The sequence below is a fragment of the Shewanella hafniensis genome (assembly GCF_019655335.1).
Classification (GTDB): Bacteria; Pseudomonadota; Gammaproteobacteria; order Enterobacterales; family Shewanellaceae; genus Shewanella; species Shewanella hafniensis.
Genome location: NZ_BPFD01000019.1, coordinates 1 through 57,671, shown reverse-complemented (window position 1 = coordinate 57,671; position 57,671 = coordinate 1). Strand labels below are relative to the sequence as shown.

The following is a 57,671-nucleotide window of genomic DNA, read 5'->3' as shown; positions in this document are numbered from 1 at the left end:
GCCGAACGTATTCCTGAACGTAACGTTTTAGTTTCAGGAGTCACTGAAGCGGTAAGTCTGGGGAATGCTGCCGATTTGGAGCAGTTACAAGGCATAGTTACTAACTTGCTCGACTGCCAGCGTTTAAAGTAACTTGACTGGGAATCATCAGGTTTTTAATCATCTGATTTTAAACTATCGAGTTTAAAATAACACAGTAACCCCCTCAGCGCTTTGGCGTTTGAGGGAGCATTAACAGCGGGTTAGCATGCTGCACTTGAATTATAACCACTTGTATTATTTTTGGATGATTAAGAAAAAGGGCTCAGTCGCGAAGGCGGCCGAAGCCCTATGTTTAACGCCGCAAACGATAACAGGGCAAATTCGTGCCTTAGAAGATAGGTTAAACGGCAGTCTGTTCAAGCGAGTCGGGCGGACATTGGAGGCGACAGAGTTAGGTGAATTGGTGTTTCGCTACGCCGATAAGATGTTTAGCCTTAGCTATGAAATGCTCGATTTACTTAATTATCAAAAAGCGGATGCCATGTTATTCGAGGTGGGTATTGCCGATGCCTTATCTAAAGCTTTAGTCAGCCGAGTTTTATTATCTGTAGTGCCTAATGACAATTCTATGCACTTAGCCTGCTATGAGGCTACTCACGAAAGCTTAATGGCACGTTTGCGCGAGCATAAATTGGATATGATCCTCTCCGATTGCGCTGGTGAATCACTTAAGTATCCTGAAATCTTATCTAAAAAGTTGGGCGAGTGTGGTGTGAGTTTTTTCTCCGCTGATACTTATAGCGCTGATTTTCCTGCTTGTTTAGAGCAAGGCCAGCTATTAATTCCCGGCCGCAGAACCTCACTTGGACAGCAGTTATATCGCTGGTTTGACGAGCAAAATCTTAAAGTCAGTATCTTGGGCGAGTTCGACGATGCGGCCATGATGAAGGCCTTTGGTTACCTTAAACGGGGGATTTTTGTCACGCCGTCGATTTATCGCCAAGAAGTGATTTCCCATGGGATGAATTTGCTCGGTGAAACTACCGATGTGAAAGAGGAATACCATGTGATGTTTGCTGAGCGTATGATCCAACACCCTGCGGTAAAGCGTTTGTTGGACACAGATTTCAGCGATCTCTTTGCGGGACGCGATATGCAAGTAAAACAATGCTAATTTTGTGAGCCAATGTGAAGGGTTAATCGACACTTTAGTCAGTGAACTGATAGACTAATGCCAAATCTGTGTTGGGAGAAATACCTTGGAATTAATGAACATAGCAAGGGTTCGCTGGGCATGCCGCCGTGGGATGCTGGAATTAGACGTCTTGCTTCAACCTTTTGTTGAAAACTTCTATCAAGAAATGTCCGATGAAGATAAAACCGTGTTTATCCGTTTGTTGGAATGTGAAGATCCAGAATTGTTTGCTTGGTTTATGGGCCATGAAGTGTGCCCTGATACTGAACTGGCTCGTATGATAGTAAAAGTCCGTGGAAGACCGGCACCATAGTTTCAGCGTAAAAACCTCTTTCGACCAACGACTCTCGTTGGTCGTTTTTATTTGTGTCTGTTCTAGCTCATTTTTGTTCTGGCCTCAAAGTGATAATTTCGCCTTATCCCTGCTTAAATATCTGTTTATCGCGCTGGTTTGTATCTTCTTGCTGTCGCAGTTGTGGCGACTGCAGCAGTGGCGTTTAGATTTTGTGCTGAGTGATAAAGGTGAGGGACGTTTAGCAACGGGGGAGCACTTTAAGGTATTAAAGCGCACTTGGGTGACACCCTTTGTATGTTTGATGTATATCGAAGTGGGTACTCAGCTGCGGCTCTTGATGGTTTGGGCGGATATGTTAGACGATACTGACTATCGGCATTTATGTCGGCTGTTACTGCGGGCTAAAATAAAACAGACTAAACCTCATAACGAGGTTTAGTCTGTTTTCAGCAAGCCAAATAAGAACCTAAACCTATAAACACATAAGCGGTTACTTTTCTGGTAGTAAAATTGTTGGGCGCGGCGCGTCTAATTTCTCAGGGTGATCGATATTAAAATGCAAACCACGGCTTTCTTTACGCTCCATGGCACAGCGAATAATTAATTCGGCCACTTGCACTAAGTTACGTAATTCTAGCAAGTTATTGCTAACCCTGAAGTTACTGTAATATTCCTGAATTTCTTGCTGTAACATCAGGCAGCGGCGCAGTGCTCGCTCCAGACGTTTATCTGAGCGCACAATCCCAACGTAGTCCCACATGAATAACCGCAGTTCGTGCCAGTTATGGGCGATGACCACTTCCTCATCCGAGTTCGACACTTTACTTTCATCCCATGCTGGAATTTGTCCCGGGATTTGAATTTTATGCAGTTGGCTTTCTATGTCCTGTGACGCCGCACGGGCAAACACTAAACATTCGAGTAACGAGTTACTCGCCAGACGATTGGCGCCATGTAAGCCCGTATAGGCGACTTCACCAATAGCATAGAGACCATTGAGATCCGTCTGACCGTGCATATCTGTCATTACACCACCGCAGGTATAGTGAGCAGCAGGTACCACAGGAATCGCATCTTTAGTGATATCAATCCCCAGCTCTAAGCAACGGCTATAGATGGTCGGAAAATGCTTCATCACAAAGTCAGCATCTTTATGGCTGATATCCAGATACACACAATCGGCACCGAGACGTTTCATCTCATAGTCGATGGCGCGGGCAACGATGTCACGGGGAGCGAGTTCAGCGCGTTCATCAAAGTCCGGCATAAAGCGGCTGCCATCAGGACGACGCAGATAAGCTCCTTCACCACGCAGGGCTTCGGTGAGTAAGAAGTTGCGCGCATCTGCGTGGTACAAACACGTCGGATGGAATTGGTTGAACTCCATATTCGCCACTCGGCAACCTGCACGCCATGCCATGGCAATACCATCGCCGCTAGCGACATCGGGGTTAGAGGTATATTGATAAACTTTAGAACTACCGCCGGTCGCTAACGCAACAAACTTGGCCTTAACGGTTTCGACGTGTTCTTCGTTGCGATTCCACACATAAGCGCCTAACACTCGATTTCCTGGGCGATTTAATTTACGGGTGGTGATAAGGTCGATGGCGTTATAGCGTTCTAAAACTTGAATATTGGGGTGGGCGAGTGCACGCTCTTGTAGCGTGGTTTGCACTTCTTTGCCTGTGGCATCGGCAGCGTGCAAAATACGTCTGTGGCTATGGCCGCCTTCACGGGTTAAATGGTAAGGTGCATCTTTTGCATTGCCGTCTGTGGTTTCTTCTTTATCGAAGGCGACGCCACATTCGATCAGCCATTGCATTGCACTCTTAGCATTTTCAGCGGTAAAGGTGACGACGTCTTTGTCGCATAAACCCGCACCTGCAATTAATGTGTCTGCAACATGGGATTCGATAGTGTCACTTTCGTCGAAGACGGAGGCGATACCGCCTTGGGCGTAGTAAGTCGACCCTTCCGAGAGTGGGCCTTTTGAAAGCAGAATTACTTTTGCTTTTTCAGCAAGATGCAAAGCTAGTGTCAGACCTGCGGCACCGCTACCTATGACTAATATGTCAGATTGGTGTTCAACTACTTGTTTCATCGGGTATCATGATGTGACTTGAGAGTGCCATCTATGGTAAACCAACTCACGGATTATGGGTACTTTCCTTTTAACCTTACTTTTTTTATATAATTTCAGAACTTTTTCAAAGTACGCGAGTCTACTTAAGTGAATATGATTCGAGCGACTGAGAAATCAGCATTTTAGATTTAGGAGAAGTCGGCTCGGATGAGTGGACAATTAAGTGATCAACAATTAGTTGAGCGCGTACAACAAGGTGATAAAAACGCTTTTAACCTGTTAGTGCTTAAATATCAAAGTAAAGTCATTAGCTTGATATCCCGTTATGTACGGAACCAAGCGGACGTTGCCGATGTCGCACAGGAAGCGTTTATCAAAGCTTATAGAGCTTTGCCAAACTTTCGCGGTGAAAGTGCATTTTATACTTGGTTGTACCGCATCGCAGTAAACACTGCGAAGAATTATCTCGTATCACAGGGGCGTAGAGCGCCCGCGAATGATGTTGATGCTGAAGATGCCGAATATTATGAAGGTAGTGATGCGCTTAAGGAGTTCGCCTCCCCAGAACGGCTATTGTTATCGGAAGAAATCAAAAAAGTGATTTTCGATACCTTAGAGACACTGCCTGAAGAATTACGAATGGCCATCTCATTGCGTGAACTCGATGGTATGAGTTACGAAGATATCGCCATAGTCATGGATTGCCCCGTAGGGACCGTAAGATCGCGTATCTTCCGAGCTCGAGAGGCAATCGATAAAAAGCTCCAGCCGTTGCTGGAAGCCTAAATTCTTATTTTAAGAAACCCTTATATTTAGACAGGTGAAAAATGGATAAATTAGGTCAAGAATGGGTATCTGCCGCAGTCGATGGAGAGACTGATGCGCAGACCATGGCAGAGTTATCTGCTGATACACATTCACATGATAAATGGCATAACTATCATATGATAGGCGATGCCATGCGTGGCGAGTTGCCGCAGAATATTGTGTTAGATCTCTCTGCTAGCATTGCCGCCGCCATTGAGCTTGAGCCAGCGATAGTTGCGCCTAAGCATCATGCGTCTAACGTTGCTGCACCTGTTACGCCGCAAATTGCCGCCAATGCGCAGCAAAGCCGCGTTGTACCTTTATTTAAGCAATTTGGTCAATATGCCATTGCTGCGACGGTTGCCATGTTTGCGATTGTGGGGGTGCAGAATTACAATCAGAGCGCCGATGATGCCGCGTCACCATCGCCCGTTTTGATAACCAGACCGTTGATTGGTAGCGCATCACCAGTGAGCTTACAAACGGGGCCAGTTCAACAGAGCCAAGGCTATACTAATGATCAGGTGAACGAGCAGCGTCGCCGAATTAATACTTATATCCAAGATCATATGTTGCAACAACGATTGAATACCGGTGCGGTTGTAGAGGACAATACCGAGGTCATACCCGTTCCGGTCAATCAATAACGAGGAGTTAGCTTGCGTCTAATCCTGTTGGCTTTATTAGCCTTGGTCTTTCCTGCAACCGCGCAGGAAGACATGCCTGCCAAAGCTTGGCTCGAGAAAATGAGTCAGGCTTTACGAGAGAAAGAGTTTAAAGCATCGATTATTCAACTGCAGGCCGATCATATTCGGCCTTTGGTTTACCTGCACGGCAAGGTGAATAATCAAGAAGTTGCCTTTCTAGAATACCTTAACGGTCCACCCAAAAATGCTGTGCGTGTTGGCAATCGTGTTACCTTTATTGAGCACGACGAGCCTGCATACAGTATTGTTTCTAATCATATTCAAGGTGTTTGGCCTGCCGCTTTTTCTGCCAATATGGCGGATTTAGAAGTGGGTTATCAGTTTGTGCTTGGTGGTCGCACCCGTATTGCTGGGCGCCCGGGGCAAATGATCCGCCTGTTGCCCAATGATGAATTCCGTTATGGCTTTCAAATTTGGCTCGATATGGAAACTTATCTGCCGCTGCGATACGACATGCTGACTCAAGATAAGCAATTACTTGAGCAGATCATGGTGATTGAACTTATCGAATTCAGCGAGCCGCCAGCCATTTTGCAAGAAGCCTATAAGCAAGAATGGCCAGCAGTTATCGATCAGGCCGAGCGCCAAGACGGCCAAAATTGGCAATTTGCTTGGTTACCCGCGGGCTTTACTGTGGTAGTGCGCGACCACCATAGATTAATTGGCAGTCACGAAGCGGTGGAATACATAGCACTGACCGATGGACTGGCAAATATTTCAGTTTATGTTGCGCGAGCTGGGGCGAGTCCATTGCCCGAAGAATTAATTACTCGTAACGGCTTGTCGCTAGTTTCAGAAAAAGTCGGTAATGCCGAAGTGGTTGCAGTGGGTAAAGTGCCGACACAAACCCTAACTCGCATTGCTAAAAGTCTGACGCTAGAGTAGGACGCCGATTATGATGGAAGAAATTGCCAGAGTCGTCGCCAGTGATAGCCAAGGCTGGTTGACGGTTGAAGTCGAACTTAAGAGTACCTGCAAGAGCTGCAGTAACAGTGAGTCTTGCGGGACCTCTGCTGTGGCTCAGGCTTTCTCCTCGAAAACTCAGCAATTTTCGATCCAGAGTGACCGCCGCTGCGAGGCAGGTGAGTTACTAAAATTAGGACTTCCCGAGAGCGTGATCCTCAAAGCGGCGGCATTAATCTATTTAATGCCGCTGTTTGGTTTGTTTGTTGGCGCAGCATTAGGACAATTTTTAGGCCAGTTACTTGAGTTTAATCCTAACCTAGGTGCCATGGGCTTTGCGGCCGTTGGTGCCTTGCTTGCATGGTCTTTTGGTAAGCAACAGGCCAAACGCTTAGAAGTCGATGCTCAACCTGTGATTTTGGCCTATTTGGGTATGAGCATCAATTTGCAAGAATTAACTTAATAATTTCAGTGCCTTATTTTTAATTAAAAAACAGCTAACTGCGGTTTTGGGCGTTGTTTTATCTGTCTGTCTTAAGTCGGAGTGAATGTGATTGGTATTGAAACCGCAATCAGGTACAATTTCGCTCCTTTGAACCGTATCCATTTTCAGTATTAGTCATTGCAGCATAATGAAACAAATTAGAAACTTCTCAATTATTGCCCATATCGACCATGGTAAATCGACGCTATCAGATCGTCTTATTCAGGTTTGTGGCGGTTTAACCGACCGTGAAATGGATGCTCAAGTTTTAGATTCGATGGATCTAGAACGTGAGCGTGGTATTACGATTAAGGCACAAAGTGTCACTTTGGATTACAAAGCCAAAGATGGCCTAGTCTATCAACTCAACTTTATTGATACCCCAGGTCACGTTGACTTCTCCTATGAGGTCTCGCGCTCATTAGCAGCCTGTGAAGGCGCTTTGCTGGTGGTTGATGCGGGTCAGGGCGTTGAAGCTCAGACATTGGCAAACTGTTATACCGCGCTGGATATGAATCTAGATGTGGTCCCCATTTTAAACAAGATTGACTTACCACAAGCCGATCCAGAACGTGTTGCTGCCGAGATTGAAGATATCGTCGGTATCGATGCCATGGATGCTGTGCGTTGTTCGGCTAAAACCGGTGTCGGTGTCGACGAGGTTTTAGAAGTCATTGTTGCCAAAATTCCACCGCCAGAAGGCGATCCTAACGCACCATTGCAAGCCTTGATCATCGATTCTTGGTTTGATAACTACCTAGGCGTAGTGTCGTTAGTGCGCATTAAACACGGTAGCCTGAAAAAAGGTGACAAGTTTAAGGTGATGTCTACAGGACAAAACCATACTGCGGATCGCGTCGGTATTTTCACCCCAAAACAAACTGATAAAACCGAACTTAAAACCGGTGAAGTTGGCTTTGTGATTGCGGGTCTGAAGGAAATTCACGGCGCGCCTGTGGGCGATACATTAACTCTAGCCAAAAACGGTGCTGAAAAACCGTTACCTGGCTTTAAGAAAGTAAAGCCACAGGTATACGCTGGCGTATTCCCTATTTCTACCGATGAATATGAAAACTTCCGTGATGCGCTGAACAAACTCAGCCTGAACGATGCGTCATTATTCTTTGAACCTGAAAGTTCATCGGCACTCGGTTTTGGTTTCCGCATTGGCTATTTAGGCCTGCTGCACATGGAAATCGTCCAAGAGCGTTTAGAGCGTGAATACAACCTAGAGTTGATCACTACTGCGCCAACCGTAGTGTACGAAGTGGTGATGACCAACGGTGAAACGATTTACGTTGATAACCCGTCTGATTTGCCAGCGATTAACAACATCGAAGAAATGCGTGAGCCGATTGTTGAGGCCAACATTTTAGTGCCAAAAGAATACTTAGGTAACGTGATTACCTTGTGTATTGAAAAACGTGGCACGCAAGTGAACATGGTTTACCACGGTAACCAAGTGGCTGTGACTTATCATCTGCCAATGGCGGAGGTGGTCATGGACTTCTTCGACCGTTTGAAATCCACTAGCCGTGGCTATGCGTCACTCGAATATAACTTTATTCGTTTCGATCCCGCTGACATGGTGCGTTTAGATATTCTCATCAATGGCGACAGAGTCGATGCTTTGGCTATGGTTATCCATAGATCCAACATTCGTCACCGTGGTTTAGCTTTAGTCGATAAGATGAAAGAGCTTATCCCGCGTCAGATGTTTGATATCGCGATTCAAGCGGCTGTGGGCAGTCAAATTATTGCCCGTTCAACCGTGAAAGCCCTGCGTAAAGACGTAACGGCTAAATGTTATGGCGGCGATGTTTCTCGTAAGAAAAAACTCTTAAATAAACAAAAAGAGGGTAAGAAACGGATGAAGCAAGTGGGTAACGTTGAGGTGCCACAGGAGGCATTCTTAGCGGTACTTAAGCTAAACGAGTAATCGTTAGCATAGAAATGACAATTTAGTTGACTATTGCGCCGCTGTTTGCGGCGCTTTAGTTAGGTTATCGTATTGGTTTATCACTTTGGTTTACCAAGGTCGAATACGGTAAGTTAACTAAAGTATGATATTCGCTGAGTTAGGCACCTTTAAATGATTTTAAAGCAGGAGTTCAATAAGCAATGGCAGCGTATTTTTCCATTATTCTAGTGCTAATCACCCTGATCTCGGGACTTATTTGGTTAGTCGATGTACTCGCATTCGCCCCTAAGCGTCGTGAGAATTTAGCGTTAGCCAAGGCCTCGCAAGCGACGTTAACCGAAGAAGCTGAGTACCAAATCATCCGTGAGTCGACCATAGTCGAAACCGCGCATTCTATTTTCCCTGTGATTGCCTTTGTGTTGATCCTGCGTTCATTCATTTATGAACCATTTCAAATCCCATCGGGTTCTATGATGCCTACCCTCTTAGTGGGCGACTTCATTCTGGTAGAAAAATTCAGTTATGGGCTTAAAGATCCCGTATGGCGCACTAAACTGGTTGAAACTGGCGAGCCAAAACGCGGTGATGTGATCGTGTTTAAATACCCTGAAAATCCGCAAATTGACTACATCAAACGTGTTGTCGGTTTACCGGGTGATAGAATTATTTACCGTAATAAGCAGTTGATGATCCAGAAGGCTTGTGGCGTTGAGCAAACAGCTTGCCCAGAACCACAAGTTATCGCCCGTACTGAAATCAGCCGTGGTGATTATAGCCAAGATGGCGTGCCATTACTTCGTTACACTGAGCAACTGGGCGAGGTCGCCCACGATATTTTGATCAACCCAAGTCGTCCCGACATGCTGGGATATTTTAAGCGCGAAGGTAATTTACCCGCGGGTGAGTTTTTAGTACCTGAAGGCCATTACTTTGCCATGGGTGATAACCGCGATAACAGCACCGACAGTCGTTTCTGGGGCTTTGTGCCAGAAGAAAACCTTGTTGGTAAAGCGGTAGCGATTTGGATTAGTTTTGAATTTGACCGTTCAAAAGCCGACTTCCTCCCAACTTGGGTGCCAAGCGGTGTGCGTTTTGAGCGTGTAGGTGGAATTAAATAGCATGGAACCGATTAAAAATTTGCCACGTTTGTGTCGTACTTTAGGTTATGAGTTCAAGAATATTGAGCTGTTGACTCAAGCGCTGACCCACAGAAGTGCGGCAAATAAACACAATGAGCGCTTAGAGTTTTTAGGTGATTCAATTTTATCTATTGTGATTTCTGATGCCTTATATCATCAGTTTCCGAAGGCGACCGAAGGCGATTTAAGCCGGATGCGCGCCACCTTAGTGCGCGGTGATACCTTAACTATCATCGCCCAAGAATTTAAGCTCGGCGATTATTTGTATCTCGGTCCTGGTGAATTAAAAAGTGGCGGATTTAGACGCGAGTCGATTCTTGCCGATGCAGTTGAAGCCATTATTGGCGCCGTTTACCTTGATTCCGATCTCGAAGTTTGCCGTGCATTACTGTTGAAATGGTATGCCGAGCGTTTGGCCGAAATCCAACCTGGGATCAGTCAGAAAGACGCTAAGACATTACTGCAAGAACATTTACAAGGGTTTAAAAAGCCGCTACCTGATTACCAAGTAATCAACATAGAAGGCGATGCCCACGATCAGACATTTACCGTTGAATGTCGTATTGAAGACTTGAGCCAAAGCGTCATTGGTGTGGCGAGTTCACGCCGAAAAGCCGAGCAAATCGCGGCCGCTCAAGTATTGGAGTTACTAAAGAAATGACCAAAAAAACAGACTTGTCAGGTATCGATGCTGCAAAAGCGGCAACTGAGCCGAGTTTAGATGAATTACTGGCAAGGATGAATGCGGCCGCGCCAACGCCGTCGGCCCATTACGATGTCACTTATTGCGGCATGGTAGCGATTATTGGTCGCCCTAACGTCGGTAAATCGACGTTAATCAACCGTTTGCTTGGTCAGAAGGTGAGTATTACTTCTAAAAAGCCGCAAACGACGCGCCACCGTATCATGGGTATTCATACCGATGGTCCTAAGCAAATCGTGTTCATCGATACACCAGGTTTGCACATAGAAGAGCAGCGGGCGATTAACCGCTTGATGAACCGCGCAGCGGCCAGTTCACTTGCTGATGTGTCTATGGTGATTTTTGTGGTTGATGGCATGACCTGGACCGCTGATGATGAAATGGTGCTCAGCAAATTACGCCGTGGCGGTGAAGAACGTCAGACAATTCTGGCGATCAATAAAGTCGACAATATCAAAGACAAAGAATCACTGTTCCCCTATTTGGAAGAAGTCGCCAAAAAATATCCTTTTGATGAAATCTTGCCGATTTCAGCCAGCAAGGGGACCAACGTCCAGCGAATTTTAGAGCTGGCTGCGGCATCAATTCCTGAGGGACCTTTCTTCTTCCCTGAAGATTATGTTACCGACCGTTCGCAACGTTTTATGGCGTCAGAAATCGTGCGTGAAAAACTGATGCGCTTCTTAGGTGATGAATTACCCTATGATGCGACAGTTGAAATCGAACAGTTCAAGATGATGGAAAATGGCGTTTATCAAATCAATGCCCTGATCCTCGTTGAGCGTGAAGGTCAAAAACGTATGGTGATTGGTAGCAAGGGCGAACGTATTCGTACTATTGCGACTCAAGCCCGCTTAGACATGGAAACCTTGTTTGATAATAAAGTCTTCCTCGAAGTGTGGGTGAAAGTGAAATCTGGTTGGGCCGATGATGAACGCGCCCTGCGTAGCTTAGGTTACGGTGACGATTAAGTATTAATTCTATCGAGCGCGCTTACCGATGAAACGTGGCTATGTTCTGCATCATCGTCCATATCGTGAGTCCAGTGTCTTAGTTAACCTTTTAGTTGACGGCATTGGACGGGTCGATGTGGTTGCCCGAACCGGCAGCGGTAAGCGCTCTATCAAGAGTATTCTCCAGCCCTTTCAACCGCTGATCTTCGAATTTAGCGGTAAGTCTGAATTAAAAACCTTAACTCAAGTCGAAGCCGCAGCGCCTGCTGTGCCTCTATCAGGCCAAAGTTTGTTTGCTGGCATGTATATCAATGAGTTATTGGTTCGCACTTTGTCTGTGCAGCACAACGCCGAAGAGTTGTTCCTCATTTATCATCAAGCTTTAGTCGGCCTTGCCGCGAAGTTTTGCCAATCCCAACTGCGTTATATTGAGCTTGCCTTGCTGCGGGAATTAGGTTTTATGCCGTCGCTTAGCCGCGATACTCAAGGTGAACCACTGGTTGCTGAAGATTATTACCAGCTCGTGCCTGAGTTAGGCTTTCAATTTGTGCTCAATTCCCGTGCGCGTAACGCCTATCAAGGCGCCATGTTGACGGCGCTTAACGATAATCAACTCACCGACGCACATTTTTTGAGCGCTAAGTTGCTGATGCGCTCCCTGTTAACGCCATTACTTGGTACGAAACCTCTACTGAGTCGACAATTGTTCGTCAGCACTGCCGTACCAACTAAGATAGATGGGAATAATTCGCCCTAGCTCCTGTTTTTTAGCGTGAGCCTAAGTACAATAGGCCGCAATATCAGCGTTAAACATTAAGGAGTTCCCGATGAGCCGTATCTTATTGGGCGTGAATATCGACCATATTGCTACTCTGCGCCAAGCCCGTGGCACCAGTTATCCTGATCCTGTGCATGCCGCCGCCATTGCTGAACATGCTGGCGCCGATGGCATCACTATCCATTTGCGTGAAGACAGACGCCACATCATAGACCGCGATGTATATCTGCTGGCAAAAACCTTGAAAACCCGCATGAATTTTGAATGTGCAGTGACTGAGGAAATGCTTAACATCGCCTGTGACATTAAGCCGACCTATGTTTGTTTAGTGCCAGAAAAGCGCCAAGAAGTCACGACTGAAGGCGGTTTAGATGTGGCGGGGCAGTTAGATAAAATCACTGCAGCGGTCACTCGTTTAGCGGCTGAGGGCATTCAAGTCTCTTTATTTATCGACGCCGATAAAACTCAAATCGATGCCGCCGTTGCGTCAGGCGCACCGCTTATAGAAATCCACACTGGCTGTTATGCTGATGCGAAAACGGAAGCAGAAGAAGCCACTGAGCTAGCGCGTATCAGCGAAATGGCCAAATACGCCCATGGCAAAGGTTTAGTGGTTAACGCGGGTCATGGTTTGCATTATCACAACGTGAAACCGATTGCGGCGATTCCTGAGTTATATGAACTCAATATCGGCCATGCGATTGTCGCCCGTGCCGCCATTGACGGTTTAGCGACAGCAGTAAAAGACATGAAAGAGTTAATGCTTGAAGGTCGTCGAGGCGAATAATGGCGATTGTCGGCCTAGGCACAGATATCGTTGAGATTGAGCGGATTCAGGCGCATGTGGCGCGCGCAGGCGATAAGCTGGCGAAACGTGTGCTGACCGAGGCTGAGTTGGCCATTTATACTGGCCATAGTCAGCCAAGCCGTTATCTTGCCAAGCGTTTTGCCGCCAAAGAAGCTGCAGCCAAAGCGCTCGGTACGGGCATTGGCCGCGGCGTGTCGTTTCAGCATATTCACATTGGTAATAATGCTGATGGTGCGCCGACGATTCACTTTACTGAAGGGGCGCTTGCGCGCTTACAGCAGCTTAAAGCGGCGATTGGACATATCTCTATTGCCGATGAAAAATCCTATGCGATTGCGACGGTAATTATAGAGTCTCAATAAATCCGAGTTTTGTGTTTGTCGTCTATCAAGAAGGAACCTCAGGGTTCCTTTTTTCATTTCTGGGTGGGTATCAAAATAAGTGCCAAATCAGTGAATGCAACAATTTATTTACTTTTGCTGTTCAGCTTAATTGTTTTACGTTAGTTTATGGCTTGCGCCTCTCAATTTGGCGCAGGCAAGAGCAGGGGCAAATGAAGAGGAACCCAGAATGAAATCCGCCGCAGAGCAGTTATCGACCTACAAAAGTGTGCACTTAAATCAGCGTAATATTCAGACCCATTTTATTGGTATCCCACTGATTATTTGGTCTGCTTTCCTGTTGCTGGCCACTGTACGTATTCCGCTGGGCAGTCTGGGTGAGACCAGTTTAGCCGTGATTGTCGGCGTGTTAGTGTCGGCCTACTATGTCCGTTTGCACTTAAGGCTTTCAATGGGGCTCATATTATTTATGGTTCCTGTGCTGCTCACAACTGAATGGGCGGCGCATATCGCCGGTGCCACTTGGCTTGCCCTAGGGGTATTTGTGGTGGGCTGGGTGTTTCAGCTAATCGGCCATCAATATGAAAAAGCTAAGCCTGCTTTTGTGGATGATTTGAATCAGTTACTAATTGGGCCATTTTTCTTAATGGCGGAAGTGTATTTTATGTTTGGCCTAGAAAAGGCGCTCAATGCCCAGATAACGCCGATGGCGATTGAAAAACGCCGCGCATTGGAGGCGAAAAAGGTTTAACTCGTTACATCACTTGGGAAAAGTATTGCTCGGGGGAGCAGTCGGCCGAACGACATATTAATATGTCGTTCGGCCGAATTTTTATGGGGCAAATCGAAAGCTAAGCTCTGGGCGGGTGATAATGCAGCGGAATGATGCGCACGGTTTTAATCATATTTTCAGCCACATCGATGATCTCTAAAGGATACCCAGCTAAACGTAAACTGGTGTTCGCTGAGGGGATTTCCTCTAGGTATTCTAGGATCAGACCGTTGAGGGTCTTAGGGCCGTCGGTCGGGAAGTTCCACTTCATTTCTTTATTCAAATCACGAATGGTAATGCTGGCATCGACTAAGTAACTGCCATCTTGCTGCACTTTAATATCTTCACTCGGCGTGGTTAACATTGAGGTGGTAAAGTCGCCGACAATCTCTTCGAGAATATCTTCGAGCGTCACTAGACCTTGAATATCGCCATATTCATCAACCACTAAGCCGATGCGCTCTTTGTTCTGCTGAAAGTTAGCCAGTTGCACATTGAGTGGCGTACCTTCAGGCACAAAGTAGAGTTCTTTCACCGCGCGCAGCAGAGATGACTTGCTGAATTGCTCTTTCGATTGTAATCGCAGGGCATCGCGCAAATGAATAAAGCCCACCGCATCGTCAACTGTGTCGCGATAAACTAACACTCGGGTGTGCGGGCTTTGGATCACCTGGCGATTGATGACTTTAAATTCGTCATTGACGTTAATCCCGTAGATATCCGAGCGCGGCACCATAATGTCTTCAACGGTGACTTTCTCTAAATCTAGGATAGATAACAGCATTTCTTGGTGACGTTGGGGGATAAGTGCCCCCGCTTCATGTACGACAGTGCGTAACTCTTCTTGGCTTAAGGCATCGCTACTATTAACGGTTTTAATTCCCATCAAACGTAAAAAACCTGACGTGATGAGGTTAACGCCTTTCACTAAGGGCGCTAATAGGATTAACAACCAGCGCAGCAGTATGCTGGAGGGGAAGGCGATACGTTCTGGATTGAGTGCGGCTATGGTTTTGGGGGTGACTTCAGCAAATACCAGTACAACGAGTGTCAGCACACCGGTAGCGATGGCGACACCTAAGTCCCCCCAGAGGCGCATACCAATAATAGTGGCGATAGCCGATGCTAAAATATTGACTAAGTTATTGCCGATTAAGATCAAACCAATCAAACGGTCAGGACGCTCAAGCAACTTCAAAGCTCTAATCGCCCCTTTATGGCCATTACTGGCTAAGTGGCGTAGACGGTAGCGGTTGAGTGTCATCATGGCGGTTTCTGAGCCTGAGAAATAGGCAGAGAATAGGATAAGCACTAGTAAAACGATCAGGAGTGCGCTTGTCGATATAGCGTCCAAAAAAGGCTCCAATGTGGCCAGTAAACTTAAGTAAATACCGACATTTAAAAAAAGTGTCAAGTCGGCAGCGGCATTAACTGCCTTTGCCGACTAAATGTTTAGTTGAGGATTAACTCTTTGACGATGCGCGCGCCAAAATAAGCGAGCGAAAGTAAGGTGGCGCCAGTCAGAGTATAAATGACCGCGGTACGAATTTTACAGCCGACCCAATACTGTTGCCACAACATTGTAATGTATACAAACCAAGCCATTATCGACAGAATGGCCTTATGACCTTTGCCGTCTGCAAACATGTCTTCAAGGAAGATAAAGCCGGTTGCGAGTGACAAACTGAGTAAGATAACGCCGATAATCACTAAATGATAAAGTTGTTTCTCAACTGTCATCAGCGGCGGAATGCCAGGGCTTAGCATAAATTGTTTTTTCTTCAGCTTATTCTGGATCATCGCCAGCTGTATCGCATACAGGGCGGCAATCATCAGGGCACTGTAGGCCATGAGTGACAAGACGACATGGGCTAAAACTTCAGGATAAAGCTCAAAATGCGTGATGAACTTAGGCGGCAATAACCAGAGCAGGGCGACCGATAGCACAGAACAGGCGTAAACCACGGGCACTACAACAATCACCTTCAGCCTGAACATTAATATTGTAAAAGTGAAAGCGATAATCCAGTTTACTAAGGAAATCACGTTCGTCAGGCTAAAGTTTTGCCCATCGGTGGTGAAAATCACTTGGGATAATGCTGCAGCATGCAGAATGACCGCAATAGCTGCTATACCTGCGACGGCGCGGCGATTCGGACCGTCGGGGTGGAACAATCGACTCGTCACTAGTACCAATGCAATGCAATAAAAAAACATGGCTGAGGCAGAAAAGATGACCATGGGTAATTAACCTATTTGTGTAGTTAAAGGTGCCTTATAAACGGGGCATACAGATCAATATTTTCCCTAGAATAACATGAGCCGTCGGCAAATGGGCAGTGACATGAGTTGCAAAATTTAGCAGATTCTTATTGTTAGGGTTAAATAGTGTGTTAACGACAATAAAACATGACTCAGCGCAAGTAAAACACTTAACCACAATCAAGATGGGTGCAGCAGTAGCATAATGCGCATGCATCGTTATAATACAGCCCATCAATCGAGATTCTTAAAGGTATAGAACAGGACGATGTTTGAGAACCTAACCGACAGACTGTCACGCACACTGAAAAATATCAGTGGCCGTGGTCGCTTAACTGAAGAAAACGTTAAGGAAACCCTGCGCGAAGTGCGTATGGCACTGCTGGAGGCCGATGTTGCCCTGCCTGTGGTGCGCGAATTCGTTAATAATGTAAAAGAACGTGCCGTTGGCCAAGAAGTCTCTAAAAGCTTAAGCCCAGGTCAAGCCTTTATTAAGATAGTTCAAAGTGAACTTGAAAAATCCATGGGTGAGGCGAATGAAGCCCTAGATTTAGCCACTCAGCCGCCAGCTGTGATTATGATGGCGGGTCTGCAAGGTGCGGGTAAAACCACCAGTGTGGCCAAACTGGGTAAATTTTTACGCGAACGCCATAAAAAATCGGTATTAGTCGTCAGTGCTGACGTTTATCGTCCCGCGGCGATTAAACAGCTTGAGACGTTAGCGCAAGAAGTTGCGGTGGAGTTTTTCCCATCGGACGTTAGCCAAAAGCCAATCGACATTGCGAAAGCGGCGATTGCCCACGCTAAATTAAAGTTCATCGATGTGGTTATTCTCGATACCGCGGGTCGTCTGCACGTCGACGAAGCCATGATGGATGAGATTAAAAGCTTACACGCTGCGGTTAAGCCTATCGAGACCTTGTTCGTTGTTGATGCTATGACAGGTCAAGACGCGGCGAACACAGCCAAAGCCTTTAACGAAGCGCTGCCGCTCACCGGTGTGATTTTAACTAAGGTCGACGGTGATGCTCGCGGTGGTGCAGCGTTATCGATTCGCCACATTACGGGTAAGCCGATTAAATTCCTCGGTGTCGGTGAAAAGACCGACGCGTTAGAGCCTTTCCATCCGGACCGTATTGCCTCGCGTATTTTGGGCATGGGCGATGTGTTATCGCTTATCGAAGAAGTTGAGCGCGGCGTCGATAAAGAAAAGGCCATGAAGCTGGCTTCGAAAGTGAAGCAGGGTGGCAGTTTCGATTTAGAAGATTTCCGTGAGCAGTTACAGCAAATGAAAAACATGGGCGGCATGATGAACATGCTAGAAAAACTGCCCGGTGTCGGCCAATTGCCCCCAGAAGCCCTAGCGCAAATCCAAGACGGCAAGATGACAGGCCAAATGGAAGCCATCATTAATTCGATGACGTCAAAAGAGCGTAAGAACCCTGATTTAATCAAGGGCTCACGCAAGCGTCGTATTGCTGCGGGTTCTGGCACGCAAATTCAAGACGTAAACCGTTTATTGAAACAGTTTACGCAAATGCAAAAGATGATGAAAAAAATGTCCGCTAAGGGCGGCATGCAAAAAATGATGCGCGGAATGCGTGGCATGATGCCGCCTGGAATGAAATTTCCAGGTCGTTAATCGGACATTTTTAGTTAAACTTAGCACTTTATCAGTCGGTTGACTCTGGCAACAATGAACTGCTAACTAAGGATGCAGGCGTAATAATCGCCATCTTTGGTTGCATTAGTTGGAAACTCAGGTAAAATCTTCCGGCTTTCTATCTGGGACTCTTCGCGAACACGGGGTTCCAGTTTTTATTTTTGCTTCAAAGCAAATCATTAGAGGATTGAAAACGCATGGTTACCATTCGTTTAGCTCGTGGCGGCGCAAAAAAGCGTCCATTTTACAACATCGTTGTTGCTGATAGCCGTAACGCTCGTGACGGTCGTTTCATTGAGCGTGTAGGTTTCTTCAACCCATTGGCCCGTGGCCAAGAAGAAACTTTACGTTTAGACCTAGCTCGCGTTGAGCACTGGGTTTCTAACGGTGCAGCTGCTACAGAACGTGTAGCAAAACTGATCAAAGACGCTCGTAAAGCAACAGCTTAATAGCGTTAAGGTATAGATTGATGAGCAGTAACCAACAGCCAGTCGTACTGGGGAAATTAGGCTCCTGTCATGGCATTAAAGGTTGGCTGAAAATCACCGCCTATACCGATTCTGTTGAAGGTATCTTTGACTATTCACCTTGGCTTATTAAAGAAAATGGTGAATGGCGCGAAATAAAGGTCACCCAGTGGCGTTATCAAGGTAAGGCCGTTGTTGCCTTACTTGATGGCGTAGAAACACGGGAGCAAGCGCAAATGCTCACAAATTGTGAGATTGCGATTTTGCCGGAACAGATGAACGATTTGCCAGCAGATGAATTCTACTGGCGTGATCTCATAGGTTGCGAAGTGGTCAACACAACTGGCTATAACATGGGGATTGTCGATCAGATCGTGGAAACAGGATCGAACGACGTATTACTCGTTAAAGCCAACGCTAAAGATAGTTTCGGCAAAGTGGAACGTATGATCCCCTTTGTCCCTGAGCAGTTCATCAAAACGGTGGACCTGCAAGGTAAACAGATTTTAGTGGATTGGGATCCTGACTTCTAAGTCGAGGTACAACAGATGTGGTTAGGGGTAATAACCCTGTTCCCAGAGATGTTCCGTGCCGTGACAGACTTTGGAGTTACGGGTCGAGCCGTGAAAAACGGCCTGCTCGAGTTGCACATGTGGAATCCCCGTGATTTCACCCATGATAGACACAATACGGTAGATGACAGGCCTTACGGCGGTGGTCCCGGAATGTTGATGATGGTGCAACCCTTGCGTGATGCCATCCATGCAGCGAAAGCTGCAGCGGGTGAAGGTGCGAAGGTGATTTACTTGTCACCTCAAGGACGCAAGCTGGATCAGCAAGGCGTCACTGAGTTGGCTCAATCATCACGTTTGATTTTGGTCTGTGGTCGATACGAAGGTATTGATGAACGCATCATTCAAACGGAAGTGGATGAAGAGTGGTCGATAGGGGATTACGTGCTTTCGGGCGGCGAATTACCGGCGATGACTCTGATAGATTCAGTATCGAGATTGGTTCCTGGCGTGCTAGGAAAACAAGCTTCGGCGGAGCAAGATTCTTTCTCCGACGGTTTACTGGATTGTCCACATTACACTCGCCCTGAAAGCCTAGATGGTCTTGACGTACCGGCAGTGCTGCTAAGTGGCAACCACGAACAAATTAGACTCTGGCGTTTACAGCAAAGCCTTGGTAGGACTTTACTGAGACGGCCAGAATTATTGCAAAATCTAGCTCTGACTGACGAACAAACGACTCTATTAGCGCAGTTCGTTGAAGCAATGAACAAGCATGCTTAGTCGTAGCTCAGTTAATTCTAGAACGGAGTAAGTTATGAACAACATCATTAAAATGCTCAACGATGAGCAAATGAAACAAGACGTACCTGCGTTTGGTGCTGGTGATACAGTAGTCGTTCAGGTTCGTGTTAAAGAAGGCGATAAAGAGCGTTTACAGGCTTTTGAAGGCGTTGTAATTGCTAAGCGTAACCGTGGTCTGCACTCTGCATTCACAGTACGTAAAATCTCTAATGGCGAAGGTGTTGAGCGTGCTTTCCAAACGCACAGCCCACTGATCGCTAGCATTGAAGTTAAGCGTCGTGGCCGCGTTCGTCGCGCCAAACTGTACTATCTGCGTGATCGTTCAGGTAAATCTGCACGTATCCGTGAGAAGCTGGCAACTAAGTAATAGTTACCGCTACAGAAAAAAAGACGTAGTGTTCGCACAGAAAACCGCCCTAGTGGCGGTTTTTTGTTGCTGTTTTTTGAGTATTTATACTTGATCTAATGGAAATGAACAGGCATAGTGGTCGCCTGGTTGTAATGGCGTAGCATTACAAAAGTACATTGCGATGGATTTACGCTATTTTTATCCGAAATGAATGCCCAAGCTGACTTGAAGTCCTGCTTCGACAACTGGGTTAAACACTAAGTCTTAGGTGGTAAGCATGCAACAAGATACGATTAACAACGTACACATTAGTTCAGAGAAAGTTTTAATCACGCCGCAAGAGCTTAAAAATGCCTTGCCACTCTCTGAGCATGCTTATCGTTATATTCTTAATGCTCGCAAAACCGTGGCTGATATCGTCCACAAGCGCGACAATCGAGTATTGATCGTCACTGGCCCTTGCTCTATCCACGATATCACCGCGGCTAAGGAATATGCCTTAAGGCTTAAAAAGTTGCACGATGAACTCAGTGATGAGTTTTACATCTTAATGCGAGTCTACTTCGAAAAGCCGCGTACCACAGTTGGTTGGAAAGGTATGATCAACGATCCCGATATGGATGAATCCTTCGATGTCGAAAAAGGCCTGAAAATGGCCCGTGAGCTGATGATTTGGTTGGCCGAATTAGGGCTACCAGTCGCCACTGAAGCGCTTGATCCTATCAGCCCACAGTACATCTCGGAATTAGTGACCTGGTCGGCCATTGGTGCTCGCACGACTGAGTCGCAAACCCACAGGGAAATGGCGTCGGGTTTATCTATGCCCGTCGGCTTTAAAAATGGCACCGATGGTAAGCTCGATGTGGCAATTAATGCGCTAAAATCGGCAGCCAGCAGTCACAGATTTATGGGCATAAACCAACAGGGCCAAGTGGCGTTATTGCAAACCGCGGGTAACCCTGATGGTCATGTTATTTTACGCGGCGGCGCAACACCCAACTACGATGCCGCAAGCGTGGCAGAATGTGAGGCACAACTTCACAAAGCTAAACTCAATGCACGTTTGATCATCGATTGCAGTCATGGCAATTCATCCAAAGACTACAGCCGCCAAAAGCCTGTGTGTGAAGATGTGTTCGAGCAGATTTATAACGGCAATAAATCGATCATCGGCGTTATGCTAGAAAGCCATTTAAATGAAGGCAATCAAAGCTGTGATAAGCCATTAAGCGAGCTAGCTTATGGTGTATCTGTGACAGATTCCTGTATTAACTGGGAAAAAACAGAAACCATTTTACGTGACGGCGCGGCGAAGTTATCTTCAATACTTCCAACGCGTTTCGATATGCTTAAAGTAGCTAATGCGTAAATTGCTACAGCTTAATGGACTCAAGTATGAATGAAAAAACAACGGCCGAATTAGAACATCTTCGCGGCCTGATTGATGGTGTCGATCAGCAATTATTGCATTTACTGCGTAAGCGCTTGGATCTCGTAGCGCAAGTGGGCACAGTGAAACACGGCGCCGGTTTACCGATTTATGCACCGCAGCGTGAAGCCGCCATGCTCGCTAAACGCCGCGAAGAAGCGAAAAACATGGGGATTGCGCCGCAATTAATTGAGGATATTTTACGCCGCTTGATGCGTGAGTCTTATCTCAATGAAAAAGATGTTGGCTTTAAGCAGGTTAAAAAAGATTTAGGAACTGTGGTGATTGTCGGCGGTAAAGGGCAACTCGGTGGACTGTTTTCACAAATGCTGACCCTATCAGGCTACCAAGTGGAGTTGCTTGATAAAGACGATTGGCAGCAAGCAGATAGCCTATTTTCCAATGCGGGAATGGTGTTAGTGACTGTGCCGATTGCGATTACTTGCGAGCTTATTCGTGAAAAGCTGAGCCAATTACCGGCAGACTGCATTCTGGCAGATTTGACCTCCATTAAGACTGAGCCGGTTAACGCTATGCTTGAGGCGCATTCTGGTCCGGTTGTAGGTTTTCATCCTATGTTTGGTCCCGATGTGGGCAGTCTGGCGAAGCAAGTCGTGGTGGTGTGCCACGGACGTGAGCCTGATAAATACCAATGGTTACTCGAGCAGATCACAATATGGGGCGCGCGGATTGTCGAAGCAGAGCCTGAACGTCACGACAGTGCGATGCAGTTAGTGCAGGCAATGCGTCACTTTTCGACCTTTGTGTATGGTTTGAATCTGTGCAAGGAAGAGGCAGATATTGATACTTTACTGCAATTTAGCTCGCCTATTTACCGCTTAGAATTGGCTATGGTAGGGCGATTATTCGCTCAAAGCCCAGAGCTTTACGCCGATATTATTTTTGCCCAGCAAGATAGCCAACATGCAATCGGCGATTACTTAGATAACTACCGTGAAGCGTTGGAGCTGCTAAAACGCGGTGACAGGGACGAGTTTATTAAGCAGTTCCAAACCGTCGCTAAATGGTTTGGGGATTTTGCTCCCCAATTTCAGCGTGAAAGTCGTATTATGCTGCAATCGGTAAATGATATGAAAACCAATTAATAAATAACAAGTTATTCTTTAAAACGCCCATCATTGATGGGCGTTTTTTTATGAAATTTTGGCAGGTTTGATTGCTTATATTAGCGATCACTTAAAGTGATCTTTCTCTAACATTTAGCATCTCATTCTAAAAATGACTGTCGCTTATGGTGTGTTTAGGTAGACTAGTTTTAAACATGCAAAAATAAAGCATGAATTTAAATTAGGAGCCTATCCATGTTCTGTATTCAGTGTGAGCAAACCATTCGTACACCCGCTGGCAATGGTTGTAGTTATTCCCAAGGTATGTGCGGCAAGTTGGCGGCAACGTCTGATCTGCAAGATTTGTTGATTTATATGCTGCAAGGCGTGTCTGTGTATGCGGTTAAAGCCCGCGAGCTGGGCATTATCGATGCTGAAATTGATAGTTTTGTGCCTAAAGCCTTTTTCGCGACCCTCACCAACGTAAATTTCGATGACGAGCGCATTATGGCCTATACCCAGCAGGCGGCTCATTATCGTGCTCAGTTAAAAGCTTCTTACGAAGCGGCTTGTGAACAAGCGGGTATTGCCGTTGAGCAAGTGCCGCAAGTCGCACAGTTAGTGCTGGGGACCAGTAAGATTGAAATGCTAGCGCAGGCACCAATTGCACTGCTGAATAAAGATAAGCATGACGTTCATGAAGACATCATGGGGTTAAGACTATTGTGTTTATATGGCCTTAAGGGCGCGGCTGCTTATATGGAACATGCTCGCGTGTTGGGACAGACTGATGCCGATGTTGCTGGGCGCTTCCATGAAATCATGTCTTTCTTAGGTGAGCCGAGTGTCGATGGCGATAAACTATTTACCACTGCGATGGATATTGGTCAGTTGAACTACCGCATAATGGCCATGCTGGATGCGGGTGAAACTCAGGCCTTTGGTCATCCAGAGCCAACGGTGGTGAATACTAAGTCCGTTAAGGGCAAGGCAATTTTAGTCTCTGGTCATGATATGAAGGATTTAGAGCTTATCCTTGAGCAGACAGTCGGTAAGGGCATCAATGTGTTTACCCACGGCGAAATGTTGCCCGCACTGGCGTATCCTGCCTTTAAAAAATACCCGCACCTTGTCGGTAATTACGGCAGTGCTTGGCAGAATCAACAGCAAGAATTTGCCAATTTCCCTGGCGCTGTGGTGATGACGTCCAATTGTATTATCGACCCCAATGTTGGCAGTTATAGCGATCGTATCTTTACTCGTAGCATAGTGGGTTGGCCTGGTGTGGTGCATATCGAAGGCGATGATTTCTCGGCTGTGATTGATAAAGCGTTGGCATTAGAGGGTTTTATCTACGATGAAATCCCCCACACTATCACCATTGGTTTTGCCCATAATGCCTTGATGGCGGCAGCGCCTGCTGTGGTTGAAAATGTAAAAAGTGGTGCGATTAAGCATTTCTTCCTCGTCGGCGGCTGCGATGGTGACAAGGCCGACAGAAGCTATTTTACGGAACTTGCGAAATCGACGCCTAAGGATTCATTAATTTTGACATTAGGCTGCGGTAAGTACAAATTCAATAAGCTCGAATTTGGTGATATTAACGGTATCCCACGCTTGCTCGATGTGGGCCAGTGTAACGATGCCTATTCTGCGATTCAGTTAGCGATTGCGTTAGCTGAAGTATTCGAATGTGATATCAATGAATTACCATTGAGTTTAGTGCTCTCTTGGTTCGAACAAAAAGCCATTGTGGTGTTACTGACACTGTTGTCACTCGGTGTGAAAAACATTCGCACAGGCCCGACACCACCTGCATTTTTAACCGCCAATCTCGCCAAAATTTTGGAGGAGAAGTTTGGCTTACGCAATACCACCACAGTTGAGGCCGATTTAAAGACCATGTTGAACGTGGCGTAAATCAGTCGGTGCTCATTGCTGAAGTCCGCTGAATATTGTGGCTTAAATCAGCAATGAGTGGTTGCTTAACTGCGGTTTTAATTTCGATTTTGCCGAGGGTGAAAACCGCAGTGTGTTGCAGGTAAAAATGTAATGAATGCGATAAATTTGAGTATGATGGCAGGGGCAATATCAGCTTTGCCCCATAAACCTGAGAGTGTTAGTCCATTGATGCACGCCGAGCCTGCGCAAACCGGACCAGCGCTTAGCGAACTGGTGTGCATTGAGCGCTGGAATGAAACCGTCGATGTGGTGAGTTTTCGTTTTCAAGCGGGCGAGCCGATGAAGTTTGACTATAAACCCGGCCAGTTTATGACCTTTGTGCTCGAGATTAACGGCGAGCAAGTGTGCCGCAGTTATACCTTGTCCTCATCACCATCGAGACCCTATTCCTTGATGGTGACGATTAAGCGTGTGGCGGGTGGACTGGTGTCCAATTATCTAATTGATCACTTGCAGCCAGGCCAGCGTGTGCGAGTGCTGCCACCTATGGGGCAATTTAACTTAGTTGATATCCCTGCGCAGAAATACTTGTTTTTGAGTGCCGGTTGCGGCATTACGCCCATGTATTCGATGTCGCGTTATCTAACTGACACTCAAATTGATGCCGATATTGCATTTGTGCACAGTGCGCGTTCAGACGCTGATATCATTTTTAAATCGTCATTGGAGACGATGGCGAACCGCTTTAATGCGTTTAAGCTCAGTTATGCGCTGGAGTCGGCGGCAGCATCACTTTTATTCTCTCCAAAGATAAGTTTTGATATAGGGCGATTAACTGCGCAGATGCTGCAAACCTTAGTGCCTGATGTTACTGAGCGAACAGTTTATCTCTGCGGGCCTGAGCCTTATATGCAGGCCGTAAAAGTGTTATTGGCCGAACTCAATTTTGATATGAGTCAGTTACACCATGAGAGTTTTGCCACCGCGGAGAAAGCCGCACGTCATCAGCTTATGCAAGCAAATTCACCTACTGAAACGCATGATAATCCACAAGCAGAGGCTTTTACCTTGCCTATTTTTAACTTAGCTATTGGGGATCGCAGCACAAAGCTAACACAAGGGCAGAGTTTACTTGAGGGAATCGAGTCTGAAGGATTACCGATTATTGCGGCTTGTCGTTCGGGCGTATGCGGCGCTTGTAAATGCCAAGTCTTGGAGGGAGAAACTACATCAACGAGTGTGATGACGCTGAGTCCTGCGGAAATTGACGCGGGGTTTGTGCTGGCGTGCTCTACAACGTTAACGTCCGATGTGAGACTAAAACTCTAGCGCGCTGATTAGTGATAGTTATACAGGGCTTATCAGGCTTATTCTTAAATGGATGGAAATATTTCTAATCCTTAGTTGCGCTTATCTCAGTGAGAACGTAAGGTTAATAACAAGGGCGTATGATGTTTGCGCCCAGTCCATTAGTCTGGCTGGAGTCTCTCAATGACAATGACAACCACTTATGCCGCAAAAATTGAAGACCGTTCTCTTGGGCATTTGTTGTACGCCTTGATGTCGGGCTTTCCCTTATTATTACTTCCCGTGCTGCTAAGTTTGTTCATTAATGTTTCCCAACGTCAATCCCATGGAAACCCATTATTGGCGTCGCATTTGCGTTGGCAACGGCATTCTAATGTCGCCTTTCTTGGCTTGTTAGTGCTCGGCTATTGCGTGCCGTTAACTTGGCTCAGTCTTTCGATTTATCTTTTTGGGATCATTTGGTTTTGCCACAGGATCATTAAAGGGTGGTTAAGTCTATTGGATGGTTTAGAAATCTAAACTTGTGCTAGAGTCTCTAAATTGATGATTTTTAGAGGCTCTTATGTCCAGCTACCAAATTCTGTGTGTCCTCTGCGCGTTGGCGCTAGTGACTTCGGTTATCTCCTCTCGCGTCCATAAACTGCAGGAAACTGTGGCCATTACTGCTATTGCCCTAGGAATGAGTTTGTTGTTGCTCCTAGGGGGAAAGGCCTTAGGTGGGGACGTTTATGTGTATTTTGTCTCTGGCTTAGAGAAACTCGATTTTCAAGCTTTACTGCTCAATGGCATGCTCGGTTTTTTACTCTTTGCCGGCGCATTACAAATCCGCTTAAAAATACTGAGGCATCAAAAGTGGGAGATCCTAATCCTTGCTTTTATAAGCACCTTATTGTCGACATTTATTATAGGTGGGCTGTTATTTTGGTTCGCGCCTATGCTAGGTCTCCCGCTACAATTCAGCCACTGCTTACTGTTCGGCGCCTTGATTTCGCCCACCGATCCTATCGCTGTTTTGGCTATTTTAAAGAAAATGGGTGCGCCGGAAGATATTGCGATTCAAGTAGAAGGAGAATCTTTATTTAACGATGGCATAGGGTTAGTGATTTTTGTGGCAATATCGCAATTGGCTTTCTCCACCGAGCCACTGACGTTTATCCATATCTCTGAGTTATTTATTCGTGAGGCGGTAGGTGGGGTTATTTACGGTGGCGTGCTTGGTTTTCTGCTGCATCATTTTTTCCGCTACTGCGAGGAAGAAACGCAATTAATGCTGGTTACCCTGCTGATCCCAACCGCGGGATATGTCATGGCGGATGTGCTTGGTGTTTCAGGTCCTTTAGCTATGGTGAGTGCGGGGATCATCATAGGAAATTTCAGCGTGCCTAAGTTTTTTGCTCGTAACGAGCGAGTGAAACTATTTACTTTTTGGTCGCTGATTGAATCCTTCTTTAATGCCTTACTCTTCCTATTGCTTGGTTTATTGCTTTTGTTAGTCACTTTCAAAGCACCATTATGGTGGTTTATGTTTGTGGCTATACCAATAGTCTTGTTGGCGCGTGCAATGAGTGTGTTATTACCTTATTTGGGCTTTAGGTTGTTTAAGTCTTACAACCCCTATGCAGAGACGATTCTGATTTGGGGTGGTTTAAGGGGAGGATTAGCACTCGCGATGGCGATGAGTTTACCTGAGGGAATTGTCATAGATGCTATTGGTGGTGTGGAGCTGAGGGAATTATTGTTAGTGATGACCTATGCCGTCGTCGTATTTTCGATTCTAGTGCAGGGCTCTACTATGACAGGGCTTATCCGCAGGAGTAATGCGGTTACCGAACCATCGAGGGCTGTTGGCTCTTCTGAAAATGCATAAAGGATGATTGGGCAGCGATAGTAAACAATATTAAGCCTGCTAGTCATCACGCTGACTTGCAGGCTTATTTCAGTCAATCAGGGATAAAAGAAGTCTCATTTATCCCTGAATACACTTCGAACTAACCACATTTCAGTTAAGATTAAATCAATCAAGATCAAAGCTTTAGTTAGCCCGATATAATTCCCGCACTACAGCGCTAATTAAGTTAAGCGACTCATTGCTATCACCGCTATCGAGTGGACAATTGAGTATCAATCCATCCACTTTAAGCTGCTTAATACCTTGGGTTTGAACCAGTAGGGCATCATCCGAAACGGCATAGCTAGGGTTGATCAAAATGGGCAAATGGCTCGTGGCTTTAATCTGGATCAGGCTCGCCAAATCGAGTGAGGGTAGATTGGCGTTATTTAAGGTTCTAATGCCAGAGTCACACAGAATAAGTTGCTGATTGCCTTGGCTTAAGATAATTTCTGTTGCCGTGAGTAATTCTTCAAAACTTGCCATATCGTTACGTTCAAGTATCAAAGGTATTGGCAACGTACCCGCTTGAGTCAGTAAGGTTTGATTAAACATCTGCTTACCCGCCAAGAACAGCATATCGGCGTGTTGAACGGCTAATGGCATATCGGCTTCTTGCTCTATGGTAATAATGCACACTAGACCATATTGATGCAGGATTTGGCGCAGTTTAGCTAGGGTTACTTCCGCCATAGCCATTTGACTAACAGCATTGAGTAGAACGGCTTGGAATCCCGCTTCTTTAAGCTGTTTCACTTGCTGCTCGAAAGCCGATAACGCTAAGTGTGAAATATCATTATTCAGCGTGATTTGCGCTATGGCACCGACATGCCCTGCACCGATTGTCATTGCACCGCAGTTGATCTCACTGGCTTGCTCTTTATAGGCTTTGCTATATCTAACAGGGCTGGTATTTGCTCCATTCTCGCTGATGACTTGATCCTTAGAGGTGCTAGGTTCAATCAGTAACTGGCTGTTGCTCAGCTGCGTGGGCTTGACTGTTTCACAAGGATAACAGCCTAATACTTTGATAAAACGGGTGATCCGCTCAAGTTGCTTTAAACCCGCCTGCATAGATTCACTGGAGATATTCGCATCGATATCTAAATAGAACATCTCTTCCCAAGGTGTTCCTGGAATCGGGCGTGACTCTAATTTGCTCATGTTTAACTGATGCGCCTTCAGAACCAGCAGAGCTTCTACTAAAGCACCAGCTTTTTGGCCCGTCGCCATGATCAACGTGGTCTTAGCGGGTAACTGCTCTGGCACGGCAACGGCTTTGCGGGCAACAACGATAAAGCGGCTTTGGTTGATCTTCTGATTCGCTAAGCCCGCTTCTATAGACTCTAGCTGATAAAGAGCACCACCTTCGGCGCTACCAATTGCTGCAGCGCTGTTATCTGGGCTTTGATTCACCTTGTCCATCGCTTCGGCGCTGCTTGAGCAGTACTCCAGTCTCAAGTCTTTGTGCTGACTTAAATATCTGCTGCATTGGCTAATAGGCTGAGGGTGGGCATAGACAGTTTTGATGTCGGCTAATTTACTGCCAGCTTTTCCTAGAAGGCAATGGCTGACTTCAATCGTCGTTTCACCAACGATCGATAAACTGGTGTGCTGCAGTACATCGTAGACTTCGTTGATTGAACCCGAGGAAGTGTTCTCAATCGGCAGGAAACCATAATCAGCATGCCCAGACTCAACGGCTTGCACTATTTCATCGAAACTTTGGCAACCTAGGTCCAGCATTTCAACTTGGCGGCGTTGGCAATAACGGGTCGCTGCAAGATAAGAGTAAGAGCCTCGTGCACCGAGGTAGGCGATACAATACTGCTGTTTTTGTGTTTCTGGATTGGCACGGCCGTGAAGGTAAGCTTGTTGATTCAATACTGAATCTTCAATGATGCTCTGATAAAGGGAAATAACATAGTGGGCATCTAATCCCTTTTCTCTGCCTTCTTTCACCAGTCTAGCGAGCAGTTCTTTCTCCCTTTGAGTATCTCTGATGGGTCTGACATCCACTTCTTTGCTACGGGCCACTTCTAGACTTAAGCGACGGCGCTCAGCGAGTAATGCCAGCAGTTCATTATCCAGATTGGTGATCTGCTCTCGGGTTTGATTTAAAGGCTGTGGTGTATGCATTCTGACCTCAATTGCCGTCATGTATTTTATCAATCGTTTAAGACAAAAAAGCCTCCCAGTTGGGAGGCTTTGGATTTTTACTTTCGTTTTTACACAGTAAATCCGCCTCCTAGAGTGGGGGTGTAAAAAAGAAAGTAAAAAAAGCTGCTGTTATCATTTTCATGGGCTTAAAACTAAAGGGCTAGGGCTTAGCTGTCAATCAAAACTTTCTCATAAACGACCTAAAAAGAAAGCGCACCCGAGGGTGCGCTGGTTTGAGTATGAATATATGGTCAAGCGAGTTTATCCTCCTTATGGTCAGTGTGGGACAAGGTAAAACACTCGTTTATCTTACATTTACGTGTAACAGTAAAACGTTAACAACTCACTAGATAACGACTTGCATTTACAATGAACACTAACAAGTACTTTAATGCGGCATAGCGTATAACATTTGAACTATGCTGTTTTGCAGTACCAGCGAACTTACGTTGACATGTCTTGCACTTATATTTTAACAATTAACACTTACATGGATCTATAACATTAAAAACTAACACTAACAAAACGAACATTTAAAATAAACGATTTACGGCTCATTAGTTGCACTAGGTACATATTGCTGTAAAAACAGCTTGGCCTTGTCATGCGTTTAGGTCTTGCTACTTACGTTATTACTTTTTACTTTAAAATCTAACGTGTTAATACTTGGAGCGTATAACAAACTCTCATTTACTGTTATTGCACTTTTCGTCAAGTCTAGATGCCCTCCTTTTTAGTTGATAATCAAACATTATTTAAGGTGTCTATAAAATATCAAAACTCAACTAACGGTAAAAATTAACACACTACATAAAAACATTTATACAATTTACAGTTTTTACTATACAAATAACACTAAGTAAACTAATGACTTTTAATCAAACCAACGTATTGCACTTACATTAAACACTTACATTAAATCACACGCTAAAAACGCTAACTAATATATCAGTGTAAATATGACTCTCTTCATCTAACAAAACGTGATCGTTGTTACCTCATTTGTCTCAGTGTTTAGCACACATTGGTGCCGACCCGTTTTAAAATAAGCACTTTTGGTAATGTAGCTTTTGTTAATGTGACTTTTGTTTATGTTTAACTGAGCCTCCATTGTGGATATAAAAATTGGGTAGTTAAAGGCTTTTCTAATGTACTTTTGTGCTTTTGTGCTGTTCTCGGCTCCTCATGTTAACTCTGGTATTCAGCAATGCCGCCTGTTTCTGGTGGTCATTCTGTTATTGGGTCAAAATTGAGCACTACTTTTAGTGAATGCATACATACTTGATTGTAACTAATATCAACAATATCAATATTATCAAATTGTTTGCTTTTGTGTTGCCTCCTTTCCAAACTTACTATTGAAAGTGGAACCTAGTTGAAGGTATAACATTGAGCTTTTGAACGTGAAAATTATAAGTAAAATTAATCATTAACAACAAATTTTAGAACTTAAAACCCTTTGAGCTTAAAATCTTAGTACTTAAAACTATATGGGTTGGATTGGTCGTGCTCCTTAGTTATATCCAGTAACGTTATTTATAAATAATATCTTTTAATCAATATATGTAAATCAAAAATTAAAGTAAATCAACATTTGAAACGATTTAAATTCGCACCACTTCGATTCTTGCTGTCACTTTGTAAAGTGTAGTAGGTATTTAGTCAAACGAACTGTTTTTTTCATCATTAAAATGATTGCACTAAGCTTTTGTAAAAACTGTGATCTGATTAAATATTTCTACTTTATTGCTCTCAAAGTGGTGCGTTTCTCGCACTCACTAAACTTAAATTATGCCGCATCTTCCTCCTCGTACTCGTCGTCAACTTCAACAATATTATTAGTCGGTGTTAATGATGTGGAACGTTGTGCTTCCGGTTTGTGTGTTATGCGATTGAGCTGCTTCTCTAATTTTTGGCCCATAGCGTTAATCGCAGTATATAAATTTTCATGTTTTGCTTGAGCGAAGAGTTCTCCATTTGGGATGCCAACCGATGCTTCAATTTTGAAACCAGGTTTCTCCTCCGTAATGATTACATGGGGATTTATCATTTGCACATCATGCCTTGAAAGTTTTTCGAAACGGCTTTCAATACGTTCACGAATAGGAGATGTGACTTCAAGTTGCTTGCTAGTAATCTTTAGCATATTTCGAACCTTCTGTTGTTTCCTTGGATTTCAGATTACCAAGGTCTGCACTATAAAACGAGATCTAGATCACATTTTTTCGCTGGTTAGTTACTGTTCGTTGGATATTTGATCACTTAGACAAATATCAATAATTCCTAGCCAAAAAGCCTTGTATTACCTGCTAAATCGGGTCATATTCGATGGGATAACTCCGCAGTCTTTGCCCTTATTTACTTATATTTACTTTAAGTTTCATCCTAAATCCCGATAAAATACCTCAACTTATTTCATTCGTTCACTTTGAGTTTGCCCATTTTATGAATATTGAACACGTTAAGATTAAGGTCTGGGATTTACCCACGCGAATTTTCCATTGGGGCATGGTGTGTCTGTTGGCACTTTTATGGTGGAGTGCCGACGCAGGCGAAATGCAGTGGCATCAAATTTTTGCTTATAGTTTGCTGATCTTTATCGGATTTAGAATCTTCTGGGGGATCATTGGTAGCGATACGGCAAGGTTTAGCCACTTTGTTCATCACCCTAAGGTTGTGCTCGACTACTTGAAAGTAATCAAAACTAAGGAAATGTCCGTTGTGCTAGGGCACAATCCTATTGGTGGCTACATGGTTGTCGCACTGATTGGGATCATTAGCCTGCAATTAGTTACAGGCCTTTTTGCGACCGATGATATTTTTACCGAAGGTCCGCTCTATAGTTATGTCAGTTCTGATACCAGTGGATTTTTGACTTGGCTACATAAGATGAACTTTAACCTTATCCTAGCGCTGAGTGCCATTCATGTACTAGCAGTGGTTATCCATGCCATCAAGGGCGATAAGTTAGTTGGTGCTATGCTCAGTGGCTACAAGAAAGTCTCTAAGGTGGCACTGTCATCAAGTGTGAATCATGATCTTACATTCAAGTCAGCGTGGCTTGCCTTAGTGCTGCTGGCTGTATTAGCGGCAGTGGTCTTTGTGTATTTAATGTGGCCGATAGTGCAAGTGCTATAGTTTTACGTTGAGTGTTTTTGAGTAACAAAAAGCCTGCTAATAAGCAGGCTTTTTGATGGGACAGAAAAACTAAATAGAACTAGTCTTTCTTATAAACGTCGTGACAACCTTTACAGCTTTTTCCTGTATTCATAAAGGCTTGCTTGATTTCAGCTTGATCACCTTTTTGAGCAACAGTAGCAAGAATGGCGGCATTCTCTTGGAAAGTTTTCATTTTTGCATCGAAATCAGCTCTGTCTTGCCAAACTTTGGCTAAAGCTTCAGTGTCGCCTTTGTCTGAGCCATCAATAAAACCTTCGAAAGGAATTTTTGATAATGCAGCAACATTCGTTGCACGCATTGCGAAGGTTTCCGCTTCGAAAGGTTTTTTGCCTTTCATCATGGCAGCCATATCGCCGAAGTTATAAGCAATAAGACCAAATGCAGATTGGCGGTATTCAATCGCATCTTTAGAATCTTCGAAATTGTGTGCCTGTGCAGTTGAAGCCAATAGAGTACTGGCAACGAGAGTAAGTAGTAATTTTTTCATCGTATTCTCACAAATTAGCGTCGAAGTGTGACATTGCGCTTCTATTGTACACAAATTAACTTGATGTACTAGAAGCATTTTTGTCAGTTTTTGTCTGGATAAGATGACTAAACGTAACAAGTTATTTGTATGAAAATTGATGTCGGTTTAACAACAACGCTACTCTAGATGGTTTTAGTGTTAAGCCAGTCATTGCCTAAGAAAGATCTGGCTTATATGAACTTAACAGTAAGCGACTAATTTTTGTATTTAACATAGATACAAGAAGGGCAGCCTAGTGGCTGCCCTTCATTCAGTTAGAACCAATCATAACAAGTGAATCAGAGTAAATGAGAAGCTTAAGCTTCTAACTTAGCGAATTCTGATTTTTGCTCGTTGAGCTTGTCCATGTCACGCTTGAGATCGGTCATCTTGGCGCGCTCTTTGTCGATAACCTCGGCTGGAGCTTTTGCCACAAAACCTTGGTTCGACAATTTGCCTTCGATACGAGCGATCTCTTGGCCGAGCTTTTCAAGCTGTTTGTCGATACGGGCCATTTCGGCGGCGACATCGATTAAGCCTGCCATAGGGATCAGCAGCTCCATTTCGCCAATCAAACCTGTGGTCGACATAGGCGCAGTTTCGCCATCGGCTAAAATGGTCATGCTTTCTAAGCGGGCAAGGGTAGTGAAGAAGGTTTGGTTGGCTTCAACACGGGCTTTATCCTGCGCGCTAACGCCGCGTAGTAGGGCATTTAATGGCTTAGATGGGGCAATGTTCAGCTCGGCGCGAATGTTACGCACGGCGACAATCACTTGCTTAACCCACTCTAAATCGGCCATTGCTGCGCTATCGACTTTAGCGGCATCAAATGTTGGGAACGGCGCCAGCATAATGGTATCACCAGCGACACCGGCTAATGGTTTAACGCGCTGCCAAATGGTTTCAGTGATATACGGCATCATAGGGTGCATCAGGCGTTGCATCGCTTCGAGCACTGTCACTAAGGTGTGACGGGTGCCACGCATTTGCGCTTCAGTGCCGTTTTGCAATACCGGCTTAGTTAATTCTAAGTACCAGTCACAGAACTGGTTCCAAGTGAACTCATACAGGGTATTGGCCGCTAAGTCGAAACGGTAGGCAGTCATGTGATCGTCAAAGGTCTTAACGGTTTGATTGAACAAGCCGATAATCCAGCGATCGGCCAACGATAGTTCCATTTCGCCGCCATTCTCTAAACCACAGTACTCTGGAGAACCTGGGCCGCAATCTTGATCTTCTGTGTTCATCAGCACGTAGCGTGAGGCGTTCCACAACTTGTTACAGAAGCTACGGTAACCGTCTAAGCGCTTCATATCCCAGTTGATGTCACGACCCGTTGATGCCATTGCCGCAAGCGTAAAGCGCAGTGCATCAGTGCCGTGGGCTTCTATACCGTCAGCAAACTCTTTGCGAGTGCTCTTTTCAATCTTGGCGGCCAGTTGTGGCTGCATCATATTACCGGTACGTTTTTCAACTAAATCTTCAAGTCCGATACCGTCGATCATGTCTAATGGATCGAGTACGTTACCTTTAGATTTTGACATCTTGTTACCCGCTTCATCGCGGATAAGACCGGTTACGTAGACGGTTTTGAACGGGACTTGTGGCTTGCCGTCTTCATCTTTGATGAAGTGCATGGTCATCATGATCATACGGGCAACCCAGAAGAAGATGATGTCAAAACCTGTCACCAACACGTCGGTTGGGTGGAAGGTTTTTAAATCTTCTAAATTGTCAGGCCAACCTAAAGTCGAGAAGGTCCACAGGGCTGAGCTGAACCAAGTGTCCAGTACGTCTTCGTCTTGGCGCAGTGTTATTGAGTCAGCGATATTGTGCTTAGCACGCACTTCAGCTTCGTTGCGGCCGACATAGACTTTACCGTTTTCGTCGTACCAAGCTGGGATGCGGTGACCCCACCACAATTGACGCGAAATACACCAGTCTTGAATGTCACGCATCCACGAGAAGTACATGTTCTCGTATTGCTGCGGCACAAATTTAATGCTGCCATTTTCAACGGCTTCGATAGCGGTTTTCGCCATTGGCGCAACAGCTACATACCATTGGTCGGTCAGCATTGGCTCGATAACCACACCGGAGCGATCGCCGTAAGGGACTTTCAAGGCGTGCGGCGCGATTTTTTCGAGCAGCCCTAAAATGTCAAATTCAGCGACGATAGCATCGCGGGCTTTAAAACGATCAAGTCCGGCAAAGCGTTCAGGCAGGCTGCCATCGAGCGTTTTGTTAAAGGTACCGTCAGAGTTCACCACTTCGGCGCTCACGCGAATGGCGGCATCTAAGGTCAGCACGTTGAACATGGGTAGGTTGTGACGTTTACCGACTTCATAGTCGTTAAAGTCATGGGCCGGGGTGATCTTCACGCAGCCAGTACCAAAGGCCATGTCGACGTAATCGTCGGCCACGATAGGAATACGGCGGTTAACAATCGGCAACAGAATAAACTTACCGACCAGTGCTTGATAGCGTTCATCATCGGGATGCACTGCAACCGCACTGTCGCCGAGCATGGTTTCTGGACGCGTGGTAGCGACTTCTAAATAGTCTTTACCATCGGCCGTCAGTTCACCGTCGGCCAGTGGATAACGCAGGTGCCACATATGGCCCTGTTTTTCTTTGCTTTCCACTTCTAAATCAGAGATAGCCGTGTGCAGCTTTGGATCCCAGTTGACCAAACGCTTACCGCGATAAATCAACTCGTCTTCGTACAGACGTACAAACACTTCTTGCACGGCCTTGGACAAGCCTTCGTCCATAGTGAAACGCTCGCGGTCCCAATCAACAGATGCGCCCATACGACGTAGCTGCTTAGTGATAGTGCCGCCCGATTGCGCTTTCCATTCCCACACTTTATCCATAAAGGCATCGCGACCTAGGTCATGGCGATTTTTGCCTTCTTCGGCTTCAAGCTTACGCTCAACCAACATTTGGGTGGCGATACCCGCATGGTCAGTACCGACTTGCCATAGGGTATTTTTGCCTTTCATCCGTTGGTAACGGGTCAAAGTATCCATAATGGTGTCTTGGAAGGCGTGGCCCATGTGCAAGCTGCCCGTCACGTTTGGTGGCGGGATCATGATGCAATAATTGCCTTGGGATTCATCGCCGTGTGGCTTGAAGTAACCTTGCTCTTCCCAGTTTTGGTAAAGCGTTTGCTCGATGGACTGCGGATCGTATGTTTTTTCCATGGGAACGTGTCTGTCTCAAACTAATTAAGTGGATGTGTTGCTAAGTCTTGGGTCTGTAAATTAACCCCTAAGCCGCGATACTGTCGATAACGTTCGCGAGCGACCGCTTTATGCTGATCGTCATTGGCAACAAAATCGATAATGTGGCCAAAGTTTACCGCAAATGGGGGCGCTTGGTCTGCAAGATTAATCAGAACTTGGCGACTTTTGTTGGCGCCGAGGCGATCAAAACCAATTTCAACCGGCGATCCCGTCATCGGGCCCTCACCTTTGAGGTTATGGGGCACAAAAGCACTGGGCTCAAACTGCCATAAAAGTTCATCAATTGCATGGGCTTGCTGTTTATCTTGGCAATGGATATAGACCCATTGTTGCTTCACAAAAGCCTGTTGCGCCAGTTGGCATGCCAGAAGATGCATCTCGCAAATTGCAGGGTTCGCATTCGCGGTTACAACAGGTGAATCAACCTTGGCCTTGGCAGGTGATTCCACTGGCGGCATGAGATAAAACAGCACTTGAGTCATAATTTCAATGCCTTGCTTCACTTGTTCTAGTGGCGAACGAAAGCAGCAGTTTACACTAAAAGTCAGTATGGGTTAATGCTTGGGGTAAACCTTGCGCTGAGGTTTTACCTATCACTGTCTGGCGGGACTTAATGGGATGCTTTTAAGCCGTTGAAGATTAAGAGGGTAGAGCTATAACTCTTTGAAAAATTATTCTAAAACCGTTAGTTGTTCAGTTTTTATTCAAGTTCTTATTCAGGAAATCGATTTTCTGATTATATAAGAAAATAAAACAGGCGAAGATTTTCATCTTCGCCTGTTTTTATTATGATCTTTAAAACACTTAGGCCGGATAGTCGGTTATTCGCCGAGTTCAACGCCTGCACGATTGATCAGGAACTGAGTCAATAGTGGCACTGGACGGCCCGTAGAACCTTTGTTAGCACCGCTATTCCAAGCTGTACCCGCAACGTCTAAGTGAGCCCAGTTGTACTTTTTAGCAAAGCGCGAAAGGAAACATGCTGCAGTGATAGCACCTGCTGGACGGCCACCTAAGTTGGTCATGTCAGCAAACGGGCTGTCGAGCATATCTTGATACTCATCCCACAACGGCATGCGCCATGCGCGGTCACCACTTTGCTCACCAGCACTTAATAGCTCGTGTGCCAGAGGGTTATGCGATGAGAACAGACCCGATGCGTGTTTACCAAGGGCAATCACACACGCGCCAGTCAGAGTCGCTGTATCGATAACCAATTCAGGATCGAAACGCTCAACATAGGTTAATACGTCACACAGAACTAAACGGCCTTCTGCATCGGTATTTAACACTTCAACGGTTTGACCTGACATAGTGGTCAGAATGTCACCTGGACGGTAAGCATTACCCGATGGCATGTTTTCACAGCCAGCCAGAATACCCACAACATTGATAGGTAACTTCATATCACAGATGGCTTTCATGGTGCCGATAACACCTGCTGCGCCGCCCATATCATATTTCATTTCGTCCATGGCTTCGCCAGGTTTTAATGAAATACCGCCCGAGTCGAAGGTTAACCCTTTACCGACTAATACGATGGGTTTTTCTGTGCTATCGACAGCACCCTTGTATTCCATCACTGTCATGATGGATTCGTTGGCACTGGCGCGACCGACTGCAAGGTATGAGTTCATGCCCAGTTTGGCCATTTGCTCTTCACCGATAGTGGTGACATGCAGGGTGTCGTGCATTTCAGCCATTTGGCGCGCTTGCGAGGCCAAATAGGCTGGATTACAGATATTAGGTGGCATGTTGGCCACATCGCGACATAAGTGCATGCCGGCAGACACTGCCATACCATGCTCGATAGCGCGCTCACCTAAGGTTAATTCACGGCGAGTGGGTACATTGAACACTAATTTACGCAGTGGACGGCGAGTTTCACCTTTGCGGGTCTTTAGGGCATCAAAGCTATAAAGACTGCTATTGGTGGTTTCAACCGCTTGGCGCACTTTCCAATACGTATCGCGTCCTTTCACGTGCAGTTCAGTCAAGAAGCAAACCGCTTCCATTGAACCTGTTTCGTTAAGGGTGTTGATTGTCTTAGTGATGATTTGTTTGTATTGGCGTTCGTCTAGTTCTCGTTCTTTGCCACAACCCACTAATAATACACGTTCACTCAATACGTTAGGAACATGGTGCAGCAACAACATCTGGCCAGGTTTACCTTCCAGATCGCCGCGACGCAGTAGGTTACTGATATAACCTTCGCTAATTTTATCTAATTGCTCCGCGATACCCGACAGACGACGGGGTTCATAAACACCGACCACGATACAGGCTGAGCGTTGTTTTTCGGGGCTACCGCTCTTTACGCTAAACTCCATGAGCACTCCTAGATTCTTAAAGACAAATTTTTATATTTATTGGATAATGTCTGCTTGTCCCGAAAAGGGCCTAAGTTATTACTCCAAAGGTGATTTATTCTCGGTGCTTGAGTCACGCATTTGGTGACGTTAAGTTAACCTAGAACCCCTGAAGCTGGTCAGAAAACTATCAAAAGTAAACAGTTTACATGAAAGTTAGTCTGTTACCAGCAAAAAGATAAGTTTAGAGACCGGATCCTGCCTGTGATTGTATTTAAATACCTTATTCGAGAAGTTTTAAAGGCACAAATTGCGGTACTTTTAGTGCTGTTAACTATTTTTATTAGCCAGCATTTCGTGCGTATACTGGCCGATGCCTCCGACGGCGATTTTCCCGCCTCTTTAATCATGACCCTGATTGGGCTTAACTTGCCCTATCTGGTGATCTTAGTCCTGCCGTTAAGTTTGTTTTTGGGCATTTTAATGGCCCACGGCCGTATGTATTCTGAAAATGAGATGGTCATTCTCCACGGTGTTGGGGTTAGTGAGTGGTATGTTACCCGTGTGACTCTGATCCTTGCCGTGATCAATATGTTGTTTACCGGCTATTTATCCCTATATGTCGCCCCTTGGGCAGAAGAGCAGCAAAACCAAGTGCTTGAAAAAGCCCAGTCTGAAGCGGGTCTTGCGGCCTTAGTGCAAGGGCGTTTTCAGGCGAGCCCTAATGGCCGCGCGGTATTATTTGTCGAACGTATCGGTAAAGATAACGAGTTAGATAAAGTGTTTGTAGCCCAGTTGCCAGATCCTGATGATGAAACGGGTGTCACCAATGTGGTGGTCGCTAAAGGCGGGCGAGTGCAGGAAGATAGTACTGGCGCACAGCAATTAAACCTCAGTGATGGCGTGCGTTATCAAGGCAGCCCTAAGGCGAAGGACTACCAAATGATCGAATTTGGTGGTTATAAAATGCAAATTAAAGAGCAGCAAGTCGACGAGCGTCGCCGTAAATTATCTGCGCTACCCGTCGATGAACTCGTGAAAATCGAAGGTGCAGAAGCCGTTGCCGAATTCCATTGGCGTCTTGCCATTCCGCTGGCGATTCCGATCATGACCTTGATCGCGGTACCACTTGCGCGGGTGAATGTGCGTCAAGGTAAGTTCGCTAAAATGTTCCCCGCAATACTCTTGTACCTTGGCTATTTTGGCCTCATGGTCGCCGGACGTAAGGCATTGCAAGATGAGATTATCCCTTTACATCTTGGTATGTGGTGGATCCATATTTCGGCGCTTTTGATGGGGCTGTTCTTACTCGGTAAAGATAGACCTATGTTCAGTCGTATATCGGCTCTGTTTGCCCATAAGAAGGTGGCGGCATGATGATATTAGACTTTTATATCGCTAGGGTATTGCTAAGCACTTCAGCGTTGTGTCTGCTGGTTTTAACTGGCTTGTCGGGCATCATCAAATGGGTTGACCAGCTGCGTTTAGTCGGTCGCGGTACTTATAGCATGATGGATGCGGGTATCTATGTGTTATTTTTAGTGCCTCGTGATGTCGAGATGTTTTTCCCCATGGCCGTATTACTTGGCGCCTTGATTGGCATGGGAATGTTGGCATCTAACTCTGAACTTGTAGTGATGCAAGCCTCAGGTATGTCACGTCTACAGATCACTCTATCAGCGATGAAAACGGCTGTACCCTTAATGTTGATGGTCATGGTGTTAGGGGAATGGGGCGCGCCGATTGCTGAGCAAAAAGCCAATCAGTTACAAGCCATTAAACTCTCAGGTGGAAGCTTAATTAAGTCCCATCGAGGCATTTGGGCGAAGGATGGTGATTTGTTTGTGAATATAGGTGAAGTTGAAGACATTAATAAACTCAACAACATTACCCTTTATAAGTTCAATAGCGAACTTAAACTCACCAACGTTGTGCACGCGACTCGTGCAGTATTCTTCCAAGACCACTGGCGTTTATTTGATGTTAAACGTACGGATTTAAGCTATGAGAAAGTCATGCTTGAGCACCTTGATGAAGACCAATGGCAGTCGAGTTTAACGCCAGATAAACTCAGTGTGGTTTCGATTAAACCTGAGGCGCTATCTATCCGTGGCTTGGTCGGTTATCTCGATTATCTTAAAACCAACAGCCAAGATCCGAGTCGCTATGAGCTTGCTTTATGGCGGAAGGTGATGCAGCCTGTGACGGTCGCTGTGATGATGTTAGTGGCACTGTCGTTTGTATTTGGGCCGCTACGCACTGTGACTATGGGGGCGCGGGTATTACTTGGGGTTGTTGCGGGTTTCAGCTTCTATATCAGTAATGAGATTTTCGGTCCTATGAGCATAGTGTATGAGTTACCCGCTTACGTGGGGGCTGTGGCACCAAGTTTGCTGTTTACCGGCGTTGCTTTCTACTTTATCCGGCGATGATACTCATTTAGTTACTTCGAATTCCACCCATAAAAAACGACGCATTGCGTCGTTTTTTTATGGGTGGATTTGGCTTGGTTTAAGCTCCGAAGTTTACGCTTAGAAACCTAAGCTTCAAATCTAAGCACCGTGCCAGTTACGCATTTGGTTAGCTTCCTTTGATAGAACAACCACTTCTGAGCGAGTCATTCTATCCTGCAGTGCGCGTTTATCATCATTGATTACAATCCATAAATTGCCAATGCCGAGCAGTGACCAAACGATACGCGCATAAGCTGTGACCATACTTAAGTTTTGGCCGTTTGGATGTTGGATTTTAAGCCGCCAAGCGCGCATGCCTAAGGTTTGGCCGCCTCTACTCCAAAATAGCGCGTAGAAAGTACCGACACACAAGACGAGCCAGAGTTGATAAATACCATGGTAAATCGGCGTGCCATTGAGCGCGTCAGAGACATGCTCAAAGCCATTCATGCCAGCCAATCCTGAAGCGGTAAGGCCGTAGAAAATGCCAAAGCCCACAGCGCCAGCAACCATATACACGGCCACGGCTAACATCGAATCGTAAACGGCAGCACCTAAGCGGCGAAAGAATCCCGCACGGGGAAAGTTAGCATGTTCGGTATTGAGCATCACAGTGTCCTGTTTTTAAAGTGCTTAAAGCGAATACAAATATGGATACCTGTCTAGGCTTCGGGTTCTTCGTCTCTGACAAAGTGGATATTGCTAAAGCCAAAGCGGGCAAATTCTACTTTTCTGAATTCTTTTTCAGCCTTAGCCCCCTTGCGCGATGTCATGGCGACTTGCTGTTCCATAGCCAAAAATTTGCTCAGTTCTATACCTTCGGCTTCGGCCACAGCTTCATATAAATCATGGTGTTTGTCGTAGCTAAAGGCGATGGTTTTAGTCGTACCTTTGAAGGTGTAAGTGACTTGACGGGCCATGGGGGAGCTCTCCTGAAATAAGTCTGAAATTAATTAAATTCACTTCTAAAAATAAAATACACAGCACCTAATATGCACAATCCTGCCCACAGATAATCGAGCTTCAATGGCTCTTTCATATAGAAATAGGCAAAGGGGACGAACAGACTTAAGGTGATGACTTCTTGTAAAATCTTTAACTGGCCGACGTTCATAACCGTGTAACCGATTCGGTTAGCAGGTACTTGCAGCAAGTATTCAAATAGGGCGATGCCCCAACTCACTAAGGCGGCAATAATCCAAGGTTTTGAGCCTAAGGTTTTTAGATGCCCGTACCAAGCAAAAGTCATAAAGATATTGCTTAGGCAAAGTAAACCGATAGTCGTCAGGGTTGGATTCATCTTTCATCTCTATGATTAATTTTATAAATCATGTACATGGCATCGTCGGTATAGCTGCCAAGGCACTTGTCTATGGCCTGAGGTTTAAAGCCCATTTTTAGCCAATAACTGTCGGCGCCTTGAACGGCAACAAGGGACAAGGAATTGAGATTATAACGATCCGCCAACAGTGTTAAGCGAGTGAGCGCCTTAGCACCTGCGCCTAAACCTTGGGCTTTGGCCGAAATCGCAATATCGTGTAGGTATAAGGTATCAGCCTTAGGCAAATGGGTGATGGGCTGATAGAGCGCGGGCGGCATATTGGTGGTCCATGGGTGAGCCAAGCAATAACCGACAACCGACTTATCCACTTCGAACACAAAACAGGATTGTGGTGATACCTGCCATTTACTTTGCAGCACGTGCAAGGGCTCAGGATCCAGTTGTGAGTAACACTCATCTTGGATTGCTAAAATGGCATCCCAATCCTGTGGGGTGATTGCTCGCAGTAACATGGCAGACATTTATCCTGTTTCAAGAGTCCCGTTTCAAGAGTTCTGTTGAAGGCACTCCGTTAAAAGAGCCCTGATTCAAATAAGCTCGGCATTATAACCTCAAGCGGCTTCAAAATGCAGGCTCCGGCGGTAATATAAAGCGCTTTAAAACCCATTAAAACTGAGCTAAGCGTTCGCAGCGGTTAAATACCTAGATATCGTTGGCGCAGGTGACGCTCAAGATATTGACCATCTAGGGTTTCGCCCGTTGCTTGGCGGAGCAGTTCATCGGTGGTGAGTAAGGATCCCTTAGACCAAATGTGCTCGCGCAGCCATTGGAATACCGAGTCCAACTTGCCTGCATCGATTAGGGCTTCAATCGGTCCTAAGGCTTTTTCTATCGCAAAACGACATTGGGCGGCATACATGGCGCCTAAGGTGTAACTGGGGAAGTACCCTAGCTCACCGACAGCCCAATGGATGTCCTGCATGCAACCGTCGCGATAATTGCCATCGGTATTGATCCCCAGTAATTGTTGCATCTGCGTCGACCAAAAATCAGGTAAATCATCGACGGTTAAGCTGCCGTCGACAAAGGCTTTTTCCGCCTCAAACCGCAGCAAAATGTGGCAGGGGTAAGTGACTTCATCGGCATCGACGCGGATAAGTCCGGGATTTACGCGGGTATAATGTTGCGCTAATTCTTGAGCACTGAAATGACAGTTAAGATGCTGCGCGATTTTAGGCTGCAACTGACGTAAAAATGCCGGATTTGCCCCAAGCTGCATTTCGCAAAATAGACTTTGGCTTTCGTGGACGCCCATAGAACGTGCAAGCCCTGCGGGTTGACCGCGCCACGCTTGAGGTAAACCTTGCTCGTATCTGGCATGGCCTGTTTCATGAACTATGCCCATGATAGCACTGCTAAAATCGGCATCATTGTAGCGGGTCGTTATCCGCACATCGCTTGGCACGCCGCCACAAAATGGATGGCTACTCATATCCAGCCTGCCATGATTAAAGTCAAATCCCAAAAACGCCATCACGTCACGGCCAAGGGCTTGCTGCGCGCTGATATCGAAGGGGCCATTGAGTACAAGCTTAGGCTCGTTTGCCTGCTTAGCCAGTACTTCTTGGATGAGTGTCGGTAGCCAATCTTTCAGGCCGCCAAAGGTTTGTTCCAGCTTTACCGTGGTCATTCCCGGTTCAAATTTATTGAGCAGGGCATCATAGGGTGCGATATTTTGGGCTTCGCCGCGGATCTGTGCTTCTTCCTTGGCAAGGTCGATGACCGCTTTTAGATTGGGTTTAAAGCCCAGCCAGTCATTATTTTTACGTTGCTCGCGCCACGCATTCTCACATTGATAGGCCATCTTGGTTTTGGCTTGTACTAGGTCGCCGGGCACTAAGTTGGCCTGTTGATACTGGTACAGCATTTCCCGCAGATTGGCTTCCTGCTCTATTGAGAGTGGTTCATCTGCCGCGCCGTGTAAGTGCTCGGCTAATACGGCTGAGGTTTTGAGACCGTGGATATGCAGCGCCAGTTCTGCCATTGCATCGCCGCGATCTTGACCGCCGCCCATCGGCATCATGGCCGCTTGATCCCAGTCACCCAAAGCGCTGAAATGTTCAAAGTGAGAAATTTTCTGGAAATGTGCAGTCAGTTTGTCGTAACTTGGCGTTGGTGCTTTAGTCTTAGGTGTGCCCATGGAATTTCCCTTCTGGCGCATAAAACCTGCGCGAATAAATAACAATAACAGGATAATAATACAATGAAGTCAAAATCATATAGCATTAAAACGCTTAAGATTGCGCTGTGCCTGACCCTTGCCGCTATCGCTTCGACGGCGCAGGCGGGCGCCGATAAATTTGTGGCTGGGCCTGCAATTCCTGAGTTTGGTCAGATTGCCAAAGTCGATAGCATGATGCCCATTCCTAAGGGCATGAAGTTTAAAGTGGCTTTTGATATGAGTAAGGCGGCCGATGTGGGCAAGACGAATCGTCAGCTCGAAAGTTTAGCCCGTTTTATCAATATGCATGTGGCGGCAGGCGTTAACGAAACTGATATAGAGCTGGCTATGGTGGTGCACGGTGGCGGCATCAGCGATTTAGCTGATGATGCTTTTTATGCCAAGCAGCACTCAGGTGCGGTAAACGCTAATCGCGCTTTGGTTAAGGCTCTGGTTGATCACGACGTGAAGTTTTATATCTGCGGACAGAGCGCCGCCTTTTTTGATTTAACCAATGCCTCATTATTACCCGGAGTCGATATGGCATTATCGGCGATGACAGCCCACGCTATTTTGGCGCAGCAGGGTTACAGTGAAAATCCATTTTAGGGTAAATTTTTAGTTTGGAAATAGGGCTTGGCTTGCTATTCTGTGGCGCATAAGTCGATAATTACAGTGAAATAAATGGAATGCTGTATTGTTCAAGGAGATGATTATGTGGGCGTTTTTAGTTGAGCAGCCTAATTTACCTTACACCATAGCTTTTGCCTGTGTTCTGGCCCTCGGTGTGTTTGAAGCCTTCGCGTTAGTTATTGGCCTAAGCATGATGAGTGCGCTCGACCAATGGGTGCCTATCGATGCGGATTATGACGCTGATGTCAGCCCCGGTGGACTCACAGGCATTGCCGGTTGGCTGTGCCTCAATCGACTGCCGTTATTGATTTGGTTTGTGCTCGCGCTGACCAGTTTTGCGATTGCGGGTTATATCGTCAATTTTATCAGTTTCAATGTTGCTGGCCTTTTACTGCCGCAATTGTTCACCTTACCGATAGCTATAGTTGCGAGTGCCTTTTCTTGCCGTTATCTCGGTCGAGTGCTGGCGGATCATTTGCCGAAAAATGAATCGAGCGCAATTTCGCTTGATGATTTGAGCGGCTATGTCGCGACTATTACCTTAGGCTGCGCCATTAAAGGCATGCCTTCCGAAGCCGTTGTGCGTGATAAACACCAACAAAAACATTACGTCTTAGTCGAGCCTGAAACCTCGGACATCGAGTTTGCCTCTGGCACTCAAGTCGTGCTACTTAAACGTGAAGGCCGTGTCTGGTCTGCTACGTGTTTTGATAATTAATTGTCCCCAGCTATAAATCAATTGAAAGGAAATCAAATGGATGTGTTAACTGATATCGGTTCATCCGGTAGTTTTATTTTGCTCGTTGCCGGTATGGTGTTACTTGGCTTTATCGTGATCGGGTTAATTTTTGCCAAGTTATATAAACGTGCAACCAAAGAAATGGCCTTTGTGCGTACCGGCTTTGGCGGTGAGAAAATCATTAAAGATGGCGGCGCTATCGTACTGCCAGTGCTGCATGAAACCATTTCGGTCAACATGAATACCCTGCGTATCGAAGTGGAAAAAACTCAGAAAGATGCGCTGATCACTAAAGACAGAATGCGTGTTGATGTGAAGGCTGACTTCTATTTGCGAGTTGCCCCAAATTCAGATGGTATTTCGATGGCGGCGCAAACCTTAGGTACGCGCACAAACCGTGTCGAAGAGCTTAAAAAGCTGATGGAGTCTAAGTTTGTCGACGTGCTACGCGCCGTTGCCGCTGAAATGACCATGACAGAGATGCATGAGCAGCGTGCCGATTTTGTGCAACGTGTGCAAAATAACGTGGCTAACGATCTGGAGAAAAACGGTCTCGAACTCGAGTCGGTTTCGTTAACCGGATTTGACCAAACTGATCTACAATTCTTCAATGAAAACAACGCATTCGATGCCGAAGGTCGTGCGCGTTTAGCGAAGATTATCGAAGAAAAACGCAAAGAAACCAACGATATCCAACAGGATAACCGGATTAAGATTGAGCAGCGTAACCTCGAAGCCGAAAAAGAATCCCTTGAGATTGAAAAGTCGGAAGAAGAAGCACGCCTGATCCAGCAACAGTCTTTGGAATTTAAACGCGCCGATCAAAAAGCGGAAATCATTAAGCAGAAAGAAAATAAGGCCCGCGAAGAACGCGAAGCCGAAATTGCTAAAGAGCGCGCTATTGAAACCGCTGAAATCGAAAAGACCAAGGATATCGAAACCCGCGAGATTGAAAAATATAAGTCGATTGAGCAATCGCGCATTCAACAGCAAAGGGATATCGAAGTTTCTGAGCAGGAAAAACGCATTGCGGTTGCGGCCAAATCTGAAGAAGAATCTGCCGCCCGTGCCCGTGCTGCTGAAGCCGAAAAACTGAAGGTTGAGAAAGAAGAAGCGGTCATCACAGCGCGCCAAGTGGCCGAAGCGAATCGTCGCAAAGAGATTGAAGTGATTGATGCCCGTAAAGAAGCTGAGCGTGATGCAGTTGGTGTGACAGTACAAGCCGAAGCCGAGAAACGTGCTGCTGAAGACAGATCGAGTGCGATTCTGATTGAAGCGCGCGCTAGCGCCGATGCGAAAAAACTGCAGGCCGAAGCGGATGAGAAGGTCTACGCCGTTGAAGCTGCGGGTAAGCAAGCACTTTATGAGGCCGAAAACGTCTTGAGTGATGAGCAAATTGCCCTGCAAAAATCCCTCGCGATTTTAAAAGCGCTGCCTGAAATTGTGGCACAAGCCGTTAAACCGTTGGAAAACATCGAAGGCATTAAAATTCTTCAAGGCTATGGCGCTGGCAATCAATTAGCAGCGGGTGGCGAAGCTGCTCACCATCAAGGCGGCATTGCCGAGCAAGTGACTAGCGCTGCATTAAACTACCGCGCCAATGCGCCGGTGGTTGATGCCATGCTTAGAGAATTGGGCTTAGTGAATAGCGACTCTGGCACCTTAAATGATTTATTAAACGGCAATAACACCTTAACCGCCGAGGCGTTAAGTGGCGTGAAGCCGTCTCATGCTGGACTTAAAGATTACAGCCAAACGCAGGTGGTCGAGAGTCAAAGCGTGCCTAAGCTGTAAGGTCGATTTAGCTAACTTTACGAGGTTAGCTTTATGAGATTAAATCTGCTTGATTAACTAAAAACGCTCGCATTTTTGCGAGCGTTTTTATTTTGAGGCCAATAAAATCTAACGGCCTATTTGTGTACCTTGTCGACCCCCGATGAGCGACCTTCGGCATGACAGGTTGCGCATGACTCCTGTCCTGATTGGTAAATTCGACCACCGCTGGCATCACTTTGATAAACCCCGCCAAAGCTGCGTGCATGGACGACTAAACTATCGATCAGCGTGTGACAAGCCGTGCAGGTTGCTAAGGTTGGCCGTATTGGCTCAGCTTGCCAGCGTTTGAGTGTACTTTTTGATGATTTCGTCAATTTTACCATTTGCTTTAAGGGTCGCTATTGCTTGATTAATGGCAGGCAGCAAATCAGCATGCTCCTTACGTAGCCTAAACACTAAGTCACCATCAGAATGCACCGCCGCAAGGGCGACGGGGATACGCAACTGAGTTGACCAATACAGGGCTGGATAATTACCGGAAATAATCGCATCGACTCTGTGTTTATCTAAGGCTTTGACTAATTCTTGCTCAGAGGTAAAGTCGGCACGGATAAAGTCCTTATCGTCGTGGTATAAATAACCGCGCACAGTCCCGATGTGTTTGCCTTTAATCTGGTCGATATCCTTATATTTACTGACATTTTCAGGCAGGGTGACCACATATTCGGTGATTTGCATTATGGGGGCGGATTTAACAAACAGCGGCCCTAAATCCTGTTTTTCAAACCAACTCGGGCTGACGATATCAAAATCGAGTTGACCGGTTTCCAGTGCGTTATTAGTGCGCTTTGGCGGCAGGGTGAGGATTTCACCGTCGATTTTAGCGAGGGATAAAATCATCGGGATAAGCTCAGTGATCATCCCCGGCGCCTCTGCTTGGTCGCCGATAAAATACGGATACCAAGAATAGGAGCCAGTGATATTGTATTTGAGTTGCTCCGCATAGGCGTGTGGTTGAGTAAAGCAAAGGGCGAACAAGGCAAATCGAACTAAGTGTTTATACTGCAAACATCGCTTAACCATATTGCTTTTATCCTTGTTATCTCTGCTTTAGCCAAGGCCTATCCGATGGCCATTCTACCTAAATTGTGTGAATAAATTGTTTAGTGGGTCACAATCAGTCACACCAGCCATAGTTAAGCAGTTTTCACCTTTACGCCATTACACTTTTTGTCATTACACTTTCCGCTATCACACCTAAGCCAATAGCTGACACAGGGCGGGCTGTTGATTATGCGGGAAAATTTGGTAGGTTTTATGGTGCTTAATCAAGCTGGTTTTCTTATTACCTTGGCTCAGTAATAACCCATGGGATAGGGCGATACGCGTTAGTGTCTGTTCATCGGCGCGGACATATAAGTTGATTGGTTTGACCAATTGATTGTCTTTAATATGTTGGTTAAATTCTTTTGCATCAATGACTAAGCTAGATTGACCATCAGCATCGAGTTTGAGCTTGGCGCTGATTTCAGTGTCAGTAAAGACTAACCATTCGGCTTGCTTTAAAGTTTCTATCATAGCATTTAATGCCGTGCCTAAAGCTTGCTCTGATTTTTCAACTGTTTGATATTGATGCACAATCCTTTCTAGCAAACGCTTGAGTTCGGCGCCCGCACCTTGGCTGCGAGCCAGACGTATCCAAGCCGTGAGATCCTCGGCTACCAGTTTAGAAAAGCGTTTTTCCTTTAAGGACTCGACCATCCAATTACACAAAAAATGACTTTCCTGCGCGGAGGTGCGCTGGGCTTTCTTGGTCTGTGCTGAAGCGGTTAAATCGGCAAGACCCGCAAGGGCGAGTTCGAGCACAGCTTGGTTATAGGTTTGAGAATTCATTATGACTCCGCCGCGGGCTGAAGTGATATTATCTATTTGAACTTGGAAGGTATTGATTGCGGCGGAGCTAGTTTAGCAAAGCGGCCGCTAAATCGATAACGATTCTTAGCGGCTGCTTTGATGAGGGATGGATTATTCTGGTGCACCGACGAGGCTGGCGGCGGTCAGAATCAACTTAGGTGCGGGTCTGACCTTGTAGTTAGGATTCACATATTGGAAATGAATCAAACCTTTATCATCGCTAATATAAATGGCGGGCACAGGTAAGACTAAACGTTTGTCTCCCTCAGGTGTCGTCCACATTGGATTATCGACATGAAGACGCGAAGTATAGATTTCAGTGACCTTTTCGCTTGTGTAAAAAGCTAAGCCAAAGGCTTGCGATGCCTGCATTTTTTCGTCAGAAAGCAGTAGATACTTAAGCTCATTTTTTGCCGCTGATGCCTTAAGTTGTGCTGGCGTATCGGATGAAATACCCACTAACTGAAAGCCCATTTTTAATAATTCAGGTTCAATCGCCTTTAACTGTCCCATTTGATTGTTGCAAAAGGGGCACCAGCCGCCACGGTAAAAAAAGAAAATGGTCGGTTTTTTCTGCGTTAATTCGGCTAAGTCGACTGTGTTACCCTTGATATCTTGCAAGTTTACCTTAGGAATTTGTTGACCATTGAGTAGTGGACTGATGGAAAACTCATCTTTGGCAATGGGCTGCGCCAGAGTCGTAAAGCTAGTGAGCAATAGTGTACCTGCGAGGCAAAGTGTTTTTAGTATGGTTGACATGGGCGTTCCTAACGTTATCTTTCAATGGCTGTATTTCTAAGCACCAACAGTTTTCTTTTTGTCTGCTCTAGTACTGAGATCTGCTTGTGTAATCTGCTTATGTAATTTGTTGCTTAAGTCATCTCCGTTGACGAGATCTTCGCTTAAGTGTTTTTTGTGTAAGTGCCATTGCGCTGTCTTGCTGTATTGTTCGTATTGGCCAAGGCGTTCTAAAGCGAGTCTCTAAAGGAACGGGGATTCGCGAAAGTTATTGCATAACCCAGCAAATTAGCTGTCACGCGGAGTTTTGATGAATAAAATTAACCCTAAGAAATTACTCAACAGTAAGTGGACCGCCGTTAAGCCGACCAATAAAGAAAAACATTTTTTAGTCACTGAGATTGAGTTTGATGAGGAAGGCTTAGTGATCTCGTGTTCAATTGAGGCTGTGATGTCAAAGCGAGTTATACCTATAAACTGGTATGATTTAAAAGATGAAGACCTTTGGTTGCAGGGCTGGAAATAGTTAAACGACTTGGATAAATACCAATCTCATATTATCCAAAGACATGGAGGGCACTCATCTTGTTCTCCAGTTTTACCATCATCTTCTACGTTCTTTAGCTCATTCCGCAACAATGTCATTTATCAATGTCTTCCATCAACGATCCCATCAATATCTCGTCTCTTGCCGTCAACTGGACATGTTTTCGTAGCGCAGCGGCATCCATTTATTCAAGTTTGAGATTAATCCGTGTTTTTTTACTGATATCGATTGCGGCTAAATCGAGATTCCGTTATTTTGTTGTAGCCATCTAAACGTCTAGATGGTTTTTGCAGTTATTAAGGTACTCACTGAAGCTATGCATTGTCGTCATCGAACGCAGCAAGGTGCTAGGTAGCAGGATTCTCATTAACTATGAGTGCCTTAGTAAAACGAAGTCGCATAAAAAGATTGAGGTAAGCAAGATGGATAAGCAGCAACTGTGGGTTTTGGATGGTGGCATGGGGCGTGAGTTAGCAAGACGGGGCGCACCCTTTCGCCAGCCTGAGTGGTCGGCGTTGGCATTGATAGAAGCGCCGCAAACCGTGACTGAGGTGCATCAAGCCTACGTAGCCAGCGGTGCCAAAGTCATCACCACCAACAGTTATGCACTCGTGCCATTTCATATCGGTGATGAGCGTTTTGCCGCCGAGGGTGAAGCGCTGGCTGCATTGGCGGGCAAACTGGCACGGGATGTCGCGGATGAACACGCAAATGCGGTTCGGGTCGCGGGCTCATTGCCACCCTTGTTTGGCTCTTACCGTGCCGATTTATTTGAGGCCGTGAGGGTGAGGGAACTGGCGCTGCCACTCATTCGAGCGTTGTCGCCCAGTGTCGATCTCTGGTTAGCCGAAACCATGAGTTTGATTGCCGAGCCTTTAGCCATCAAGGCCTTGCTGCCAGAAGATGGCAAACCATTTTGGGTTTCTTTTACCTTAGAGGACGAGACGTTAGGTAGCGAACCGACACTACGCTCCGGTGAGCGAGTGGCCGATGCTATCGATGCGTTAGTAGCAGTTGGTGTGGATGCGATTCTGTTCAACTGTTGTCAGCCTGAGGTGATTGAGGCGGCATTACAGGTGGCCAGCGATAGATTGAGTGATCTGGGGCGTGCTGATATTCGACTCGGTGCCTATGCCAATGCGTTTCCTCCTCAACCGAAAGAGGCGACGGCTAACGATGGTCTGGATGAGATCCGTGCCGATCTCGGGCCGCTTGATTATCTCGGTTGGGCTGAGCGTTGGCGCGCGGTAGGGGCTTCGCTTATCGGTGGTTGCTGCGGCATTGGTCCCGAACACATTCAGGCTCTTTATAGTCGTTTGCGCTAAGGATTTTGTATGAAAGAGAACAGGATAGGTCTCTGGTCACTCACAGCCCTAGTGTTCAGCTCTATGGTAGGTGCTGGGATTTTCAGCCTGCCGCAAAACATGGCTGAAGTGGCGGGTGTTCGAGCTGTGCTGATTGGCTGGGGGATCACAGGTGTGGGCATCTTGGCATTGGCTGCGAGTTTCCTCTATCTGTCGCGCTTGAAGCCTGAGCTTGATGGCGGCATTTATACCTACGCCAGAGCCGGTTTTGGTGAGCTGGTGGGCTTTTTTTCTGCTTGGGGCTATTGGCTTTGCGCCACCATAGGCGTGGTGGGATATTTAGTGATTGCGTTTGCCGCCCTTGGCAGCTTTGTCGATACGCCGCAGCAAGTTTGGTTTGGCGAGGGCAATACGCTGGTCGCTTTTGTCGGTGAGTCGTGCATTTTGTGGGCGGTGCATTGGTTGGTCTCCCGCGGCGTACAGCAGGCCGCCATGTTCAATCTGGTGGCGACATTAGCCAAGAGTTTACCGTTATTGCTGTTTGTACTGTTTGCCTGCTATTACTTCGACCCTGTGACTTTTGCTCAGGACCAAGCGGCCAGCACTTTAGCTGTGCCAGTGTCGGAGCAAGTGCGTAACACTATGCTGATCACGCTTTGGGTGTTTACCGGTATCGAAGGTGCGGCTGTGTTATCGGCGCGCGCTAAAAATAAGCGGGATGTGGGTACGGCGACTGTCCTTGGCGTCGTGCTGGCGCTACTACTTTATGTGCTTATCTCTGTGTTAGCGCTGGGGATTTTGGCTCGTCCTGAACTTGCTGCACTGCCTAATCCCTCTATGGCGGGACTGATGGGAAGCATGAGCGGCGCTTGGGGTAAGGCGCTGATCAGTGTCGGGCTGATTGTTTCTGTGCTGGCCTCCTACGTGAGTTGGACTCTGTTCTCGGCAGAGGTGCCTTTCAGCGCAGCCCGCCACGGTGCTTTTCCAGCCATCTTTTTACGACAGAATCGTAATGGCACGCCGATCGCTTCCCTCTGGTTATCCAGCTTAACAGTGCAGTTTTGCTTGTTACTGGTGTGGCTGCTGGGTAAGGGGTATACCAATCTGCTACTCATTTCTACGTCGATGATTTTAGTGCCTTATCTATTGATTGGACTGTTCCTGCTGAAGCTTTCTTTGAGTGGGCAGGGCAATGGGCTGATGAGAATCGTGGCGCTGGTGGCGAGCGGTTATGGACTCTGGTTACTCTATGCCGCTGGTGTCGAGTATCTGTTGCTGTCCTTGCTACTTTACGGCCCTGGGTTACTCTTGTTTCTCTATAGTCGCCGCCAACTTGTGGATGGTAAAAAGCTTAACGGTCGTGAGCGATTGCTCGCAGGGGCGACGTTGCTGAGTTTGTTCCCCGCGTTATGGTCATTTTGCTATCAATAACGGATTGCAGTTAGTTAAAGTGGGCAGTGCTTTATCGAATTGGACATAAAAAAATCGGCCACAACAGTTGTTGTGGCCGATTTCACTAAAACACGTGGGATGGGGTTAAACGCTATGGGTTTTACACCACTCGTTTTAGCGATTACTTAAGCTTTTTCGCTTTGCTCGGTGCTTGACCCACCTTCATTTTTACGCGGCGGCCTTGCATGTTTTTCTCAGCAGCAACTTGAGCGCCGACGTTGTCGGTTCTTTGTTGCTTTTTGGCAAAACTGCGGCGGGTTTGTAATTGCTTTAATAGCAATTCGCGGCTGCCCACTTCATAACCTGGCACAGTGACGCGGCGAATTTGTTGACCAATCAATTTTTCGATATCGGCTAAGGTACGTTCTTCTTCGCGGCTCACAAATGAAATGGCTACGCCAGTTTTACCCGCACGGCCTGTACGACCGATACGGTGGACATAGTCTTCGGCGAGGAAAGGTAAGTCATAGTTGACTACGTATTCAAGGCTTGGGATATCCAGACCACGGGCGGCAACTTCGGTGGCAACCAGTACGCGGACATCACCTGCAACAAACTCACGCAGGGCGCGGCGACGACTGCCTTGGCCTTTCTCACCGTGGACCACTTCTGATGGGATACCATCTAAGTTTAATTCTTTGACTAGTGTATCGGCGGCATCACGGGTCGCGGTAAATACCAATACCTGTTGCCAGTTTTTCTTGCCGATTAGCTCAGACAGTAGTTCACGTTTACGGCGTTGTTCAACCGGATAAACGACTTGGCTAACGGTGTCGGCCGTAGTGTTTTGCTTATCAACGCTGATCACTTGCGGTTTAACCATCATATCGTTGGCGAGTTTTTTAACCGCACTTGAGAAAGTGGCTGAGAACAACAGGTTTTGGCGTTTCTTATTGACCGCTTGCAGGATCTTTTGGATATCGGCGCTAAAGCCCATGTCTAACATACGGTCGGCTTCGTCTAGGACTAAAAAGTCGACGTTCGACAGGCTTAAGTTACAGGCGGTAAGGTGCTCAAGTAAGCGACCTGGGGTGGCAACGATTACATCGGCGCCGCGTTTCAGCTTTTGCGCTTGAGTCTCAATCTTTACGCCACCGTAAATGGTTAATACGCTGAAGTTTAAGTATTTGCAGTAAGCCGTAACGTTGTCAGCGACTTGAGCTGCAAGCTCACGGGTCGGCGTAAGGATTAATACGCGGGCATTCGACTTTAACGTTTCGCTTGGATTTTCAACCATCTTTTGCAGGATCGGCAGTGCGAAAGCGGCGGTTTTACCCGTACCGGTTTGGGCACTGGCTAAGACATCTTGGCCGCGGCGGATAGCAGGTATCGCTTGCTGCTGAATAGGCGTCATTTGTTGATAACCGCAATCTGAGATAGCGCGCAAAATCTCGGGGGAAAAACTAAAAGATTCAAATCTCATTTTGGATTCCTATGGTTCACTTATTCAAACATTCAAGCGCCGCTAGCCTCTTTATCACTTGTCTAAAGGAGAGAGGCGTATCGGCTGGCTCATTCTTCCACACAGATTTTATAAGAAAAATGGCGGGCGCGGAGTATAGCAAAAATTTCGGTTAAAACCTGAACTTTTTAGTGTTTTGGTATTTTATCTGCCTCATTTTATCGCCAAGAGATAAAAGCTTTAGCGACGGCTCAGGCGGGATAAGGCCAATTCTGCAAGCACTGGGTTGGATCAGTACTGGATTGAGTATGCTCTTAGCAGAGTATGTTCTAGGTTGAGTGAGGGCTGGCGCAAAGAACGGGCTAAAAGAACGTGATAGAAAAATGCCGCAGTTTTGGCTGCGGCATTTTATATCTTGCTTATGACTAACCGAAGGTGCGTCTCAGACCGAGGGCCTTCTCGGCATTGTGTTTAAGCAGATGAGCAGCATCACCAATCAGATGGGTTGCGGCTAAGTTTTCTACGCTTGAATGGCTGATGGAATGTATATTGCTGGCAATCTCGTTGACCACTTGACGCTGTTGATCCGCTGCCACTGCATTTTGCTGGGCAAAGGTGTGGATATCACTCACTTCTTGGTAAAGGGTATTCACATTGTCAGCGGACAGTTGAATGTCGCTAGCGCAGCGCTCCGCATGTTGGCGGCTCTGTTCCATTTCTTTGGCCCATATGTTGAGCATAGAGAACATCTTATCGACACTCTTTGAAATACTGTTGGTCGATAGTTGGGTTCGACTCGATAGCGCGCGCACTTCATCGGCGACTACGGCAAACCCTCGGCCTTGTTCACCTGCACGGGCAGCTTCAATGGCCGCATTGAGGGCGAGAAGATTGGTTTGCTCGGCGATGGAGTCAATTTCGCCCATCGCATTAGCAACTTGCTCTGCTTCTTTATTCAATTGATGGGCATTGTTAGCAGCATCGGCAACAGACTTGGCCAGTTGCTCCACTTTTTGAGTATTGGCCTTCATATTGGCGCTGCTTTTAAGGCAGAGATCGTAGGCGGTATTGATGCTGGTGGACGTGAGATGGGTATTCTGCGCCACTTCTGTAATGGTTGAACTCATTTCTTCCATCGCACTAGATAGCTGTTCTAGCTGACTTTTCTCTTGATCTAGGCTGACATAGGTTTGCTCGGTCGCGACCACTAATTGATCGGCAATTGCATGCAATTGATTGGCTTGATCTTGTGTGCGCCCCAGTACGCCATTCATTTTGGCCTGCAGCATGATGAGCTGGAAATCGAGGATAGAAGACGTGTCGGCACCCGAGTAGATGTAGCGACTGATAGAGTCGTATTTTGTTTGCATTTCAATCAGTTTTGCGGGAATACGAAAGGCCTCATCGTAGAATATAGCCAAGTTTAAACTCATCAAAACCGCGCCAGCGATAATCACGCCCCAGCCCCAAAAGTAGCCCGCGATCAGTAAGCCGGTCGAGGCGACAACCGCCGAGAGGATACGTTTCTGCATTAAGCTTAAGGGCTTAGGAATGGATTTATCCAGTTTAAGTCTTTGGTATATCTCATTTGCTTTGCTGACGTAGGCTGCTTGAGGCTGAATACGCACCGATTGATAACCAACGATAGTGCCGTTTTCAAACAATGGTGAGACAAAGGCATCGACCCAATAGAAGCCACCATTCTTACAGCGGTTTTTTACTATGCCGCGCCAAGATTGGCCCGACTTAAGCTTTTCCCACATTTCTTTAAAGGCGGCGCTCGGCATATCGGGATGGCGAACCATATTGTGGGCACTGCCAATTAACTCTTGGGCGCTATAGCCAGAGACTTCAGCAAAACGGGCATTAACGTAAGTAATGACACCGCGAGTGTCGGTGGTGGAAATGAGTTCATCTTGTGGTGTTAAGCGGATTTCTTGATCTGATCTCTGTGCATTCAGTGTTCTGTGGGCTGACGCGTTACTCTGGCTCATTTAGTGTGTCCATTCAGGGCCGATGTGATTCATTGGGGTTCAGGGGCGCGGTGTTAGGCGCTAATTTTCTTGCGCTTACTCTCATTGGGGTAAGCTTGTTATGTGATAAGACTATCATTTTTGTATGGGTATAGGAGAGCGGTTTTTGATGGTTTACCCATAAAAATCAATCGTTCGTTGTATTTGTAAGCTATTGCAAAATATAAAAATTTTAAGTAGTGCGAATATGGAATTAAACGAGCGTTTATCCTGCTAAAACGCAAATTTCAGTATTTTGTATAGGGTT

Annotated in this window: 55 protein-coding genes, 1 pseudogene and 1 other annotated feature (1 of these 57 running past the window's edge); of the genes and pseudogenes, 36 read left to right on the top strand and 20 right to left on the bottom strand. The window is 46.2% G+C overall.

From position 1 onward, the window contains the following. From K5Q99_RS08150 to K5Q99_RS08135, 4 genes are all read left to right on the top strand, one after another. Positions 1–132, top strand: the final stretch of a protein-coding gene (locus K5Q99_RS08150; RefSeq protein ID WP_220776564.1) for a hypothetical protein. Its footprint begins 255 nt before the window's first position; the window shows 132 of its 387 coding nt (coding positions 256–387); its start codon lies beyond the left edge, outside the window; the stop codon is at positions 130–132. A gap of 115 nt (positions 133–247) precedes the next feature. Next, the gene (gene nhaR, locus K5Q99_RS08145; protein WP_220776563.1) at positions 248–1,156 is read left to right on the top strand and encodes a transcriptional activator NhaR; all 909 of its coding nucleotides are present in this window, start codon (positions 248–250) and stop codon (positions 1,154–1,156) included. A gap of 85 nt (positions 1,157–1,241) precedes the next feature. Next, positions 1,242–1,490, top strand: a complete 249-nt coding sequence (locus tag K5Q99_RS08140; RefSeq protein ID WP_028760829.1) for an FAD assembly factor SdhE — start codon at positions 1,242–1,244, stop codon at positions 1,488–1,490. Beyond that, positions 1,471–1,911 carry a protein YgfX gene (locus K5Q99_RS08135; protein ID WP_220776562.1) on the top strand — a complete coding sequence of 147 codons (441 nt, stop codon included), beginning with the start codon at positions 1,471–1,473 and terminating at the stop codon, positions 1,909–1,911. The genes K5Q99_RS08140 and K5Q99_RS08135 overlap by 20 nt, the downstream gene beginning before the upstream one ends. Positions 1,912–1,962: 51 nt before the next feature. Here K5Q99_RS08135 and nadB read toward each other — a convergent pair whose 3' ends face one another. Then, the gene (gene nadB, locus K5Q99_RS08130) at positions 1,963–3,576 is read right to left on the bottom strand and encodes an L-aspartate oxidase (protein ID WP_168823426.1); all 1,614 of its coding nucleotides are present in this window, start codon (positions 3,574–3,576) and stop codon (positions 1,963–1,965) included. A gap of 189 nt (positions 3,577–3,765) precedes the next feature. Here nadB and rpoE point away from each other — a divergent pair, with 189 nt between their 5' ends. The 12 genes from rpoE to K5Q99_RS08070 all read left to right on the top strand — a co-directional run bounded on the left by rpoE (position 3,766) and on the right by K5Q99_RS08070 (position 13,853). Next, complete coding sequence (rpoE, locus tag K5Q99_RS08125) at positions 3,766–4,344, top strand: RNA polymerase sigma factor RpoE (protein ID WP_220776561.1); 579 nt, start codon at positions 3,766–3,768, stop codon at positions 4,342–4,344. A 41-nt stretch (positions 4,345–4,385) separates the two neighbouring features. Then, on the top strand, positions 4,386–5,012 hold the full coding sequence (locus K5Q99_RS08120; protein ID WP_220776560.1) for a sigma-E factor negative regulatory protein: 627 nt from the start codon (positions 4,386–4,388) through the stop codon (positions 5,010–5,012). A 12-nt stretch (positions 5,013–5,024) separates the two neighbouring features. Continuing rightward, positions 5,025–5,957, top strand: a complete 933-nt coding sequence (locus tag K5Q99_RS08115) for a MucB/RseB C-terminal domain-containing protein (RefSeq protein ID WP_220776559.1) — start codon at positions 5,025–5,027, stop codon at positions 5,955–5,957. 10 nt (positions 5,958–5,967) lie between these two features. Then, positions 5,968–6,438, top strand: coding sequence for a SoxR reducing system RseC family protein (locus K5Q99_RS08110; RefSeq protein ID WP_220776558.1), 471 nt, complete (start codon positions 5,968–5,970; stop codon positions 6,436–6,438). Between the two features lie 169 nt (positions 6,439–6,607). Beyond that, a complete protein-coding gene (lepA, locus tag K5Q99_RS08105; protein ID WP_220592334.1) occupies positions 6,608–8,398 on the top strand; it encodes a translation elongation factor 4 in 1,791 nt (596 codons plus the stop codon). Positions 8,399–8,580: 182 nt separating this feature from the next. Then, entirely contained in the window at positions 8,581–9,498 is a 918-nt protein-coding gene (gene lepB, locus K5Q99_RS08100) for a signal peptidase I (protein ID WP_220592335.1), read from the top strand. Between the two features lies 1 nt (position 9,499). Then, complete coding sequence (rnc, locus tag K5Q99_RS08095) at positions 9,500–10,180, top strand: ribonuclease III (protein ID WP_012088603.1); 681 nt, start codon at positions 9,500–9,502, stop codon at positions 10,178–10,180. Next, positions 10,177–11,193, top strand: coding sequence for a GTPase Era (era, locus tag K5Q99_RS08090; protein ID WP_220776557.1), 1,017 nt, complete (start codon positions 10,177–10,179; stop codon positions 11,191–11,193). The genes rnc and era overlap by 4 nt, the downstream gene beginning before the upstream one ends. Positions 11,194–11,221: 28 nt before the next feature. Further along, positions 11,222–11,932, top strand: a complete 711-nt coding sequence (gene recO, locus K5Q99_RS08085) for a DNA repair protein RecO (protein ID WP_220776556.1) — start codon at positions 11,222–11,224, stop codon at positions 11,930–11,932. A gap of 70 nt (positions 11,933–12,002) precedes the next feature. Further along, positions 12,003–12,740, top strand: coding sequence for a pyridoxine 5'-phosphate synthase (pdxJ, locus tag K5Q99_RS08080; protein WP_220776555.1), 738 nt, complete (start codon positions 12,003–12,005; stop codon positions 12,738–12,740). After that, a complete protein-coding gene (gene acpS, locus K5Q99_RS08075) occupies positions 12,740–13,123 on the top strand; it encodes a holo-ACP synthase (RefSeq protein WP_220776554.1) in 384 nt (127 codons plus the stop codon). Before pdxJ ends, acpS begins: the two co-directional genes overlap by 1 nt. Before the next feature lie 208 nt (positions 13,124–13,331). Further along, positions 13,332–13,853 carry an Mpo1 family 2-hydroxy fatty acid dioxygenase gene (locus K5Q99_RS08070; RefSeq protein ID WP_063884539.1) on the top strand — a complete coding sequence of 174 codons (522 nt, stop codon included), beginning with the start codon at positions 13,332–13,334 and terminating at the stop codon, positions 13,851–13,853. A gap of 100 nt (positions 13,854–13,953) precedes the next feature. Here K5Q99_RS08070 and K5Q99_RS08065 read toward each other — a convergent pair whose 3' ends face one another. After that, positions 13,954–15,228 (bottom strand): HlyC/CorC family transporter, encoded by a 1,275-nt coding sequence (locus K5Q99_RS08065; protein WP_106651789.1) that lies wholly within the window; start codon positions 15,226–15,228, stop codon positions 13,954–13,956. Positions 15,229–15,326: 98 nt separating this feature from the next. Beyond that, positions 15,327–16,115, bottom strand: coding sequence for a cytochrome C assembly family protein (locus K5Q99_RS08060; RefSeq protein ID WP_220592342.1), 789 nt, complete (start codon positions 16,113–16,115; stop codon positions 15,327–15,329). A 289-nt stretch (positions 16,116–16,404) separates the two neighbouring features. Between K5Q99_RS08060 and ffh the strand changes: the two genes are divergently transcribed. From ffh to K5Q99_RS08005, 11 genes are all read left to right on the top strand, one after another. After that, complete coding sequence (gene ffh, locus K5Q99_RS08055) at positions 16,405–17,778, top strand: signal recognition particle protein (protein WP_106649860.1); 1,374 nt, start codon at positions 16,405–16,407, stop codon at positions 17,776–17,778. 218 nt (positions 17,779–17,996) lie between these two features. Then, positions 17,997–18,248, top strand: a complete 252-nt coding sequence (gene rpsP, locus K5Q99_RS08050) for a 30S ribosomal protein S16 (protein WP_006080788.1) — start codon at positions 17,997–17,999, stop codon at positions 18,246–18,248. 20 nt (positions 18,249–18,268) lie between these two features. Beyond that, positions 18,269–18,799, top strand: coding sequence for a ribosome maturation factor RimM (gene rimM / locus K5Q99_RS08045; RefSeq protein WP_006080789.1), 531 nt, complete (start codon positions 18,269–18,271; stop codon positions 18,797–18,799). Positions 18,800–18,814: 15 nt separating this feature from the next. Continuing rightward, positions 18,815–19,561, top strand: coding sequence for a tRNA (guanosine(37)-N1)-methyltransferase TrmD (trmD, locus tag K5Q99_RS08040; RefSeq protein WP_219253012.1), 747 nt, complete (start codon positions 18,815–18,817; stop codon positions 19,559–19,561). 34 nt (positions 19,562–19,595) lie between these two features. Beyond that, complete coding sequence (rplS, locus tag K5Q99_RS08035) at positions 19,596–19,949, top strand: 50S ribosomal protein L19 (RefSeq protein ID WP_006080791.1); 354 nt, start codon at positions 19,596–19,598, stop codon at positions 19,947–19,949. Between the two features lie 259 nt (positions 19,950–20,208). Beyond that, entirely contained in the window at positions 20,209–21,300 is a 1,092-nt protein-coding gene (locus K5Q99_RS08030; RefSeq protein WP_220776553.1) for a 3-deoxy-7-phosphoheptulonate synthase, read from the top strand. Positions 21,301–21,326: 26 nt separating this feature from the next. Continuing rightward, the gene (gene tyrA / locus K5Q99_RS08025; protein WP_220776552.1) at positions 21,327–22,466 is read left to right on the top strand and encodes a bifunctional chorismate mutase/prephenate dehydrogenase; all 1,140 of its coding nucleotides are present in this window, start codon (positions 21,327–21,329) and stop codon (positions 22,464–22,466) included. A gap of 216 nt (positions 22,467–22,682) precedes the next feature. Next, the gene (gene hcp, locus K5Q99_RS08020) at positions 22,683–24,347 is read left to right on the top strand and encodes a hydroxylamine reductase (protein WP_220776551.1); all 1,665 of its coding nucleotides are present in this window, start codon (positions 22,683–22,685) and stop codon (positions 24,345–24,347) included. Positions 24,348–24,479: 132 nt separating this feature from the next. After that, complete coding sequence (locus K5Q99_RS08015; protein WP_220776550.1) at positions 24,480–25,658, top strand: FAD-binding oxidoreductase; 1,179 nt, start codon at positions 24,480–24,482, stop codon at positions 25,656–25,658. 162 nt (positions 25,659–25,820) lie between these two features. Then, positions 25,821–26,156: a hypothetical protein gene (locus tag K5Q99_RS08010; protein ID WP_006080796.1), complete on the top strand. Its 336-nt coding sequence runs from the start codon at positions 25,821–25,823 to the stop codon at positions 26,154–26,156. 43 nt (positions 26,157–26,199) lie between these two features. Further along, complete coding sequence (locus tag K5Q99_RS08005) at positions 26,200–27,504, top strand: cation:proton antiporter (protein ID WP_220776549.1); 1,305 nt, start codon at positions 26,200–26,202, stop codon at positions 27,502–27,504. A gap of 165 nt (positions 27,505–27,669) precedes the next feature. Here K5Q99_RS08005 and K5Q99_RS08000 read toward each other — a convergent pair whose 3' ends face one another. Both K5Q99_RS08000 and hpf read right to left on the bottom strand, forming a co-directional pair. Beyond that, the gene (locus K5Q99_RS08000) at positions 27,670–29,664 is read right to left on the bottom strand and encodes a chorismate mutase (RefSeq protein WP_220776548.1); all 1,995 of its coding nucleotides are present in this window, start codon (positions 29,662–29,664) and stop codon (positions 27,670–27,672) included. Between the two features lie 41 nt (positions 29,665–29,705). Beyond that, positions 29,706–29,822 (bottom strand) — a sequence feature (Phe leader region). 1,652 nt (positions 29,823–31,474) lie between these two features. Then, entirely contained in the window at positions 31,475–31,831 is a 357-nt protein-coding gene (gene hpf / locus K5Q99_RS07995; protein ID WP_006080799.1) for a ribosome hibernation-promoting factor, HPF/YfiA family, read from the bottom strand. A 299-nt stretch (positions 31,832–32,130) separates the two neighbouring features. Here hpf and K5Q99_RS07990 point away from each other — a divergent pair, with 299 nt between their 5' ends. Beyond that, positions 32,131–32,823, top strand: a complete 693-nt coding sequence (locus tag K5Q99_RS07990; RefSeq protein WP_220776547.1) for a cytochrome b/b6 domain-containing protein — start codon at positions 32,131–32,133, stop codon at positions 32,821–32,823. 79 nt (positions 32,824–32,902) lie between these two features. Here K5Q99_RS07990 and K5Q99_RS07985 read toward each other — a convergent pair whose 3' ends face one another. The 4 genes from K5Q99_RS07985 to pepA all read right to left on the bottom strand — a co-directional run bounded on the left by K5Q99_RS07985 (position 32,903) and on the right by pepA (position 38,951). Beyond that, entirely contained in the window at positions 32,903–33,352 is a 450-nt protein-coding gene (locus K5Q99_RS07985) for a c-type cytochrome (RefSeq protein ID WP_106649867.1), read from the bottom strand. A 338-nt stretch (positions 33,353–33,690) separates the two neighbouring features. Next, entirely contained in the window at positions 33,691–36,579 is a 2,889-nt protein-coding gene (locus K5Q99_RS07980; RefSeq protein ID WP_220776546.1) for a valine--tRNA ligase, read from the bottom strand. A 20-nt stretch (positions 36,580–36,599) separates the two neighbouring features. Next, positions 36,600–37,103, bottom strand: coding sequence for a DNA polymerase III subunit chi (locus K5Q99_RS07975; protein ID WP_220776545.1), 504 nt, complete (start codon positions 37,101–37,103; stop codon positions 36,600–36,602). Positions 37,104–37,442: 339 nt separating this feature from the next. After that, a complete protein-coding gene (gene pepA, locus K5Q99_RS07970; RefSeq protein ID WP_106649869.1) occupies positions 37,443–38,951 on the bottom strand; it encodes a leucyl aminopeptidase in 1,509 nt (502 codons plus the stop codon). 243 nt (positions 38,952–39,194) lie between these two features. Here pepA and lptF point away from each other — a divergent pair, with 243 nt between their 5' ends. Then, entirely contained in the window at positions 39,195–40,307 is a 1,113-nt protein-coding gene (gene lptF, locus K5Q99_RS07965; protein ID WP_220776544.1) for an LPS export ABC transporter permease LptF, read from the top strand. After that, entirely contained in the window at positions 40,304–41,362 is a 1,059-nt protein-coding gene (lptG, locus tag K5Q99_RS07960; RefSeq protein WP_220592353.1) for an LPS export ABC transporter permease LptG, read from the top strand. Before lptF ends, lptG begins: the two co-directional genes overlap by 4 nt. 120 nt (positions 41,363–41,482) lie before the next feature. Here the strand turns inward: lptG and K5Q99_RS07955 are convergent, their stop codons facing one another. The 5 genes from K5Q99_RS07955 to K5Q99_RS07935 form a co-directional block, all read right to left on the bottom strand. Next, on the bottom strand, positions 41,483–41,992 hold the full coding sequence (locus K5Q99_RS07955) for an RDD family protein (RefSeq protein WP_220776543.1): 510 nt from the start codon (positions 41,990–41,992) through the stop codon (positions 41,483–41,485). A gap of 53 nt (positions 41,993–42,045) precedes the next feature. Beyond that, the gene (locus K5Q99_RS07950; RefSeq protein WP_220776542.1) at positions 42,046–42,303 is read right to left on the bottom strand and encodes a DUF2960 domain-containing protein; all 258 of its coding nucleotides are present in this window, start codon (positions 42,301–42,303) and stop codon (positions 42,046–42,048) included. A gap of 29 nt (positions 42,304–42,332) precedes the next feature. Next, positions 42,333–42,683 (bottom strand): DMT family protein, encoded by a 351-nt coding sequence (locus tag K5Q99_RS07945; protein WP_006082592.1) that lies wholly within the window; start codon positions 42,681–42,683, stop codon positions 42,333–42,335. After that, the gene (locus K5Q99_RS07940; RefSeq protein ID WP_106651792.1) at positions 42,680–43,177 is read right to left on the bottom strand and encodes a GNAT family N-acetyltransferase; all 498 of its coding nucleotides are present in this window, start codon (positions 43,175–43,177) and stop codon (positions 42,680–42,682) included. The genes K5Q99_RS07945 and K5Q99_RS07940 overlap by 4 nt, the downstream gene beginning before the upstream one ends. A 182-nt stretch (positions 43,178–43,359) precedes the next feature. Beyond that, positions 43,360–44,865 (bottom strand): carboxypeptidase M32, encoded by a 1,506-nt coding sequence (locus K5Q99_RS07935; RefSeq protein WP_220776541.1) that lies wholly within the window; start codon positions 44,863–44,865, stop codon positions 43,360–43,362. A 63-nt stretch (positions 44,866–44,928) separates the two neighbouring features. Between K5Q99_RS07935 and K5Q99_RS07930 the strand changes: the two genes are divergently transcribed. From K5Q99_RS07930 to K5Q99_RS07920, 3 genes are all read left to right on the top strand, one after another. Then, positions 44,929–45,495, top strand: a complete 567-nt coding sequence (locus tag K5Q99_RS07930; RefSeq protein ID WP_220776540.1) for a DsrE family protein — start codon at positions 44,929–44,931, stop codon at positions 45,493–45,495. Between the two features lie 106 nt (positions 45,496–45,601). Beyond that, entirely contained in the window at positions 45,602–46,237 is a 636-nt protein-coding gene (locus K5Q99_RS07925) for a YqiJ family protein (RefSeq protein ID WP_220776539.1), read from the top strand. A 36-nt stretch (positions 46,238–46,273) separates the two neighbouring features. Beyond that, positions 46,274–48,052, top strand: a complete 1,779-nt coding sequence (locus K5Q99_RS07920) for a flotillin family protein (protein ID WP_220592358.1) — start codon at positions 46,274–46,276, stop codon at positions 48,050–48,052. A gap of 116 nt (positions 48,053–48,168) precedes the next feature. Here K5Q99_RS07920 and K5Q99_RS22425 read toward each other — a convergent pair. The 4 genes and pseudogenes from K5Q99_RS22425 to K5Q99_RS07905 form a co-directional block, all read right to left on the bottom strand. Further along, positions 48,169–48,357: pseudogene (locus K5Q99_RS22425) on the bottom strand (multiheme c-type cytochrome); the annotation flags it as partial. Positions 48,358–48,364: 7 nt separating this feature from the next. Beyond that, entirely contained in the window at positions 48,365–49,117 is a 753-nt protein-coding gene (locus tag K5Q99_RS07915; protein WP_106649878.1) for a substrate-binding periplasmic protein, read from the bottom strand. 174 nt (positions 49,118–49,291) lie between these two features. Beyond that, positions 49,292–49,927 carry a DUF2913 family protein gene (locus tag K5Q99_RS07910; RefSeq protein WP_106649879.1) on the bottom strand — a complete coding sequence of 212 codons (636 nt, stop codon included), beginning with the start codon at positions 49,925–49,927 and terminating at the stop codon, positions 49,292–49,294. A gap of 132 nt (positions 49,928–50,059) precedes the next feature. Continuing rightward, positions 50,060–50,707 carry a peroxiredoxin-like family protein gene (locus K5Q99_RS07905; RefSeq protein ID WP_220776538.1) on the bottom strand — a complete coding sequence of 216 codons (648 nt, stop codon included), beginning with the start codon at positions 50,705–50,707 and terminating at the stop codon, positions 50,060–50,062. A 289-nt stretch (positions 50,708–50,996) separates the two neighbouring features. Here K5Q99_RS07905 and K5Q99_RS07900 point away from each other — a divergent pair, with 289 nt between their 5' ends. The 3 genes from K5Q99_RS07900 (at position 50,997) to K5Q99_RS07890 (ending at position 53,968) form a co-directional block, all read left to right on the top strand. Continuing rightward, positions 50,997–51,212, top strand: coding sequence for a TIGR02450 family Trp-rich protein (locus K5Q99_RS07900; protein ID WP_220776537.1), 216 nt, complete (start codon positions 50,997–50,999; stop codon positions 51,210–51,212). A 443-nt stretch (positions 51,213–51,655) separates the two neighbouring features. Further along, positions 51,656–52,558 carry a homocysteine S-methyltransferase family protein gene (locus K5Q99_RS07895; RefSeq protein ID WP_220776536.1) on the top strand — a complete coding sequence of 301 codons (903 nt, stop codon included), beginning with the start codon at positions 51,656–51,658 and terminating at the stop codon, positions 52,556–52,558. A gap of 9 nt (positions 52,559–52,567) precedes the next feature. Next, on the top strand, positions 52,568–53,968 hold the full coding sequence (locus tag K5Q99_RS07890; RefSeq protein ID WP_220776535.1) for a basic amino acid/polyamine antiporter: 1,401 nt from the start codon (positions 52,568–52,570) through the stop codon (positions 53,966–53,968). Between the two features lie 142 nt (positions 53,969–54,110). Here the strand turns inward: K5Q99_RS07890 and K5Q99_RS07885 are convergent, their stop codons facing one another. Both K5Q99_RS07885 and K5Q99_RS07880 read right to left on the bottom strand, forming a co-directional pair. Next, positions 54,111–55,412, bottom strand: coding sequence for a DEAD/DEAH box helicase (locus K5Q99_RS07885; RefSeq protein ID WP_220776534.1), 1,302 nt, complete (start codon positions 55,410–55,412; stop codon positions 54,111–54,113). 404 nt (positions 55,413–55,816) lie between these two features. After that, complete coding sequence (locus K5Q99_RS07880) at positions 55,817–57,385, bottom strand: methyl-accepting chemotaxis protein (RefSeq protein ID WP_220776533.1); 1,569 nt, start codon at positions 57,383–57,385, stop codon at positions 55,817–55,819. Positions 57,386–57,671 lie beyond the last annotated feature (286 nt).

Excerpts from the sequence above, each read along its gene's own strand:
- K5Q99_RS07935 (WP_220776541.1), bottom strand. The coding sequence starts at position 44,865 with ATGGGCACACCTAAGACTAAAGCACCAACGCCAAGTTACGACAAACTG.
- hpf (WP_006080799.1), bottom strand. The coding sequence starts at position 31,831 with ATGCTAAAGATTACTAGCAAGCAACTTGAAGTCACATCTCCTATTCGT.
- recO (WP_220776556.1), top strand. The coding sequence starts at position 11,222 with ATGAAACGTGGCTATGTTCTGCATCATCGTCCATATCGTGAGTCCAGT.
- K5Q99_RS07945 (WP_006082592.1), bottom strand. The coding sequence starts at position 42,683 with ATGAATCCAACCCTGACGACTATCGGTTTACTTTGCCTAAGCAATATC.
- tyrA (WP_220776552.1), top strand. The coding sequence starts at position 21,327 with ATGAATGAAAAAACAACGGCCGAATTAGAACATCTTCGCGGCCTGATT.
- lepA (WP_220592334.1), top strand. The coding sequence starts at position 6,608 with ATGAAACAAATTAGAAACTTCTCAATTATTGCCCATATCGACCATGGT.
- K5Q99_RS07905 (WP_220776538.1), bottom strand. The coding sequence starts at position 50,707 with ATGTCAACCATACTAAAAACACTTTGCCTCGCAGGTACACTATTGCTC.
- K5Q99_RS07880 (WP_220776533.1), bottom strand. The coding sequence starts at position 57,385 with ATGAGCCAGAGTAACGCGTCAGCCCACAGAACACTGAATGCACAGAGA.
- ffh (WP_106649860.1), top strand. The coding sequence starts at position 16,405 with ATGTTTGAGAACCTAACCGACAGACTGTCACGCACACTGAAAAATATC.
- K5Q99_RS07910 (WP_106649879.1), bottom strand. The coding sequence starts at position 49,927 with ATGAATTCTCAAACCTATAACCAAGCTGTGCTCGAACTCGCCCTTGCG.
- K5Q99_RS08060 (WP_220592342.1), bottom strand. The coding sequence starts at position 16,115 with ATGGTCATCTTTTCTGCCTCAGCCATGTTTTTTTATTGCATTGCATTG.
- rimM (WP_006080789.1), top strand. The coding sequence starts at position 18,269 with ATGAGCAGTAACCAACAGCCAGTCGTACTGGGGAAATTAGGCTCCTGT.
- K5Q99_RS08010 (WP_006080796.1), top strand. The coding sequence starts at position 25,821 with ATGACAATGACAACCACTTATGCCGCAAAAATTGAAGACCGTTCTCTT.
- lptG (WP_220592353.1), top strand. The coding sequence starts at position 40,304 with ATGATGATATTAGACTTTTATATCGCTAGGGTATTGCTAAGCACTTCA.
- K5Q99_RS07890 (WP_220776535.1), top strand. The coding sequence starts at position 52,568 with ATGAAAGAGAACAGGATAGGTCTCTGGTCACTCACAGCCCTAGTGTTC.
- K5Q99_RS08000 (WP_220776548.1), bottom strand. The coding sequence starts at position 29,664 with ATGCATACACCACAGCCTTTAAATCAAACCCGAGAGCAGATCACCAAT.
- K5Q99_RS07915 (WP_106649878.1), bottom strand. The coding sequence starts at position 49,117 with ATGGTTAAGCGATGTTTGCAGTATAAACACTTAGTTCGATTTGCCTTG.
- K5Q99_RS07985 (WP_106649867.1), bottom strand. The coding sequence starts at position 33,352 with ATGAAAAAATTACTACTTACTCTCGTTGCCAGTACTCTATTGGCTTCA.
- K5Q99_RS07990 (WP_220776547.1), top strand. The coding sequence starts at position 32,131 with ATGAATATTGAACACGTTAAGATTAAGGTCTGGGATTTACCCACGCGA.
- era (WP_220776557.1), top strand. The coding sequence starts at position 10,177 with ATGACCAAAAAAACAGACTTGTCAGGTATCGATGCTGCAAAAGCGGCA.
- K5Q99_RS08120 (WP_220776560.1), top strand. The coding sequence starts at position 4,386 with ATGGATAAATTAGGTCAAGAATGGGTATCTGCCGCAGTCGATGGAGAG.
- rplS (WP_006080791.1), top strand. The coding sequence starts at position 19,596 with ATGAACAACATCATTAAAATGCTCAACGATGAGCAAATGAAACAAGAC.
- K5Q99_RS07955 (WP_220776543.1), bottom strand. The coding sequence starts at position 41,992 with ATGCTCAATACCGAACATGCTAACTTTCCCCGTGCGGGATTCTTTCGC.
- K5Q99_RS07885 (WP_220776534.1), bottom strand. The coding sequence starts at position 55,412 with ATGAGATTTGAATCTTTTAGTTTTTCCCCCGAGATTTTGCGCGCTATC.
- K5Q99_RS07925 (WP_220776539.1), top strand. The coding sequence starts at position 45,602 with ATGTGGGCGTTTTTAGTTGAGCAGCCTAATTTACCTTACACCATAGCT.
- K5Q99_RS07900 (WP_220776537.1), top strand. The coding sequence starts at position 50,997 with ATGAATAAAATTAACCCTAAGAAATTACTCAACAGTAAGTGGACCGCC.
- K5Q99_RS07930 (WP_220776540.1), top strand. The coding sequence starts at position 44,929 with ATGAAGTCAAAATCATATAGCATTAAAACGCTTAAGATTGCGCTGTGC.
- K5Q99_RS07895 (WP_220776536.1), top strand. The coding sequence starts at position 51,656 with ATGGATAAGCAGCAACTGTGGGTTTTGGATGGTGGCATGGGGCGTGAG.
- K5Q99_RS07975 (WP_220776545.1), bottom strand. The coding sequence starts at position 37,103 with ATGACTCAAGTGCTGTTTTATCTCATGCCGCCAGTGGAATCACCTGCC.
- pepA (WP_106649869.1), bottom strand. The coding sequence starts at position 38,951 with ATGGAGTTTAGCGTAAAGAGCGGTAGCCCCGAAAAACAACGCTCAGCC.
- K5Q99_RS07980 (WP_220776546.1), bottom strand. The coding sequence starts at position 36,579 with ATGGAAAAAACATACGATCCGCAGTCCATCGAGCAAACGCTTTACCAA.
- K5Q99_RS07950 (WP_220776542.1), bottom strand. The coding sequence starts at position 42,303 with ATGGCCCGTCAAGTCACTTACACCTTCAAAGGTACGACTAAAACCATC.
- K5Q99_RS08015 (WP_220776550.1), top strand. The coding sequence starts at position 24,480 with ATGAATGCGATAAATTTGAGTATGATGGCAGGGGCAATATCAGCTTTG.
- trmD (WP_219253012.1), top strand. The coding sequence starts at position 18,815 with ATGTGGTTAGGGGTAATAACCCTGTTCCCAGAGATGTTCCGTGCCGTG.
- K5Q99_RS08110 (WP_220776558.1), top strand. The coding sequence starts at position 5,968 with ATGATGGAAGAAATTGCCAGAGTCGTCGCCAGTGATAGCCAAGGCTGG.
- rpsP (WP_006080788.1), top strand. The coding sequence starts at position 17,997 with ATGGTTACCATTCGTTTAGCTCGTGGCGGCGCAAAAAAGCGTCCATTT.
- acpS (WP_220776554.1), top strand. The coding sequence starts at position 12,740 with ATGGCGATTGTCGGCCTAGGCACAGATATCGTTGAGATTGAGCGGATT.
- lepB (WP_220592335.1), top strand. The coding sequence starts at position 8,581 with ATGGCAGCGTATTTTTCCATTATTCTAGTGCTAATCACCCTGATCTCG.
- K5Q99_RS08030 (WP_220776553.1), top strand. The coding sequence starts at position 20,209 with ATGCAACAAGATACGATTAACAACGTACACATTAGTTCAGAGAAAGTT.
- K5Q99_RS08005 (WP_220776549.1), top strand. The coding sequence starts at position 26,200 with ATGTCCAGCTACCAAATTCTGTGTGTCCTCTGCGCGTTGGCGCTAGTG.
- K5Q99_RS07920 (WP_220592358.1), top strand. The coding sequence starts at position 46,274 with ATGGATGTGTTAACTGATATCGGTTCATCCGGTAGTTTTATTTTGCTC.
- rpoE (WP_220776561.1), top strand. The coding sequence starts at position 3,766 with ATGAGTGGACAATTAAGTGATCAACAATTAGTTGAGCGCGTACAACAA.
- K5Q99_RS08070 (WP_063884539.1), top strand. The coding sequence starts at position 13,332 with ATGAAATCCGCCGCAGAGCAGTTATCGACCTACAAAAGTGTGCACTTA.
- hcp (WP_220776551.1), top strand. The coding sequence starts at position 22,683 with ATGTTCTGTATTCAGTGTGAGCAAACCATTCGTACACCCGCTGGCAAT.
- nhaR (WP_220776563.1), top strand. The coding sequence starts at position 248 with ATGCTGCACTTGAATTATAACCACTTGTATTATTTTTGGATGATTAAG.
- rnc (WP_012088603.1), top strand. The coding sequence starts at position 9,500 with ATGGAACCGATTAAAAATTTGCCACGTTTGTGTCGTACTTTAGGTTAT.
- nadB (WP_168823426.1), bottom strand. The coding sequence starts at position 3,576 with ATGAAACAAGTAGTTGAACACCAATCTGACATATTAGTCATAGGTAGC.
- pdxJ (WP_220776555.1), top strand. The coding sequence starts at position 12,003 with ATGAGCCGTATCTTATTGGGCGTGAATATCGACCATATTGCTACTCTG.
- K5Q99_RS07940 (WP_106651792.1), bottom strand. The coding sequence starts at position 43,177 with ATGTTACTGCGAGCAATCACCCCACAGGATTGGGATGCCATTTTAGCA.